This window comes from Phreatobacter sp. (assembly GCF_052440005.1).
In the GTDB taxonomy this organism is placed as follows: Bacteria; Pseudomonadota; Alphaproteobacteria; order Rhizobiales; family Phreatobacteraceae; genus Phreatobacter.
In genome coordinates this window covers 1-54,916 of the sequence record NZ_JBQVQL010000016.1, presented here as the reverse complement: position 1 = coordinate 54,916, position 54,916 = coordinate 1, and the positions used below count along the sequence as shown (strand labels likewise).

55 protein-coding genes (1 of these 55 cut by a window edge) are annotated in these 54,916 nt (G+C 70.1%); 33 read left to right on the top strand and 22 right to left on the bottom strand.

The window, feature by feature from the left end; translation table 11 throughout:
- A protein-coding gene (locus tag ACT6XY_RS06390) for an alpha-E domain-containing protein (protein WP_106748712.1) crosses the window boundary here: on the bottom strand, nucleotides 1–782 show its 5' portion. Its footprint begins 163 nt before the window's first position; the window shows 782 of its 945 coding nt (coding positions 1–782); its start codon is at nucleotides 780–782; the stop codon falls past the left edge of the window.
- Nucleotides 783–796: 14 nt separating this feature from the next.
- Nucleotides 797–2,224 (bottom strand): circularly permuted type 2 ATP-grasp protein, encoded by a 1,428-nt coding sequence (locus ACT6XY_RS06385; protein WP_444747500.1) that lies wholly within the window; start codon nucleotides 2,222–2,224, stop codon nucleotides 797–799.
- A gap of 210 nt (nucleotides 2,225–2,434) precedes the next feature.
- On the opposite strand from ACT6XY_RS06385, the gene trhO reads away from it, so the two are divergent.
- From trhO to ACT6XY_RS06370, 3 genes are all read left to right on the top strand, one after another.
- Nucleotides 2,435–3,190, top strand: a complete 756-nt coding sequence (gene trhO, locus ACT6XY_RS06380) for an oxygen-dependent tRNA uridine(34) hydroxylase TrhO (protein ID WP_444747499.1) — start codon at nucleotides 2,435–2,437, stop codon at nucleotides 3,188–3,190.
- Nucleotides 3,187–3,399 (top strand): SlyX family protein, encoded by a 213-nt coding sequence (locus ACT6XY_RS06375; RefSeq protein WP_444747498.1) that lies wholly within the window; start codon nucleotides 3,187–3,189, stop codon nucleotides 3,397–3,399. Before trhO ends, ACT6XY_RS06375 begins: the two co-directional genes overlap by 4 nt.
- 97 nt (nucleotides 3,400–3,496) lie before the next feature.
- On the top strand, nucleotides 3,497–4,252 hold the full coding sequence (locus tag ACT6XY_RS06370; protein WP_444747497.1) for a peptidase: 756 nt from the start codon (nucleotides 3,497–3,499) through the stop codon (nucleotides 4,250–4,252).
- 9 nt (nucleotides 4,253–4,261) lie between these two features.
- On the opposite strand, the gene ACT6XY_RS06365 is transcribed toward ACT6XY_RS06370, so the two are convergent.
- Entirely contained in the window at nucleotides 4,262–5,377 is a 1,116-nt protein-coding gene (locus ACT6XY_RS06365) for a DUF1176 domain-containing protein (protein WP_444747496.1), read from the bottom strand.
- 76 nt (nucleotides 5,378–5,453) lie between these two features.
- The gene (locus ACT6XY_RS06360; protein ID WP_444747495.1) at nucleotides 5,454–7,667 is read right to left on the bottom strand and encodes a glycoside hydrolase family 3 N-terminal domain-containing protein; all 2,214 of its coding nucleotides are present in this window, start codon (nucleotides 7,665–7,667) and stop codon (nucleotides 5,454–5,456) included.
- A gap of 171 nt (nucleotides 7,668–7,838) precedes the next feature.
- Here ACT6XY_RS06360 and ACT6XY_RS06355 point away from each other — a divergent pair, with 171 nt between their 5' ends.
- The 8 genes from ACT6XY_RS06355 (at nucleotide 7,839) to ACT6XY_RS06320 (ending at nucleotide 13,135) form a co-directional block, all read left to right on the top strand.
- On the top strand, nucleotides 7,839–8,621 hold the full coding sequence (locus ACT6XY_RS06355; RefSeq protein ID WP_444747494.1) for an alpha/beta fold hydrolase: 783 nt from the start codon (nucleotides 7,839–7,841) through the stop codon (nucleotides 8,619–8,621).
- 34 nt (nucleotides 8,622–8,655) lie between these two features.
- Nucleotides 8,656–9,510: an alpha/beta fold hydrolase gene (locus ACT6XY_RS06350; protein WP_444747493.1), complete on the top strand. Its 855-nt coding sequence runs from the start codon at nucleotides 8,656–8,658 to the stop codon at nucleotides 9,508–9,510.
- A 235-nt stretch (nucleotides 9,511–9,745) separates the two neighbouring features.
- Nucleotides 9,746–10,564 (top strand): hypothetical protein, encoded by an 819-nt coding sequence (locus ACT6XY_RS06345; protein ID WP_444747492.1) that lies wholly within the window; start codon nucleotides 9,746–9,748, stop codon nucleotides 10,562–10,564.
- Between the two features lie 108 nt (nucleotides 10,565–10,672).
- Entirely contained in the window at nucleotides 10,673–10,888 is a 216-nt protein-coding gene (locus ACT6XY_RS06340) for a DUF3126 family protein (protein ID WP_106748702.1), read from the top strand.
- Nucleotides 10,889–11,013: 125 nt separating this feature from the next.
- Nucleotides 11,014–11,334 (top strand): DUF6949 family protein, encoded by a 321-nt coding sequence (locus ACT6XY_RS06335; RefSeq protein WP_444747491.1) that lies wholly within the window; start codon nucleotides 11,014–11,016, stop codon nucleotides 11,332–11,334.
- A 75-nt stretch (nucleotides 11,335–11,409) separates the two neighbouring features.
- The gene (locus tag ACT6XY_RS06330; RefSeq protein ID WP_444747490.1) at nucleotides 11,410–11,919 is read left to right on the top strand and encodes a DUF1579 domain-containing protein; all 510 of its coding nucleotides are present in this window, start codon (nucleotides 11,410–11,412) and stop codon (nucleotides 11,917–11,919) included.
- Between the two features lie 76 nt (nucleotides 11,920–11,995).
- Nucleotides 11,996–12,526 (top strand): gamma carbonic anhydrase family protein, encoded by a 531-nt coding sequence (locus ACT6XY_RS06325; RefSeq protein ID WP_444747489.1) that lies wholly within the window; start codon nucleotides 11,996–11,998, stop codon nucleotides 12,524–12,526.
- A gap of 3 nt (nucleotides 12,527–12,529) precedes the next feature.
- Nucleotides 12,530–13,135 (top strand): 2-hydroxychromene-2-carboxylate isomerase, encoded by a 606-nt coding sequence (locus ACT6XY_RS06320; protein WP_444747488.1) that lies wholly within the window; start codon nucleotides 12,530–12,532, stop codon nucleotides 13,133–13,135.
- 120 nt (nucleotides 13,136–13,255) lie between these two features.
- Here ACT6XY_RS06320 and ACT6XY_RS06315 read toward each other — a convergent pair whose 3' ends face one another.
- The 3 genes from ACT6XY_RS06315 to ACT6XY_RS06305 form a co-directional block, all read right to left on the bottom strand.
- A complete protein-coding gene (locus tag ACT6XY_RS06315; RefSeq protein WP_444747487.1) occupies nucleotides 13,256–13,900 on the bottom strand; it encodes a transglutaminase-like cysteine peptidase in 645 nt (214 codons plus the stop codon).
- A 383-nt stretch (nucleotides 13,901–14,283) separates the two neighbouring features.
- Nucleotides 14,284–14,943, bottom strand: a complete 660-nt coding sequence (locus ACT6XY_RS06310; RefSeq protein WP_444747486.1) for a PilZ domain-containing protein — start codon at nucleotides 14,941–14,943, stop codon at nucleotides 14,284–14,286.
- 73 nt (nucleotides 14,944–15,016) lie between these two features.
- Nucleotides 15,017–15,616, bottom strand: a complete 600-nt coding sequence (locus ACT6XY_RS06305; protein WP_444747485.1) for a PAS domain-containing protein — start codon at nucleotides 15,614–15,616, stop codon at nucleotides 15,017–15,019.
- A gap of 429 nt (nucleotides 15,617–16,045) precedes the next feature.
- Between ACT6XY_RS06305 and ACT6XY_RS06300 the strand changes: the two genes are divergently transcribed.
- Both ACT6XY_RS06300 and ACT6XY_RS06295 read left to right on the top strand, forming a co-directional pair.
- Nucleotides 16,046–16,762, top strand: coding sequence for a rhomboid family intramembrane serine protease (locus ACT6XY_RS06300; protein WP_444747484.1), 717 nt, complete (start codon nucleotides 16,046–16,048; stop codon nucleotides 16,760–16,762).
- Between the two features lie 131 nt (nucleotides 16,763–16,893).
- Nucleotides 16,894–17,325 (top strand): CBS domain-containing protein, encoded by a 432-nt coding sequence (locus ACT6XY_RS06295; RefSeq protein ID WP_444747483.1) that lies wholly within the window; start codon nucleotides 16,894–16,896, stop codon nucleotides 17,323–17,325.
- A gap of 4 nt (nucleotides 17,326–17,329) precedes the next feature.
- Here ACT6XY_RS06295 and ACT6XY_RS06290 read toward each other — a convergent pair whose 3' ends face one another.
- Both ACT6XY_RS06290 and hisI read right to left on the bottom strand, forming a co-directional pair.
- Nucleotides 17,330–18,403, bottom strand: coding sequence for a patatin-like phospholipase family protein (locus ACT6XY_RS06290; RefSeq protein ID WP_444747482.1), 1,074 nt, complete (start codon nucleotides 18,401–18,403; stop codon nucleotides 17,330–17,332).
- A 3-nt stretch (nucleotides 18,404–18,406) separates the two neighbouring features.
- Nucleotides 18,407–18,859 carry a phosphoribosyl-AMP cyclohydrolase gene (hisI, locus tag ACT6XY_RS06285; RefSeq protein ID WP_444747481.1) on the bottom strand — a complete coding sequence of 151 codons (453 nt, stop codon included), beginning with the start codon at nucleotides 18,857–18,859 and terminating at the stop codon, nucleotides 18,407–18,409.
- A gap of 190 nt (nucleotides 18,860–19,049) precedes the next feature.
- On the opposite strand from hisI, the gene ACT6XY_RS06280 reads away from it, so the two are divergent.
- Complete coding sequence (locus ACT6XY_RS06280; RefSeq protein ID WP_444747480.1) at nucleotides 19,050–19,397, top strand: hypothetical protein; 348 nt, start codon at nucleotides 19,050–19,052, stop codon at nucleotides 19,395–19,397.
- Nucleotides 19,398–19,408: 11 nt separating this feature from the next.
- Here ACT6XY_RS06280 and ACT6XY_RS06275 read toward each other — a convergent pair whose 3' ends face one another.
- Nucleotides 19,409–19,777: a TfoX/Sxy family protein gene (locus ACT6XY_RS06275; RefSeq protein WP_444747479.1), complete on the bottom strand. Its 369-nt coding sequence runs from the start codon at nucleotides 19,775–19,777 to the stop codon at nucleotides 19,409–19,411.
- A gap of 121 nt (nucleotides 19,778–19,898) precedes the next feature.
- Between ACT6XY_RS06275 and gatC the strand changes: the two genes are divergently transcribed.
- The 12 genes from gatC (at nucleotide 19,899) to ACT6XY_RS06215 (ending at nucleotide 30,106) form a co-directional block, all read left to right on the top strand.
- Nucleotides 19,899–20,186 (top strand): Asp-tRNA(Asn)/Glu-tRNA(Gln) amidotransferase subunit GatC, encoded by a 288-nt coding sequence (gene gatC, locus ACT6XY_RS06270; protein ID WP_444747478.1) that lies wholly within the window; start codon nucleotides 19,899–19,901, stop codon nucleotides 20,184–20,186.
- A gap of 3 nt (nucleotides 20,187–20,189) precedes the next feature.
- Complete coding sequence (gatA, locus tag ACT6XY_RS06265) at nucleotides 20,190–21,701, top strand: Asp-tRNA(Asn)/Glu-tRNA(Gln) amidotransferase subunit GatA (RefSeq protein WP_444747477.1); 1,512 nt, start codon at nucleotides 20,190–20,192, stop codon at nucleotides 21,699–21,701.
- 4 nt (nucleotides 21,702–21,705) lie between these two features.
- Nucleotides 21,706–21,921 (top strand): hypothetical protein, encoded by a 216-nt coding sequence (locus ACT6XY_RS06260; protein ID WP_444747476.1) that lies wholly within the window; start codon nucleotides 21,706–21,708, stop codon nucleotides 21,919–21,921.
- 86 nt (nucleotides 21,922–22,007) lie between these two features.
- Nucleotides 22,008–24,284 (top strand): fused MFS/spermidine synthase, encoded by a 2,277-nt coding sequence (locus ACT6XY_RS06255; protein ID WP_444747475.1) that lies wholly within the window; start codon nucleotides 22,008–22,010, stop codon nucleotides 24,282–24,284.
- A gap of 224 nt (nucleotides 24,285–24,508) precedes the next feature.
- Nucleotides 24,509–25,048: a sigma-70 family RNA polymerase sigma factor gene (locus ACT6XY_RS06250; RefSeq protein ID WP_444747474.1), complete on the top strand. Its 540-nt coding sequence runs from the start codon at nucleotides 24,509–24,511 to the stop codon at nucleotides 25,046–25,048.
- On the top strand, nucleotides 25,045–25,752 hold the full coding sequence (locus ACT6XY_RS06245; RefSeq protein WP_444747473.1) for an anti-sigma factor: 708 nt from the start codon (nucleotides 25,045–25,047) through the stop codon (nucleotides 25,750–25,752). The genes ACT6XY_RS06250 and ACT6XY_RS06245 overlap by 4 nt, the downstream gene beginning before the upstream one ends.
- Before the next feature lie 114 nt (nucleotides 25,753–25,866).
- On the top strand, nucleotides 25,867–27,336 hold the full coding sequence (gene gatB, locus ACT6XY_RS06240) for an Asp-tRNA(Asn)/Glu-tRNA(Gln) amidotransferase subunit GatB (RefSeq protein ID WP_444747472.1): 1,470 nt from the start codon (nucleotides 25,867–25,869) through the stop codon (nucleotides 27,334–27,336).
- 8 nt (nucleotides 27,337–27,344) lie between these two features.
- The gene (locus ACT6XY_RS06235; protein ID WP_444747471.1) at nucleotides 27,345–27,845 is read left to right on the top strand and encodes a GNAT family N-acetyltransferase; all 501 of its coding nucleotides are present in this window, start codon (nucleotides 27,345–27,347) and stop codon (nucleotides 27,843–27,845) included.
- Nucleotides 27,845–28,414, top strand: coding sequence for a hypothetical protein (locus tag ACT6XY_RS06230; protein WP_444747470.1), 570 nt, complete (start codon nucleotides 27,845–27,847; stop codon nucleotides 28,412–28,414). Before ACT6XY_RS06235 ends, ACT6XY_RS06230 begins: the two co-directional genes overlap by 1 nt.
- Nucleotides 28,415–28,479: 65 nt before the next feature.
- Entirely contained in the window at nucleotides 28,480–28,938 is a 459-nt protein-coding gene (locus tag ACT6XY_RS06225) for an HPP family protein (protein ID WP_444747469.1), read from the top strand.
- A 77-nt stretch (nucleotides 28,939–29,015) separates the two neighbouring features.
- Nucleotides 29,016–29,639 (top strand): glutathione S-transferase family protein, encoded by a 624-nt coding sequence (locus ACT6XY_RS06220; protein ID WP_444747468.1) that lies wholly within the window; start codon nucleotides 29,016–29,018, stop codon nucleotides 29,637–29,639.
- Nucleotides 29,636–30,106 (top strand): GNAT family N-acetyltransferase, encoded by a 471-nt coding sequence (locus ACT6XY_RS06215; protein ID WP_444747467.1) that lies wholly within the window; start codon nucleotides 29,636–29,638, stop codon nucleotides 30,104–30,106. The genes ACT6XY_RS06220 and ACT6XY_RS06215 overlap by 4 nt, the downstream gene beginning before the upstream one ends.
- A 14-nt stretch (nucleotides 30,107–30,120) precedes the next feature.
- Here the strand turns inward: ACT6XY_RS06215 and ACT6XY_RS06210 are convergent, their stop codons facing one another.
- Nucleotides 30,121–30,411 carry a hypothetical protein gene (locus tag ACT6XY_RS06210; RefSeq protein ID WP_444747466.1) on the bottom strand — a complete coding sequence of 97 codons (291 nt, stop codon included), beginning with the start codon at nucleotides 30,409–30,411 and terminating at the stop codon, nucleotides 30,121–30,123.
- 218 nt (nucleotides 30,412–30,629) lie between these two features.
- On the opposite strand from ACT6XY_RS06210, the gene ACT6XY_RS06205 reads away from it, so the two are divergent.
- Both ACT6XY_RS06205 and ACT6XY_RS06200 read left to right on the top strand, forming a co-directional pair.
- Nucleotides 30,630–31,328 carry a glutathione S-transferase N-terminal domain-containing protein gene (locus tag ACT6XY_RS06205; RefSeq protein ID WP_444747465.1) on the top strand — a complete coding sequence of 233 codons (699 nt, stop codon included), beginning with the start codon at nucleotides 30,630–30,632 and terminating at the stop codon, nucleotides 31,326–31,328.
- A gap of 125 nt (nucleotides 31,329–31,453) precedes the next feature.
- Nucleotides 31,454–31,738 (top strand): hypothetical protein, encoded by a 285-nt coding sequence (locus tag ACT6XY_RS06200; protein ID WP_444747464.1) that lies wholly within the window; start codon nucleotides 31,454–31,456, stop codon nucleotides 31,736–31,738.
- Here the strand turns inward: ACT6XY_RS06200 and ACT6XY_RS06195 are convergent, their stop codons facing one another.
- Nucleotides 31,739–32,974: an MFS transporter gene (locus tag ACT6XY_RS06195; RefSeq protein WP_444747510.1), complete on the bottom strand. Its 1,236-nt coding sequence runs from the start codon at nucleotides 32,972–32,974 to the stop codon at nucleotides 31,739–31,741.
- A 103-nt stretch (nucleotides 32,975–33,077) separates the two neighbouring features.
- On the bottom strand, nucleotides 33,078–34,919 hold the full coding sequence (gene ilvD, locus ACT6XY_RS06190; protein WP_444747463.1) for a dihydroxy-acid dehydratase: 1,842 nt from the start codon (nucleotides 34,917–34,919) through the stop codon (nucleotides 33,078–33,080).
- 285 nt (nucleotides 34,920–35,204) lie between these two features.
- On the opposite strand from ilvD, the gene ACT6XY_RS06185 reads away from it, so the two are divergent.
- From ACT6XY_RS06185 to ACT6XY_RS06170, 4 genes are all read left to right on the top strand, one after another.
- Nucleotides 35,205–37,208: a hydantoinase/oxoprolinase family protein gene (locus ACT6XY_RS06185; RefSeq protein WP_444747462.1), complete on the top strand. Its 2,004-nt coding sequence runs from the start codon at nucleotides 35,205–35,207 to the stop codon at nucleotides 37,206–37,208.
- Entirely contained in the window at nucleotides 37,205–38,785 is a 1,581-nt protein-coding gene (locus ACT6XY_RS06180) for a hydantoinase B/oxoprolinase family protein (RefSeq protein ID WP_444747461.1), read from the top strand. The genes ACT6XY_RS06185 and ACT6XY_RS06180 overlap by 4 nt, the downstream gene beginning before the upstream one ends.
- On the top strand, nucleotides 38,782–40,431 hold the full coding sequence (locus ACT6XY_RS06175) for a long-chain-fatty-acid--CoA ligase (protein ID WP_444747460.1): 1,650 nt from the start codon (nucleotides 38,782–38,784) through the stop codon (nucleotides 40,429–40,431). The genes ACT6XY_RS06180 and ACT6XY_RS06175 overlap by 4 nt, the downstream gene beginning before the upstream one ends.
- Nucleotides 40,432–40,528: 97 nt before the next feature.
- Nucleotides 40,529–41,968 (top strand): NAD(P)-binding domain-containing protein, encoded by a 1,440-nt coding sequence (locus ACT6XY_RS06170; protein ID WP_444747459.1) that lies wholly within the window; start codon nucleotides 40,529–40,531, stop codon nucleotides 41,966–41,968.
- Nucleotides 41,969–42,134: 166 nt separating this feature from the next.
- Here the strand turns inward: ACT6XY_RS06170 and ACT6XY_RS06165 are convergent, their stop codons facing one another.
- The 8 genes from ACT6XY_RS06165 to ACT6XY_RS06130 form a co-directional block, all read right to left on the bottom strand.
- Nucleotides 42,135–43,811: a dipeptide ABC transporter ATP-binding protein gene (locus ACT6XY_RS06165; RefSeq protein WP_444747458.1), complete on the bottom strand. Its 1,677-nt coding sequence runs from the start codon at nucleotides 43,809–43,811 to the stop codon at nucleotides 42,135–42,137.
- Nucleotides 43,808–44,653 (bottom strand): ABC transporter permease, encoded by an 846-nt coding sequence (locus ACT6XY_RS06160; RefSeq protein WP_444747457.1) that lies wholly within the window; start codon nucleotides 44,651–44,653, stop codon nucleotides 43,808–43,810. Before ACT6XY_RS06160 ends, ACT6XY_RS06165 begins: the two co-directional genes overlap by 4 nt.
- Nucleotides 44,650–45,681, bottom strand: a complete 1,032-nt coding sequence (locus tag ACT6XY_RS06155; RefSeq protein WP_444747456.1) for an ABC transporter permease — start codon at nucleotides 45,679–45,681, stop codon at nucleotides 44,650–44,652. Before ACT6XY_RS06155 ends, ACT6XY_RS06160 begins: the two co-directional genes overlap by 4 nt.
- Nucleotides 45,682–45,695: 14 nt before the next feature.
- Nucleotides 45,696–47,309, bottom strand: a complete 1,614-nt coding sequence (locus tag ACT6XY_RS06150; RefSeq protein ID WP_444747455.1) for an ABC transporter substrate-binding protein — start codon at nucleotides 47,307–47,309, stop codon at nucleotides 45,696–45,698.
- A 211-nt stretch (nucleotides 47,310–47,520) separates the two neighbouring features.
- A complete protein-coding gene (locus ACT6XY_RS06145; RefSeq protein ID WP_444747454.1) occupies nucleotides 47,521–48,282 on the bottom strand; it encodes an SDR family oxidoreductase in 762 nt (253 codons plus the stop codon).
- A complete protein-coding gene (locus tag ACT6XY_RS06140) occupies nucleotides 48,282–49,637 on the bottom strand; it encodes an aspartate aminotransferase family protein (RefSeq protein ID WP_444747453.1) in 1,356 nt (451 codons plus the stop codon). Before ACT6XY_RS06140 ends, ACT6XY_RS06145 begins: the two co-directional genes overlap by 1 nt.
- Nucleotides 49,638–49,743: 106 nt before the next feature.
- The gene (locus ACT6XY_RS06135; protein WP_444747452.1) at nucleotides 49,744–50,694 is read right to left on the bottom strand and encodes an NAD-dependent epimerase/dehydratase family protein; all 951 of its coding nucleotides are present in this window, start codon (nucleotides 50,692–50,694) and stop codon (nucleotides 49,744–49,746) included.
- A 102-nt stretch (nucleotides 50,695–50,796) separates the two neighbouring features.
- The gene (locus tag ACT6XY_RS06130; protein WP_444747451.1) at nucleotides 50,797–52,104 is read right to left on the bottom strand and encodes an Hsp70 family protein; all 1,308 of its coding nucleotides are present in this window, start codon (nucleotides 52,102–52,104) and stop codon (nucleotides 50,797–50,799) included.
- Between the two features lie 160 nt (nucleotides 52,105–52,264).
- On the opposite strand from ACT6XY_RS06130, the gene ACT6XY_RS06125 reads away from it, so the two are divergent.
- Nucleotides 52,265–53,785: a helicase HerA domain-containing protein gene (locus ACT6XY_RS06125; protein ID WP_444747450.1), complete on the top strand. Its 1,521-nt coding sequence runs from the start codon at nucleotides 52,265–52,267 to the stop codon at nucleotides 53,783–53,785.
- 9 nt (nucleotides 53,786–53,794) lie between these two features.
- Here the strand turns inward: ACT6XY_RS06125 and ACT6XY_RS06120 are convergent.
- Nucleotides 53,795–54,916, bottom strand: a 1,122-nt coding sequence (locus ACT6XY_RS06120; RefSeq protein WP_444747449.1) for an amidase family protein, incomplete at its 5' end; no start/stop codon positions are given.

Genomic DNA, 54,916 nt, shown 5'->3' with positions numbered 1-54,916 from the left:
CCATAGGCGAGCGACAGGCTGTCGAGGTTGCGCACGATGCTCTCGTAGCAGGCGGCGAGGGATCGCGGCATCTGGTCGTTGAGGATGAGCAGGTCCGCCACCAGCCAGGGCTTGAGGCTCTCTTTGTAGACCCAGTGATAGGCGGTCAGCGCCGACACGGCGCGCAGGATCGCCGACCACTGGAAATAGTCGAGCGAGCCGCCGACCTGCTCGGCGCCGGGCAGCAGCACGTGGTACTTCACGTCGAGGATGCGGGCAGTGTTGTCGGCCCGCTCGATCATCACGCCGAGGCGCGAGAACCAGTAGCCGTCGGAGCGCAGCATGGTGCGGTAGGCCGAGCCGTCGAACCTCAGCCCCGTCTCCTTCACGAAGGACAGGAAGTTGGCGAGGTGCTCGTCCTGGTTGAGGCCGCTCGCCCGGTATTTCGACAGTTCCAGCCAGGCGGCGTTGATGGCGTCCCACATCTCCACCGTCAGGGCCGTGCGCACCGAACGGGCGTTGGTGCGGGCGATCTCGAAGCAGGAGCGGATGGAGGAGGGGTTGTCGGGCGAGAAGGCGAGGAAGTCGATGACCGTTTCGCGCGTCGCCTTGTCGTGCGCCTGGTAGAAGAGATGGGCGCAGCCGGCGGTGGCGACCGCCGATTCCCATTCGTTCGAGGTGCCGGCATAGGCGGAGGGCAGGTTGGCGAGGCGCGTTGAGGCCTCGATGATGCGGGCGAGATATTCGGCGCGCTCGACGTAGCGGGCGAGCCAGAACAGGTTGTCGGCGGTACGGGAGAGCATGGGTTCCGCCTATCTCACGAATCCAGGACCCAGGTGTCCTTGGTGCCGCCGCCCTGGCTGGAATTGACCACCAGCGAGCCCTCCTTCAGCGCGACGCGGGTGAGGCCGCCGGGCACGATGCGCACCTTGTCGCGACCCGTCAGGACGAAGGGGCGGAGGTCGACGTGGCGGGGGGCGACGCCCTCCTCGACCAGGGTGGGGCAGGTGGAAAGGGCCAGCGTCGGCTGGGCGATGAAGTTCGACGGGTCCTTGGCCAGCTTGTGGCGGAACAGCTCGATTTCCGCCGCCGTCGCCTTGGGGCCGATCAGCATGCCGTAGCCGCCGGAGCCGTGGACCTCCTTGACGACGAGCTCGGGCAGGTTGTCGAGCACGTATTTGAGCTCGTCTGCCTCGCGGCAGCGCCAGGTCGGCACGTTCTTCAGGATCGGCTCCTCGCCGAGGTAGAACTTCACGATCTCAGGCATGTAGCTGTAGACCGCCTTGTCGTCGGCGACGCCGGTGCCGACGGCGTTCGCCAGCGTCACGTTGCCGGCGTGGTAGGCGGACATGATGCCGGGGACGCCGAGGGCCGAATCCGGCCGGAAGACCAGGGGGTCGAGGAAATCGTCGTCGAGGCGGCGGTAGATGACGTCGACCCGCTTCGGCCCCTCGGTGGTGCGCATGTAGACGACGTCGGCCTTGACGAAGAGGTCGCGGCCCTCGACCAGCTCGACGCCGAGCTTGTCGGCGAGGAAGGTGTGCTCGTAATAGGCCGAGTTGAACAGGCCCGGCGTCAGAAGCACGCAGGTCGGGTCGGAAGAGGCCGAGCGGGGCGCCACCGACTTCATCGTGGCCAGCAGATCGTCGGTGTAGTTCTCCACCGGCGCGACGCGGTGCTGGGAGAAGAGCTCGGGGAAGAGGCGGATCATCACCTCCCTGTTCTCCAGCATGTAGGAGACACCGGAGGGCGTGCGGGCATTGTCCTCGAGCACGTAGAAGGTGTCGGCGTCGACCCGGACGATGTCGATGCCGGCGATCATCACATAAATGCCGTGGGGCACCGGCTGCTGGTTCATCTCCGGGCGGAAGGCCGGATTGCGATAGACGAGGTCCTCCGGCACGAGGCCGGCGCGCAGGATCTCGCGCTTCGAATAGACGTCGCCGAGGAAGGCGTTGATGGCGCGGGTGCGCTGGGTCAGGCCCTTGGAGAGCCGCACCCACTCGTCGTTGGTCAGCACGCGGGGAATGACGTCGAAGGGAATCAGCCGTTCGGTCGAGGCGGCGTCGCCATAGACCGCGAAGGTGATGCCGATGCGGCGGAACAGCGCCTCTGCCTCGCGCGAGCGCGTGGCGAGGAGGTCCGTCGGAATGGTTTTCAGCCAGCGAGCCAGGGTTTCGTAGGCGGGGCGGACCGCACCGTCCGCGAGGTTCATTTCATCGAAGATCGGTGCAGCGCCTGCCATTGACGGCTCAATTCCCCTCTGGAAGACGAAGCGTGGCCTCTCTCTGGCGGAGCGATCCTGACGCTTCGCCAACAAGCTAGCGGCAAATCACGTCGTTAGGGAAGGGGGCTTTCGCGGCTGCGAAAGCCTCGGGGCGCGAAATCGCTCCGTCGGCGTTGCCGGTCGGGCCCCGGGCGGCTATTGCAGCCCGATGATCCCGGGAAGGACCCCATGACCGTCAGGGTCGCCGCCCTCTACCGCTTCGCGCCGCTGCCCGACTGCGCCGATCTCGTCGCGCCGCTGGCGGAGCTCTGCGCGGATCTCGGCATCCGCGGCACGCTGCTGCTCGCTCCCGAGGGGATCAACGGCACGGTCGCGGGGGAGACGGCGGCCGTCGATACTCTCCTCGCGCGGCTCGCTGGCGGATGGATTTTCGGCGAGCGCCTCGCCGGCATGGAACTGAAGCTTTCCAGCGCCTCCGCCATGCCCTTCGCCCGGCTCAAGGTGAAGGCGAAGCGGGAGATCGTCAGCTTCGACGGCGCCGTCACCGACCCCTCGCGCCGGGTCGGCGCCTATGTGGCGCCCGCCGACTGGAACGCGCTGATCAGCGATCCCGGCACCGTCGTCATCGACACGCGCAACGCCTTCGAGGTGGCGATCGGGACGTTCGCGGGCGCCCGCGACCCCGGAACGGCGAGCTTCGGCGATTTCCGCGCCTTCGTGGACCGGGAGCTCGACCCGGCGCGCGACCGGCGCATCGCCATGTTCTGCACCGGCGGCATCCGCTGCGAGAAGGCGAGCGCCTATCTCCTAGACCGGGGCTTTCCCGAGGTGCATCACCTCAGGGGCGGCATCCTCGCCTATCTGGAACAGGTGCCCCCCGCCGAGAGCCTCTGGCGCGGCGGCTGTTTCGTCTTCGACGGGCGGCTGGCACTCGGCCACGGCCTCGCCGAGGTGCCGGAAACCGCAGCGGGGGTGGTGCCATGAGCGACAACGATCTCGGGTCCCGCTTCGACGCCCTGGAGATCAAGGTCGCCTACCAGGATCAGGCGATCGAGGACCTCAACGCGACGATCACCGCCCAGTGGAAGGAGCTGGAACGGCTCGGCCGGCTGGTCGCCCGCCTCGAGGACCAGCTGCGCGAGGCGCAGGGCGCCGGGCCGCAAGGGCCCGAACCGCCCCCGCCCCACTACTGATCCGGCGCGGGCCTGTGGACGAAACCGGGCGCAGCGCCGCGCGCGTTGCTCATGACGGTAGCCACCGCTACACCGTTAGGCCCCTGGAGAATCGCTGATGACCTATTGTTGCGGCATCCTCGTGCGCGACGGGCTCGTGATGATCGCCGACACCCGCACCAATGCGGGCCTCGACAACATCTCGACCTTCCGCAAGCTGCACGTGTTCCAGAAGCCGGGCGAACGGGTGATGGCGCTCGCCTCCGCCGGAAACCTGTCGATCACCCAGTCCGTTCTCGGCTTCCTGCACGAGGGCCTGCCCAACGAGGAGACGGGCGAGCTGGAATCGATCCTCAACGCGCCGTCCATGTTCCAGGCTGCCCAGCGGGTCGGCCGCGCCATCCGCGAGGTCAGGCGCATCGACGGGCCGGGCCTGGAGGAAGACGGCATCAAGTTCGAGGCCTCGTTCCTGTTCGGCGGGCAGATCAAGGGCCGCTCGCTCCGGCTGTTCATGGTCTATGCCGCCGGCAACTACATCGAGTGCACGGTGGACACGCCCTACCTCCAGATCGGCGAGCACAAATACGGCAAGCCCATCCTCGACCGCGCCATCAAGTTCGACACCAACCTGAACGATGCGCTGAAGATCGGCCTCGTCTCGATGGATTCGACCATGCGCTCCAATCTCGGGGTGGGCATGCCCATCGATATCGCGGTGATGCCGCGGGGCGATGCCGTGCTGCAGACCCATTACCGGATCGAGCCGGGCGAGCCCTATTTCCACGACCTGCGGGAGCGCTGGTCGGCGGCGCTGCGCAAGGCGCACATGGACATTCCACCGCCGCCCTATGCCGGCTCCAACGTGGTGAAGTGAGCCGCGCCGTCAGCGCGTCCGGAACAGCGTGAGCCAGTTCGGCGGCAGGAGGCCGCGGCAGGTGGGCATGACCTCCAGCCGCAACGGCTGGAAGCTCTCGCCGTCCCAGCGCCACTCGCCGATCTCGCCGCAATCGGACATGCCACGGCCCTTGGCGAGGTGGAAGACGGTGCCGCCCGCAGGATCGAGCTCGCCGTTCCAGAGGATGTGGTCGGGGTTGCGGTTGCTCGGCGGGTCCTCGGCCGCCGGCAGGGCCTCGCGGACGCGGGGAAACGAAGCCGGCCGGACGCGCGGCCTCTCACCCTCCTCGAGGATGTAATAGGCGCGGCTGAAGTTGTATGCGCCGCGCCAGCACCGGACGCTGACGAGGACCAGCCGCGCCGACAGGCGCTGGGCCTCGATGTCCTCGGCATTGTCGTCCTCCTGGTTGCAGCCGTCGCCGGGAATGGTGCGGAAGGCCGTCATCACCGCCTCGGTCCAGGCCTGCGGCAGGGGCGAGGGCACGGCAGGTCCGGTCATGGGGACGCCGTCGCGCTTGGCCGGCGCCTGCGGCGGCCGCGGAACGGCGGCGGAAGACGCATCGCCCGGACGGGCGAGGGCTGTGCGGGTGCCGACCCGCTTCTGACGGTCGTCCATCCACAGCAGCGCGGCCATGGCGCCGTCGAGGGAGACGGGATCGACGGTCTCGCCGCGTGCCGGGACCGGATCGAGGGTGACAGCGAGGCTGCGGCCGCGGCGGATGTCGCCCAGAAGCCGGGCCGTCGCGGCGCGATCGGTGAGCGTCACCTCTCCGTCCTCGACCGTGGCGCCGCTGCCGATCGCGACCTCGACCGTGCCGCCGCCGTCCGCGACGATCTTCAGCCGCGTGCCAGGTGCGGGATCGGCGTCCTGGACGAGAATGATCGTGACAGTGGGCGCTGCATCGGGCGCGCCGGTCCGGTCGATGCGGATCGCCAGCTGGGTGGCAGAGTCGCGCGGGGTCAGGCCGAAGGCGCGGCAGGTGCGGGCGTTGTCGCAGCCCACGACCCAGTCGCGGAAGGTGCGGACATGGCCCCGCTCCTCGGCGAGGGCGGTGCCGGCCGCGGCGATGCAGAGACCGGCGGTGAGAAGGGTGCGGAAAGACATGGGCGGAGCGTCCTCGGCGGGAATGCCGCCTTGTCCGCCCGCCGCGTTTCCGTGACGTGCCGCCCGCGGGACGGTTCTAGTTCACCGTGAACCGGGCCGTCAGCGTCGCGTTGGAGTCGTTCCCGACATAGACGTCGTACTCGCCGGGCTCGACCCTGAAGCGGCCCTGGTCGTCGTGGAAGCCGAGCGAGCGCACGGGAAAGGCGAAGCGGACGCGCACCTCTCCGCCGGCGGCCACTTCCACCTTCTCGAAGAAGCGGAGCTGGCGCAGCGGCCGCGAGCGCGAGCCGACGCGCTGATGGACATAGACCTGCACCACCTCCTTGCCCGCCGGGCCCGACGTGTTGGCGACGCGCACGCTTCCCGAGACTGTGCCGGTGCGGGCGAAGCGCGGGGCGTCCAGCGCCAGGGCGTCGAAGCCGAAGCGGGAAAAGGACAGGCCGAAGCCGAAGGGATAGAGCGGCTCCAGCTTCTCGTCGGTGTAGCCGGTCTCATAGCGGGCATCGGTCAGGCGCGGGCGGCCCGTGGGCAGGCGGTCGTAGTAGATCGGCACCTGGCCGGTGGCGCGCGGGAAGGTCATGGGCAGCTTGCCCGAGGGGTTGGTGCGGCCGGTGATGACTTCGGCAAGAGCCGTGCGGCCCTCGGTGCCGAGATGAAAAGCCTGCAGGATGGCGGCGACGCGGCCTTCGAACCGCGTCAGCACGAAAGGCCTGGTGGTGTGGAGGATGACGACGACCGGCTTGCCGGTGGTGATGAGGGCGTCCAGCAGCGCCTGCTGCACCGGCGGCAGGTCGAGATGGGCGCGCGATGTGCCCTCGCCGATCTGCTCGCAATCCTCGCCGAGCATGACGACGACCACGTCGGCGGCCTCCGCCGTGCGCACCGCGCCGGCCGTGTCGCCGGCCGCGAGGTTGCAGTGGGTGGCGAGGCCCGGCGCGAAGGAGACGGAAACGTCGGGGCCGAGAAGGCGGGAGAGCTCGTCGGGCAGTTTCGGCGGGCGGACCCGCGGCAGGCCGGCATTGTCGGAATACTGCCAGTCCTCCTGGTGGGTGGCGGCGCCGCCGACGACGGCGATGGAGCGCACCGAGGAGCGCAGCGGCAGGGCCTGCTCGTGGTTGCGGAGCATGACGATGGATTCGCGCGCGACCGCCAGCGATGCCTCGCGTGAGGCGGGGGTCGCGAGGTCGCGGGCCGCCGTCGCCGGGTCGAAGGGCGGCTCGTCGAACAGGCCCATGTGGAACTTGACGCGCAGGACGCGGCGGACCGCATCGTCCAGCGCCGCGGCGGGAACGCGCCCCGCCCGGATCTCGTCGGCGAGGTGGGCGTCGTAGGCGCCCGACATCATGTCCATGTCGACGCCGGCGAGGAAGGCTTTGCGCGCCGCCTCCGCCCGGTCGGCGGCCATGCCGTGGTTGATCAGCTCGCGCACCGAATCGAAATCGGAGACCACGAAGCCGCGGAAACCGAAGCGCTGCTTGAGGATCCCGGTGACGAGATCCCGGTCTCCCGTCGCGGCGATGCCGTTCATGGCGCTGAGCGAGGTCATGACAGAGAAGGTGCCGGCACCGATGGCGGCGCGGAAGGGCGGCAGCTGGTAGTCCCAGAGCTGGGAGACCGGGATCCAGACGCTGTTGTAGTCGCGCCCGCCCTCCGGCGCGCCATAACCGACGAAGTGCTTGGCGGTGGTGGCGAGGCCGCCGCGCTGGTAGCCGACGACCCGGGCCGCAGCGACGACGGAGGCGAGGTGCACGTCCTCGCCGGCGCCCTCCATGTTCCGCCCCCAGCGGGCGTCGCGCGTCATGTCGATCATCGGCGCGAAGGTCCAGTTGATGCCGACGGCGCGGGCCTCGCGGGCCGACCAGTAGGAGGCAAGCTCGACGAGGCGCGGATTGAAGGTCGAGGCCTGGCCGATGGGCTGGGGGAAATAGGTGGCGAAGCCGTTGATGGCGTCGAGGCCGAGGATGAGCGGGATCTTCAGGCGCGATTCGGCGACACGGGCCCGCACGGCGGCGATCTCCGCCGGCGCGGTGAAGTTCATCACCGCCCCGGTGCGCCCCTCGGCGACCCATTCGGGGCGGAAGCCGTCGCCGCGCCCGAACAGGTTCAGCTGCCCGATCTTCTCGGCCATCGTCATGCGGGCGAGGAGCGCGTCGATCCGCCGCTCGATGGCCCGCGCCTCGGCGCCGGTCTTCCAGGCGAGGGCCGGCGGGCCGGCAGGCTGCTGGGCGAGGGCCGGGAGGGGCGTGAGGGCGAGGAGCAGCGGCAGCAGGCGGCGGATCAGGGCGGTCATCGGGGCGCGCGCGGCTCCTGGGGGTGACGGCCGGCGGTCGGGGCGCCGGACATGAGGCGCAAGCTTCCTAGCCGTGTTCTCCCGCCTTCCGCAACGGCCACGCCGCGTCGCATCGCGGACCGCCGCCCCCGAGGGTTCCGCGCCGCGCCGCCTCCGGCTACAAGGGCGGCCATGATCGCCTCGTCCTCCCGCCTTCCCAAGCACTCCTTCTCCTCCGACGGCGTCGAGATCGCCTATTTCGACACCGGCGAGGGTGATCCCGTGCTCTGCATCCACGGCTTCGCCTCCACGGCGCACATCAACTGGTCCTATCCCGGCTGGGTCGACACCCTGACCAAGGCCGGCCGCCGGGTCATCGCGCTCGACAACCGCGGCCACGGCGATTCGGAGAAGCTCTACGATCCCGCCGCCTATCACACGACGCTGATGGCCGAGGACGCCCGGGCGCTGCTCGACCATCTCGGCATCGCGAAGGCCACCGTGCTCGGCTATTCCATGGGCTCGCGCATCACCGCCTTCCTCGCCCAGCGCCATCCGGACCGGGTGAAGGCGGCCATCATGGGCGGGCTCGGCACCAAGCTCGTGGACGGCGTCGGCCTGCCGGAGACCATCGCCGAGGCGCTGGAGGCGCCGACGCTGGAGGAGGTCACCGATCCGCAGGGGCGCATGTTCCGCGCCTTCGCCATGCAGACGAAATCCGACCGGCGGGCGCTCGCCGCCTGCATCCGCGGCTCGCGCAACCTGATGACCCGGGACGAGGCGGCCTCCATCGCCTGTCCGGTGCTGATCGCGGTGGGCACCAAGGACGCCATCGCCGGGGAGCCCGAGCCGCTGGCGGCGATCATCCCTAAGGGGGAGGCGCTTTCGATCCCCGATCGCGATCATATGCCGGCTGTGGGCGACAAGGTCTTCAAGGCCGGGGCGCTCGACTTCCTTGCCCGGCACGCCGCCTAAGCGCCGCGGCCCGCCCGATCGGAACCGCATCGCCATGTCCCTTCATCCCCGCCACGCGCGCTTCACCGGCCACGATGGCAACCGGCTGGAGGCCGACGTCTACGGCCATGGCGAGAAGGTGGCGCTGCTGCTGCACGGCGGCGGGCAGACCCGCCACGCCTGGCGGGCCACGGCGCGGCGTCTCGCCGAGCGCGGCTATACGGCCATCGCGGTGGACCAGCGCGGCCATGGCGACAGCGAGTGGGTGGCGAGCGGGGCCTATGCCTTCGCCGACTATGGCCGCGACGCGGTCGCCCTCGGCCACGCCATCGCCGAGCGGTTCGGGGCCAAACCGGCGGCCATCGGCGCCTCGCTCGGCGGCATCGCCTCGCTGCATGCGCTCGGCCTTGAGCCCTGCTTCTCCGCGCTGGTGCTGGTCGATATCGTTCCGCGCATGGAGGAGACCGGGGTGAAGCACGTCCAGAGCTTCATGCGGGCCCGCGCGCGGGACGGGTTCGCCTCCATCGAAGAGGCGGCGGAATCGGTCGCCGCCTATCTGCCGCACCGGACGCGGCCGCCCTCCGTCGAGGGCCTGAAGAAGAACCTCCGGCTGCGCGAGGACGGACGCTGGTACTGGCACTGGGACCCGGCCTTCCTCGATGGCGGGCGCACCGTCAACACCGACCGGGCGACGATCGTCGCGACGCTGGAGGACGCCGCCCGGCGCCTCGCCGTTCCGACCCTGCTGGTGCGCGGCAACGCATCCGACATCGTCTCGCAGGAGAGCGCCGACGCCTTCCTCACCCTCGTCCCGCATGCGCAATTCGTCGACGTCAGCGGCGCCGGGCACATGGTGGCGGGCGACAAGAACGACATCTTCGCCGACGCCATCCTCTCCTTCCTCGGCTGATCCCCATCCCGTCTTTCGCGAGTCTCATCAGTGACTTCGGCCGGCCCGTTGAGGCCGAGATTCCGATTCAGGCCGGTCTTCATCCTGCGATTCCGATTCAAGGTCCGCCCGCAAGCCTCCGCGGGCAGGGCCTGCAACATGGGTGAAGCATTGGAAACGCGAGGTGCCTCCAGCCGCCACCGCGGGGCAGCGCGGGCGCCCTAGAGGAGGGGCACTCACCCGAGGGGACCCCGCCATGACCTGCCAGACCCGCCGCCTGACCTCCGCCGCGCTCGCGCTCGCCGCCCTCCTGCCGGCCGGCTTCGCCTCCGCCCAGTCCATCCCCGGAGTGCCGCCCTCCATCGGCCAGGAGATCGACCGGGCGCTGTCGCAGGTCCCCGACGCCCATCGCCGTACGACGCCCGGCGGCCCGACCGTCGGCCAGGAGATCGACCAGCTGATGAACCGGCCGATGGGGCAGGCCGCCCCTGCGCGCAGCCGGCAGGTGTCGCTCGCCTTCGAGAACAAGACCGATGTGAAAGCGCTGGTGATCCAGTTCACGCCCTCGGGTTCGAGCACCTGGGGTCCGAACCGCCTCGGCCGCGAGACGCTGAACCCGCGTGCCTGGATGCGCTGGCGTGTCAATGGCGCAGACTGCCGCTACGACGTGCGCATCACCTTCGCCCTCGGCCAGGAGTTCGTCCGCCTCGACCACGACTTCTGCGCGCAGGAGAAGATCGAGGTGACGGCGGTCGACGCCGCCGCCGAGCGCCCGGCTCTGCCGACGCGGGAGGGCGTGGCGCTCTTCCGGGTGGTCAACCGCACCGATACCCGCGTCGCCGTCCTCCGGGTCTCTCCGGCCGGGGCGCGGCGCCCGCAGGGCGACCTGCTCGGCGTCTGGATGATGGAGCCCGGCGACGTCTATACCGGCCGGGTGCCGCGCGGCGGGACCTGCCTCTTCGACGTGCGCGCCGGCTTCGACCCCGAGGACACCGATACCGTGACGCTGGCCCGGCAGAACCTTTGCGAGACCCCGGAGATCGTCATCCCCGCCCGCCGCGCCGCCGGCGGCTGAACGGGGGCGCCGGCCCGTCCACAGGGGCGGGCCGGGCGGGCGTCCGCTTTGACTTCATCCCCCCGGCCATGGCACACGGCGCATCCAGCGACACACAGGAGATCGGCCGTGGACCGCACCGAGATCACCAAGATTCAGGACTACCTGCGCCGCAAGTTCGGCAACCAGGCGATCAAGCTGCAGCCGAACATGCGGCGCAAGGAGATGGTCGAGGTGATGATCGGCGACGAGCAGATCGGCACGCTCTACAAGGACGTGGACGAGGGCGAGACCTCCTACACCGTCACCATCTCGATCCTCGACATCGACCTCGAAGAGGGCTGAGCGGCCAGGGGGTGCGGTTAACCCTTCCTTAAGGAAGTCCGGTCGACCTCTTAACAGAACCCTAACGACGCGGTACCGATTGGCACGGGGGCAGGTGGCCCTCGCGTCCGGTCGGGTTCCGCGTCATGTCCCTGCTCAGCCTCCAGCTCTTCCACTCGCTCGCGCTCGGCTTCGCCATGTCGGGCCTTCTGGTGGCGATCTACCGCGCGCTGGCGGCCAAGCCCGCCTCCTTCCGCCTGCTGCAGGGCGGCGGCGCCACGGCGGTCCTCGCCGTTCCCTTCCTCGCCTTCGCCGCCCCGGCCATCATCGTCCGCAACACGATCCGCGGTCGCCGCATCGAGAACCGGCGCTTCGAGTTCGTCTTCCTCGCCACGCTCATCGCGCTGTTCTGGAGCCTCATGTCGGGCCGCGTGCTGACCATGATGCTGCTGACACTCGGCCTGTGAGGCCGCGAACTACCTGACATGTCCTGACATCGGCGGGGTGCAGCCTCACTCTCCTCACGGGAGCGGGAGTTTGTCATGACCGGGCACGACATCAGCATGGACGGCGCAGCGGAGCCGGGCGACGGCCGCCGCGACTTCGACTTCCTGATGGGCACCTGGACGGTGCATCACCGGCGGCTGCGTCGGCGCCTGTCGGCGGACACGACCTGGGAGGAGTTCGGTGGCACCTGCGCCGCGCTGCCCGTCCTCGGCGGTGCGGGGAACGTCGACGACAACGTGCTCCACCTGCCCGGCGGCAGTTACCGGGCGCTGAGCATCCGGGCCTTCGACGCGGCCCGTCGTCAATGGTCGATCTGGTGGCTCGACTCGAGGGACGCCGCCATCGGCGAGCCGGTCCATGGCCGGTTCGCGGACGGCGTCGGCACCTTCCTCGGGGACGATACATGGCAGGATCGGCCGGTCCGGGTGCGCTTCCTCTGGTCCGGCATCACCGATCAGTCGGCGCGCTGGGAGCAGGCCTTCTCCGCCGACGGCGGCGCCACCTTCGAGACCAACTGGGTGATGGACTTCCGCCGGGCGCCGTGAGCGGCCTGCCCGTTCCGCCGACTTCTCAAGGCCGGCGGGGGGTGCGATAGATTCGCGCCCAGACGCGGAGAACGCCATGCCCATCTACGCCATCGACGGAATTCAGCCGGTCCTGCCCGAGGGCGACCGCTTCTTCGTGGCGCCCGACGCCCATGTCATCGGCAAGGTGAAGATCGGCGCCGATGTCGGCATCTGGTTCGGCGCGGTGATCCGCGGTGACAACGAGCTCATCGCCATCGGGGACGGCACCAACATCCAGGAAATGTGCATGCTTCACACCGATCCCGGCGCGCCGATGACGATCGGGACCGGCTGCACCATCGGCCACAAGGTGATCCTCCATGGCTGCACCATCGGCGACAACACGCTGATCGGGATGGGGTCGACCATCCTGAACAACGCGAAGATCGGGAACAATTGCCTGGTGGGCGCCAATTCGCTGGTCACCGAGGGCAAGGAGTTCCCGGACAATTCGCTGATCGTCGGCTCGCCGGCGCGCGCCGTCCGCACCCTCGACGAGGCCGCCATCGCCCGGCTGAAGCTGTCCGCTGCGAGCTATGTGAACAACGCCCGGCGCTTCAAGGCGGGCCTGGTCCCGGTCACCTGATCCATGGCCGCGATCGACTTCTTCTACGAATTCGCCTCGACCTATTCCTATCCCGCCGCGATGCGGGTGGAGGATGTGGCGGCCAAGGCCGGCGTCACGGTGCGCTGGCGGCCGTTCCTGCTCGGTCCGATCTTCGCCGAAGCCGGCTGGACGACCTCGCCGTTCAACCTGATCCCGGCCAAGGGGCGGAACATGTGGCGGGATCTCGAGCGGACCTGCGAGGCCATGGGCCTGTCCTTCCAGAAGCCGGATCCCTTTCCGCAGAACAGCCTGACCGCCGCACGCATCGCGACGTCCCTGCCGGACGACGGCAAGCGGGCGGCCTTCTCGCGGGAGCTCTATCGGCTGGAATTCGGCGAAGGCCTGTCCATCGCCGATGCGGAGGTGCTGGGACGGGCACTCAAGGCGGCGGGAGTCGAGCCGGCGACGGCTCTGATCGCGGCGGGCTCGGATGCGGTGAAGCAGGCCTTGCGCGCCACCACCGAGGAGGCGAAGGCGAAGGGCCTGTTCGGTGCGCCGAGCATGGTCACCGCCGACGGCGAACTGTTCTGGGGCAACGACCGGATCGAGCAGGCGGTGGCCTGGGCGGCCAAGGGCGTCCCGGCCTGACACTGAATCCCTTGAAAAAGGTGACGGCCGGCCCTCGTTCTGAGGTACCGGCCGTCTGTTCGCGAACCCGGTCTGGGGACGGGGAGGGGTGGGACGTGACCGAGGACGCGAAACTTCGTGCTAGCGGGTGGCGACGGCGGCCGGCGCGCGGCCCGGACCGATCGTCACCCACTGATTGGGGTCTTGGGTGGCCTGCCGCTTGATGAAGCGGTAGCCGGTCTGGTTCCACAGGCGGATGTCGCTCGTCTCGTTGTCGAGGACGTAGTCGCCCCGGTCGGTGCGGACCGTGAGGATTGCGTGGCCGTCGCCTTGGCGGTCACGGACCACGGTGATCAGCAGGGCACTGGCCGGAAAGCCTGCCTCGACGAGGAGCTTCTTCTTGAGGAGCACGTAGTCCTCGCAGTCGCCTCGTCCCGAGGTCGGATAGGTCCAGCGCTCGTCCGTCCCGTACTGGTCCATGTCGGTGACCGGCTCGATGGCCGTGTTCACATGGGCGTTGATGCGGATCAGCGTCGCCCAGGCATGGCGGTCGGCCCGGATGAGGTCCGTAGCCAGGAGTCCGGGCCGGCAATCGGCGGGGAAGTCCCTGCAGAACTGCCGCCAGCCGATGGGGGCGGTGGTCGCGCCCTGTTCCGTCAGGAAGGCGTGGCGGTCGCCCGGCTCCGCGCTCGCCGCCGGCATCACTGCTACGAGGCCGAGCACCAGCGCGGCCAGTGCCGCACCCTTCATCTTCACCCCTGGCCACCAGGTCCTTCGACCGATCATGACGTGTCCCTCCGTCGTTGGCTGGACACTGGCAGGCCGATTTTGCGGTGCGCTGAAACCGATCGGTGAAAGGCGACGCTTTTGCGAGAGGGTTCGTTCAGTTTAACGGCGGGTGGATTTACCCTGAGGGTTCAGCGGGTGATTCAACACGACAGGCCAAGTGCCTGCAACGGAACGATAAAACCGGGTCGCGGGCGCACCGGGACTTGCCAGGGCGTTGACGGCGCGCCCAGGCGATGGCGGGAAGTGTGAACGGATGGGGGTGGTCCGACCGCATGCCGTTAACGGGCGTTTCAGCACGTCAGCAGCCGGTGTCTCTGGGGCAGGTCGGGGCGGGGGGCGTGACGCACCGGAAAGAGGCGCCCGTGGGCGCGATCCGGAGGTCAGCGGGCGATCATCACCGGTTCGGCGTTCGCCTTGAGGTCGGCGCCGAGTTCCTGGCCGAGGGCGAGGATGGTGTCGATCGGCTGCTGGCCGGAGAACTCGATGGCGACGCCACGCTCGAGCACGCGCACGACGCGCGCCATGGTGCGGGAGATCTGGACGATGTCGCCGGGCTTCAGGTCCTCCGCTCCGCCGATGGCGGCGCCGGAGAGCGAGATGTCGAGGACGCGCACCGGCACCTTCTCGCCCAGCGGCGTGGTGATGGTGGTGAAGGGGTTGCGCGGGATGACGCGCTCGTGCCGGCGATCCTCTGGCAGGCCGAGGATCTGGCGGTTGGCGAGCCAGGTGAGCTGGTCCGCGAGCTTGTCGCGCTTGCGCAGCGAGGCCTCGATGGTCATCGAGAAGCCGGTCTCGGTGACGCGGACGATCATGCCCTCGATGCGGCCGATGTGGTCGAGATAGGCGATGACCCGCTCGCCGAGCTTGCCGACCACGGGCGCTACGATGGCGGCGCCGCCGGGCGACATGTCCACGACCTGGCAGGGAAATTCGCGCCGGTCCGACAGCATGAAGCGGCCGAGGACGTCCACCCGCACGCGCTGGAAGCGACGGTTCTCTTCCGACGAAGGTGCGGACAGGACTTTCGCGAGCGCTGACATGATTGGCGGGGTTGGAGGACGATCCGCCAAAGATTAACGGGTGAGCGTTAACGCAGTGTTGCAGAACCCGCCGTCAGGCCACATTCCCGCCGTGAATGAGACGCAGCGCAGGCCGGGCGGAAAAGGCCGTCGGCGCGGGCTGGACCGGGGCGTCGGCGGCGAGCGCGGCTGCACCCTGCCAGCGCGGCCAGAGCAGACGGACGGCGTCCACGTCGATGCTGGCGATTTCGTCCCGGCCGACCCAGTAGGGGGGCTCGCCAGCACTGATGGCGCCGATGAGGCGGCCACCGAGCCGGCCGCGGTGGACCAGCGGCATCATGACCGCCTCGAGGCTGACGGCGCGTCCGGCGATGCTGGTGGCGGTCAGGCTCGCCATCAGGCCGGCGGGGGCGGCCAGCGCATCGCCGAGGGTGTGCAGCAGCGTGCCGCGCGCCTCGGTGGTGAAGGCGTCGAGGAAGACCGAACCCTTCAGCTCCCGCGCGAAGAGCGCGCAGGCCCGGGAACCCGCCAGGCGATAGGCGAGGGTGCCGTCGCGGCCCGCCTCGAGAATGAAGGTGTCGCCGAGGATGGGGGCGATGGCGCGCGGATCGACCTCGGTGCGGTCGGGCGCGGGCCGGCCGGCGCGCAGCTGGTCCCAGTAGGCGAAGAGGGTGCTGCTGGCGGCATTGTTCATGGTGCGGGTCTCGTCTGTGCCGATCCGGGACGGAATGCGATGTGTCCTGAGGAAGGGAGCAGCGGCCGTGCCATGGGGCGGCGAGTGGCGCAGGGTTAACAAAGCGTTTCCGCGTTAGGGTTAAGCAAGGGTTTCGATTGCCGGCGGACCGGCGCTCGTGTTTCGCTCGGGACGTTCCACGAATTCGGGACGCCGGCGTGACTCCCGGCCGACCGCGCCACTTTCAGGCATTCTCCTGGGGACACGAGGAGATGGAGACGTGACCAATCGGGAATGGTTCGCCATTCCCCACGTTCCCGCCGGGGGAGATCGCAAGATCTCCCCCTTTTTTTGCCCATGCGCAGGCGATCACGACGGGGTGCCGCTCTCGACAGGGGGGCGGGCTTGGCTCTAGTGAGACCTTCCCTCAGGCGATGCCGGCAGTCCTCCTTGTCCGAACGCGAACCGATCCTCAACATTCCCGGCGTCGTCACCGCGCTCTGCCTGGCCATGATCGTCATCCACGCCGTCAGGGTGTTCCTGCTGGGGGACGATGCCGACCGCGAGGTGCTGCTCGCCTTCGCCTTCATTCCCGCGCGCTTCGAGACCTCTCTGGCGGGCACCTGGTTTCCCGGTGGGGCGGCAGGCGATGCCTGGACCTTCGTGAGTTATGCCTTCCTCCATGCCGACTGGACGCATCTCGTCGTCAACGTGCTCTGGCTCACCGTCTTCGGCTCGGCGGTGGCGCGCCGCTTCGGCACGTTGCGCAGCCTCCTGTTCTTCGCGGTGACGGCGGCGGCCGGCGCGCTCGGCCACCTCGCCGCGGTCGGGACCGCCTTCGTGCCGGTGATCGGCGCCTCGGCTGCGGTCTCCGGCTTCACGGCGGCGGCGCTGCGCTTCATCTTCCAGGCCGGAGGCCCGCTCGGGGCGATGCGGGCGGGAGGGGATGGCGCCTACCAGGTGCCGGCCCTCGGCCTTGCCGCCATGGTGCGCAATGGTCCCGTGATGGGAATGATCGCGGTGTGGATCGCGGTCAACGTGGCGTTCGGCGCCATCAACCTGCCGATGCCGGGTTTCGAAGGGCAGATCGCCTGGCAGGCTCATCTCGCGGGCTTCGCCGGAGGACTGTTCCTCTTCCGCTTCTTCGACCCGGTGCCCGCCGCCTGAGGCCTGTTGCACTGCACTCCTGCGGTCTTGTCTTCCCCCCGCCCGGGGCGAATACTTCGGGTCCGGGCGACCGGGGCATGACAAGGCGGGGCGGCCCGCGACGGGCGTCCCTCCGCGACCGGAGGCAGATCATGAACGTGAAGAGCATTCTGGACGCCAAGGGCAGGGCGGTCGCCACCATCCTCCCCGACGCGACCCTGGCGGCCGCCACGCACATGCTGGCGGAGAAGAGGATCGGCGCCGTCGTGGTGACGGGGGCGGGCCATTCCGTCGCCGGCATCCTGTCCGAGCGCGACATCGTCCGCTCCCTCTCCGAGCACGGCGCGGGCGCGCTCGAGCGTTCGGTGGCCGAGACCATGACGCGGAAGGTCGTGACCTGTTCGGAAGCGGATTCCATCGGCCAGCTCATGGAGAGCATGACCGACGGCAAGTTCCGCCACCTTCCCGTGGTGGAGGGCGGCCGCCTGGTCGGCATCATCTCCATCGGCGACGTGGTGAAGCGCCGGCTCGCCGAGATCGAGAGCGAGGCCAATGCGCTCAAGGACTATGTGATGAACGCCTGAGCGTTCAGCTCACCGCCTTCATCGCCTCGGCGAGGTCGGGCAGCAGCCGCTCGGCGGCCTCCTCGCCCAGCGCGATGGCCTCGGCGGCGCGGTGGAACTCGAACAGGCCGATCTTCGACAGCCTCGGCCCGATGAGGATGTTGGGCGGGTCGCCGGCGAGGCGCTGGCGGGCGATGCGCTCCTGGGTGGCGTTGAAGGCCTTGGCCATGACCGTGGGGATACCCGGGGCGCGGGCCACCGCGAGGCGCGGGTCGATGCGTCCGGGTTCGAGGTCGAGGGACATGGCGGCGCGCAGCGGCCGCGCCAGCGCCCGGCCGATGCCGCGGCCGAGGCCGCGTCCGATGCCTTTGCCGAGATCGACCACCGCCCTGACGCGCGGACGCCGCTCGACCAGCGGCAGCGCCTCGTCCTCCGGGCTGGTGCCGTGGTCCTGGATGACGGTGGAGCGGCCGAGGGCGTCGGCGTTGAGGCTCACGGCGATGACGAGCCTGGCGCCGAGGGCGCGGGTGACCGACACCGGGACGGGATTGGACAGGGCGCCGTCCATCAGCCAGCGGCCGCCGACGCGGACCGGCGGCAGGATGCCGGGGAGGGCGTAGGAGGCGCGCAGCGCCGTCATCAGCCGGCCACGGGTCAGCCAGATCTCGTGGCCGGTGCCGATTTCCGTCGCTACCGCCGCGAAGCTGATCGGCAGCGTCTCGATGCGCGCTTCGCCGATCTCCCGCTGCAGGAGCTGGGCGAGCCGCGACCCGCCCATCAGGCCGCCGCCGGAAATGGCGATGTCGACCAGCGCGATGACGTCCCGCCGCTTCAGCGCCAGCGCCCAGTCGGTGAAGGCGTCGAGCTTGCCGGCCGCATAGAGGCCGCCGACCGCCGCGCCGATGGAGGTGCCGGCGATCACGTCCGGCTCATAGCCGGCGCGCACCAGGGCGCGGATGATGCCGATATGGGCGAGCCCGCGGGCGGCGCCACCGCCGAGGGCCAGCCCGATGACGGGGCGCGGCGGCGGCGTGGCGGCGCTCTCGGCGAAATCGGTGGGCTCGGTTTCCGGCCGGCGGCGGCGGCGCAAAGACAGCATGGGTCAGCCGAAGGCCGGGCGGAGGCGTTCGGCGTCGCGGGGCACGAGCCGCACGTCATCCAGGGGGCCGCCCGTGGGAACGGCGCGGTAGAAACAGGTTCTGCGGCCGGTGTGGCAGGAACCGCCGTCACCACCGACCTTTACCTTTAGCCAGACCGCGTCCTGGTCGCAGTCGACGCGCATCTCGACGACGGTCTGGATCTGCCCGGAGGTGTCGCCCTTGTGCCAGATCACCTGGCGCGAACGCGACCAGTAGTGGGCCTCGCCGGTCTCGACCGTCAGGCGCAATGCCTCGGCGTTCATGTGCGCCACCATGAGGAGGTCTCCGGTCTGCGCATCGCTGGTCACCGCCGTGATCAGACCGTCGCCGCCGAAGCGCGGCAGCAGCCGGTCGCCTTCCTCGATGTCGCTCCGCGAGGGTGACGCAGGGGCCTGCGGGGAGTGGTCGGTGCACATGGGAACGGGTCCGGGAACGAAGGGGGCGCGGGTCCTGTCAAGTGTTCTATCCCGCGCTTGTGGACAAGCCCAAGGGCGAAGATCGGTGGAAGTGCCGGGCCACCACCACGTCAAGGTTAACGAATGGTTCGGCTCGTCCGGCCCGCCCCCGGCGGGTAATTTGGCGGCTCCCCTTCCACCGGAGACCCCCATGAGCGAGCAGCGAGACCTTTTCTCGAAGTCCGTCGTCGCGGATCAGGCCGAGCTCAAGGCCAATGCCGCCCTCTATGCGGCACGGGAGAAGGCATGCGCTCCGGAGACGGAGGTCCAGCCCTTCATCACCGCGCCGCCGCGGGTCATCCGCCAGGGCGGCGCCGAGGCAGCCCGTGCGCTGCGTGAAAAGTTCGTCGCCGAACATCAGGCGGTCGTGGTGGAGGCCGCCGCGCGCTTCGCCCGCCGCGAGGGCAGCATCCCCGCCCGCTCCATCCTCAGGTTTCGCCTGAGCGACCTGCCGCGCCTGATGCGCCCGGATCGCGAGCCGCCCAAAACCGGCGGCTGACGGGCGAGCCTCTAGCTCTCGTCCATCCGGCGAGGGCCGCGCTCCCGGCGCGCCGCCTTGGCGGGCAGGCTCGCCACATAGTCCACGGCCATTTGCGCCCAGCCGTCGAGGCTCGCGGCGTCGAGCCCCGCGGGATCGACGTAGAGATAGCCCCTCATGGGTTTGCCGCGCATCTCCATCGGCCGGGTTCCCGGCCGGGCGAGGGCGGCATCGTGCCGGTCGCCGCCGACGCGGAGCAGCAGGCCGCGCGGCGAGAGGGCCGCCACCATGTTGCCGCCGAGCAGAACGGCGGTGCCGCCGAACATGGCGATGCGGCTGGTCGCACCGTGGCGACCGGCCAAGGTCTCGATCACGCCCAGAATCGTCTCGTCATCCGTCATGGCCCGCTGCCTCCCCCGCCAACGCGCCTCGCGGCGCTTTCCCGTGTTACCATTGCGGCGCGAAACGGCCTGATGCTAAGAGGCGCGATCCGCATTTTTCGTTCCAACGGGTGAATTCCGCATGTCCGTCGATCAGGCGACCGTACGGCGCATCGCGCATCTCGCGCGCATCGCCGTGACAGACGATGAGGTGCCGCACCTCCAGGATGAACTCAACGCCATCCTCGCCTTCGTCGAGCAGCTCAACGAGGTCGACGTCACCGACGTCGAGCCCATGACCTCGGTGACGCCCATGGCCATGAAGAAGCGCCAGGACGTGGTGAGCGACGGCGGCATCGCCGACCTGATCGTCGCCAACGCGCCGGAGCGCGAGGGTCATTTCTTCGCCGTTCCCAAGGTCGTGGAGTAAGTCGTGGCCGACCTGACCCAGCTGACCATCGCCGAGGCCTGCGAGGGCCTGACGCAGAAGACGTTCTCGGCCACCGACCTGGCGCAGGCCTATCTCGCGGCCATGGAGAAGGGCCGCAAGCTCAACGCCTATGTGCTGGAGACGCCGGAGAAGGCGCTCGAGATGGCGGCCGCCTCGGACGCCCGCATCGCGAAGGGCGAGGCCGGCCCGCTCGAGGGCATTCCGCTCGGCGTGAAGGACCTGTTCTGCACCAAGGGCGTGCGCACCACCGCCTGCTCGAACATCCTCGGCAATTTCGTTCCGCCCTACGAATCGACCGTCACCAGCAACCTCTGGCGCGACGGCGCGGTGATGCTCGGCAAGCTCAACAACGACGAGTTCGCCATGGGCTCGTCGAACGAGACGAGCTGCTTCCCGACACCGGTCAATCCGTGGCGGCGGCAGGGCTCCAACGCCGGCGCCGGCCCCGACGGGGTCGACGGCACCCCGCTTGTTCCCGGCGGCTCCTCAGGCGGGTCCTCTGCGGCCGTCGCCGCCATGCTCTGCGCGGGCGCCACCGCCACCGACACGGGCGGGTCGATCCGCCAGCCGGCGGCGCTCACCGGCACGGTCGGCATCAAGCCGACCTATGGCCGCGTCTCGCGCTGGGGCATCGTCGCCTTCGCCTCCTCGCTCGACCAGGCGGGCCCGATCGCCCGCGACGTGAAGGACGCGGCCATGCTGCTGCGCTCCTTCGCCGGCGCCGACGCCAAGGACACCACCTGCGTTGACCGCGAGGTGCCCGACTACGCCGCGGCGGTGGGCAAGTCGATCAAGGACATGACCATCGGCATTCCCAGGGAATACCGGATCGACGGCATGCCGGCGGAAATCCAGAAGCTCTGGGACGAGGGCGCCCAGATACTGAAGGAAGCCGGCGCGAACATCGTCGAGATATCGCTGCCGCACACGAAATACGCGCTGCCCGCCTATTACATCGTGGCGCCGGCGGAGGCCTCCTCCAACCTCGCGCGCTATGACGGCGTGCGCTACGGCCTGCGGGAGCCCGGCAAGGACATCGTCGACCTCTACGAGAAGACCCGCGCCAAGGGCTTCGGCAAGGAGGTCCGCCGCCGTATCATGATCGGCACCTACGTGCTCTCGGCCGGTTACTACGACGCCTATTACGTGCGGGCCCAGAAGCTGCGGACGCTGATCAAGCAGGACTTCGAGCAGGCCTACGCCTCCGGTGTCGACGCCATCCTGACGCCGGCGACGCCTTCGGCCGCCTTCGGCATCGGCGAGAAGGGCGCGGCCGACCCGGTCGAGATGTACCTGCAGGACATCTTCACGGTGACGGTCAACATGGCGGGCCTGCCGGGCATCGCCGTGCCCGCCGGGCTCGACAACCAGGGCCTGCCGCTTGGCCTGCAGCTCATCGGCCGCGCCTTCGACGAGGAGACGCTGTTCTCGGTGGCCAGCGTCATCGAGAAGGCCAAGGGGCGCTTCCCGGTCTCGGACCGCTGGTGGGGATGAGCCGGTGATCACCGCCCGGGCCGTCGCGATCGCCGCCCTGACGGTGTTCGGGTGGCTCCTCTGGGCGCTGGCTCTGGCGATGGTCGTCTACGTGCTCCTCGCCTGGCGGAGCGGGGACCCCGCCTTCAAGATCGCCTATCTCGCGGCGGCAGGGCTTGCCGCCGTCGCCGGGGGCATTGCCTGCCGGCGTTACGCGCGGCGGATCGGCGCGGGCGGCTAGCCGCGTTGGTCCTCCACAGTGACCATACGTTCTTTTAAGAGGCGATCGGCCATTCTCCGCGGGTTTCGTTGCCGCCGCGGGGCCCCATGTCTTCCATCGAGACGTCATACGACATGGCCGCCGGCCGGGCGAACCCCGCCCGGGTCGCCGCGCTCCCGCTCTTCGCGCTCGCCATTTTCGTTTCGGCCTTCCTGCTGTTCTCGGTGCAGCCGCTGTTCACCAAGATGGTGCTGCCGGTGCTCGGCGGCACGCCGGCGGTCTGGTCGGTGGCAATGGTCTTCTTCCAGGGCGTTCTGCTGCTCGGCTACGGCTATGCCCACCTGCTGAACCGCTTCCTCGATCCCCGGCGCGCCGTCATCGTCCATCTCGCCATGATGGCCGCGGTCTTCGCGCTGGCGCTCCCCATTGGCCTCGCGCCGGGCTGGGGCCGCCCGCCGGCGGATGGCGAGGCGTTCTGGCTCATCGGCCTCTTCGCCGCCTCGGTGGGCCTGCCCTTCTTCGCCATCGCCGGCAACGGGCCGCTGCTGCAGGCCTGGTTCGCCCGCACCGGCCACCGCGACGCGGCCGACCCCTATTTCCTCTACGGGGCGTCGAACCTCGGCTCGTTCCTGGCGCTGCTCTCCTATCCGTTCGTCATCGAGCCGCTGCTGCCGCTGAAGGCACAGTCCGCCGTGTGGGCCGGCGGCTTCGCCGTGCTCGGCGGCCTCATCACCCTCGGCGCACTGGTGCTCGCCCGGACGGTGCGCGCCGAACCTGCGCCGGTGCAGACCGCCCGCGTGGCGGCGCCGGTCGCCCATGCCGACCGCCTCGCCTGGATCGGCCTCGCCGCGGTGCCCTCCGGCCTCCTCGTGGCGCTGACGGCGCATCTGTCGACGGACGTCGCGGCCGTGCCGCTCCTCTGGGTGCTGCCGCTGGCGCTCTTTCTTCTCACCTTCGTCCTCGCCTTCCGCGACGGCGGCGCGCGGCTCCACCGCGTCATGGTGGCGATCCAGCCGCTGATGCTGGTCGGCGTCATCTTCGCCATGGTGCTGGGCGCCCGGGTGCCCTGGCCGCTGGCGGCGGCGCTGCATGTCGGCTTCTTCTTCGTCGCGACGATGGTCTGCCACGGCGAGCTCTATCGCCGCCGCCCCGCTGCCGCGCATCTCACCGAGTTCTACGTGATGCTGTCGGTCGGCGGCGTCATCGGCGGCATCTTCGCGAGCCTCATGGCGCCGGTGATGTTCAATTCGATCCTCGAGTATCCGCTCCTCGTCTGCGCCGCCGTGCTGTGCCGGCCGGGATCGACGGCGGCGCTGGCGCGGCTCGGCTGGCCGCGCACGCTCGCCGTCGCGGGCCTGTTCGTGGTGCTGGTGGCGGTGCAGGCGTGGACCGGGCTCACCGCAAAGGCGCTGCCCGTCATCGCCTACCTGCTCGTTGTCTGCGCCATCGGTGCGGCGGTGCTGCTCGGCCGCAGCAGGCCTGCGCTGCTCATGGCAGGGGCGGCGGCCTTTCTCGCGGTGAGCCAGGCGCCCGTCATGCCGGCGGGCACGCTCGCGCGCGAGCGCTCCTTCTTCGCCGTCCACGAGGTGCAGGAGACGCCGAGCGGACAGGGACGCCTGCTGGTGCACGGGGTGACCGTCCACGGCGCCGAGCGTATCCGCCATCCCGACGGCTCGGCCGTCGCCGGGCGCCCGGAGCCGGCGAGCTACTATCACCGCGGCGGCCCCTTCGGCGAGGCCATCGACGCGGCGCGCAGGGCGAACGAGGGCCGGCCGCTGCGCGTCGCCGCCATCGGTCTGGGCGTCGGCTCTCTCGCCTGCTACAGCGCGCCCGGCGATGCCTGGACCTTCCTCGAGATCGATCCCGTGGTGGTGCGCATCGCCCGCGACACCAGGCTCTTCGCCTCGCTGACCCGCTGCGCGCCCGACGCCCCGGTCGTCGTCGGCGACGGCCGGCTGACGCTCGCCGACCAGACGGGCCGCTTCGACCTCATCATCGTCGACGCCTTCTCCTCGGACGCGATCCCCGTGCACCTGCTGACGCGGGAGGCCTTCGCCGCCTATCTCGACCGGTTGGCGCCGGGCGGATCGCTGCTCCTCCACATCTCCAACCGCAACATGGACCTGCGCCCGGTCGTGGCGGCCGCGGCCGCCCCCCAGGGCCTCGCCGGCCGGGTGCGCCAGGGTGCGGCGGACGGGAGCATCGGCGAGACGTTCACCGCCGCCGCGCTCGTCGCCATGGTGGCGCGCGACGCGCATGCGCTCGGCCCGGTGGCAGACGCGGCGGGATGGCAGCCACTTGCCGCGCCCGACGACTTCCGCACCTGGACCGACGACTACTCCAACATCATCGACCCGATCATGCGGCGCTTCCGCCAGCCCTGAGGGCGAGCGACGCCCGCATTGGCGCGGGCGCCGCCGGGGGCCGGCGCGACGGGCGGTGCTGCCAGGGCCCCTGGGGTGGAGGGGGGTCCACCCGCTGCGCTCTACGGCGCGATTCCGGCCGCGGATGCAGCCGTCGGGCGAAAAGCAGGCGACAGCGACAGCCTGTCGCATCCAAAGGGCCCGCTTTGGTGTAGAACCACTGACTGCATGGTTCGGGAGGCTCCATGGTTGCGGTCAGCGACGATCTCAAGGACGCCCTCGCGCGCTGCGCGGGCGGCGACAAGGCTGCCCTCAGGATGATCTATGACAGCGAATGCGCATCGATGATCGGGGTCGCGGCGCGCATCGTGAAGCGCCGGGAGCTCGCCGAGGAGGTCGTGCAGGAGGTCTTCGTCAAGATCTGGCGCAACGCCCACCGCTACGATCCTGGCCTCGGCCCGGCCAGGGCCTGGATCTACGCCATCGTCCGCAACCAGGCGATCAACACCCTGCGCAGTGGCCGTCGCGAGGACCTCGTCGACGAGGTGCCGGAGGACGCCGGTTCGGCCGTCGAGGCCTATGCCGCCGCCGAGCGCCTGCCCGACGGAAACGCCCTGCGCCGCTGCCTCGAGGGACTGGAGGCGCGCCGCCGCACCAGCCTGCTCATGGCCTATGTGGACGGCTTCTCCCACGGCGAGATCGCCGGCCGGCTCGGCCTACCGCTCGGCACGGTCAAAGCGTGGATCCGCCGCTCTCTGCTGGCGCTCAGGGAGTGCATGGGATGACCGACGATCTCATCGCCAACGCCGGTGAATATGTCGCCGGGCTCATGTCGCCGGAGGAGCAGGAGGCCTTCGAGCGGCGGATCGCCACCGATGGCGAGGCGCGCCGCGCCGTCGCGGAATGGCGCACGCGGCTTCTCGCCCTCGACGAGACGGCGACGCAGCTCACCCCCTCGGAAGGTCTCTGGCCCGCCATCGAGGCGGCGGTGGGCGCGGCGCGCCCGGAACCGGCGGCGGAACCGGGCTGGTTCGCGCGGATCTGGCAGGACGTCTCCGCCCTGCGGCTGGCGAGCCTCGCGGGCGCCGCAGCGGCGCTCCTCATGGCCGTGCTGCTGGTGACGCAGCCCTTCGGTGGCGGTGGGTCCAGGCCGACGGTAGTCGCGGTGCTGAACGCGCCGAACACCGGCGAGGCCGGCGCCATCGTCGAGGCCTTCGCCGACGGCCGCATCCGCGTCGTGCCGCTGCGCGCCATTCCGGTGCCCGAGGGCCGGGTGCTGCAGGTCTGGACGCTGTGGGACCGGCAGGTGGGGCCGCGTTCGGTCGGCCTGATGGAGCGGGCGCAGGCGCGCGACTATGCGACATCCGGCATGCCGCGACCGGCTGACCAGCAGCTCTACGAGATCACGCTGGAGCCGGCGGGCGGTTCGCCGACGGGACGGCCGACCGGGCCGATCCTCTATGTCGGACGGGGCGCCACGCCGCTGTGAACCCCATCGGCAGCCGGCAGTGAGCCGTCGTCCTGGGCGATTGCCCACTGCCTATTGCCGATGGCCGCCCCATTGGGCTACCCAAGCGCATCTCCTTCACCGCCGGGCCCACCCATGACCGCTCATGCCAATCCGAAGAACCTGATCCCCGGTGCCACCGGCGACTGGGAGGTGGTGATCGGCCTCGAGATTCATGCGCAGGTGGCCTCCAACGCCAAGCTGTTCTCGGGTGCCGCGGTCGGCTTCGGCGCTCCGGAGAACAGCCAGGTCAGCCTCGTCGACGCGGCGATGCCGGGCATGCTGCCGGTGATCAACGAGGAATGCGTGCGGCAGGCCATCCGCACCGGCCTCGGCCTCAAGGCGAAGATCAACCACCGCTCGGTCTTCGACAGGAAGAACTATTTCTATCCGGACCTGCCGCAGGGCTACCAGATCAGCCAGTACAAGAGCCCAATCGTCGGCGAGGGCGAGGTCATCGTCGACCTGTCGCCGACCGAGAGCTTCAAGGTCGGCATCGAGCGCCTGCATCTGGAACAGGACGCCGGCAAGTCGATCCACGACCAGCACCCCGCACTGTCCTACATCGACCTCAACCGCTCGGGCACCGCGCTGATGGAGATCGTCTCCAAGCCGGACATGCGGTCCGCCGACGAGGCGAAGGCCTATGTGACGAAGCTGCGCACCATCCTGCGCTATCTCGGTACCTGCGACGGCGACATGGAAAAGGGGAACCTGCGCGCCGACGTCAACGTCTCCGTGCGCCGGCCCGGCGAGCCTTTCGGCACGCGCTGCGAGATCAAGAACGTCAACTCGATCCGCTTCATCGGCCAGGCCGTGGACTACGAGGCGCGCCGGCAGATCGGCATCCTCGAGGACGGCGGCACCATCGACCAGGAGACGCGCCTCTACGACGCCACCAAGGGCGAGACGCGCTCCATGCGCTCGAAGGAAGAGGCGCACGACTACCGCTACTTCCCCGATCCGGACCTGCTGCCGCTCGAGTTCAGCCAGGCCTATGTGGACGACCTCGCCGCCGTCCTGCCGGAACTCCCCGACCCGAAGAAGGCCCGCCTCATCGCCGAGTACGGCCTAACGCCCTACGACGCTTCCATCCTCGTGCTGGAGAAGGAGAGCGCCGACTATTTCGAGGCCGTCGCCAAGGGCCGCGACGGCAAGAGCGCCGCCAACTGGGTCATCAACGAGCTGTTCGGCCGCCTCAACAAGGAGGGCAAGGACGTCACGGCCTCGCCGGTGTCGCCGGCCCAGATCGGCGGAATCATCGACCTGATCCAGGCCGGTACCATCTCCGGCAAGATCGCCAAGGACCTGTTCGAGATCGTCTTCACCGAGGGCGGCGATCCCGCCGCCATCGTCGAGGCGCGCGGGATGAAGCAGGTCACCGACACCGGCGCCATCGAGAAGGTCATCGACGAGGTGATCGCCGCCAATCCCGACAAGGTGCAGCAGGCCCTCGCCAAGCCCACCATGCTCGGCTGGTTCGTCGGCCAGGTGATGAAGGCCTCCGGTGGCAAGGCCAATCCGGAAGCCGTCAATGCGCTTCTGAAGGCGAAGCTCGGGATCTGAGGGTGGGCATGGTGGCGCTGACCATCCGGCGCGTCACGCCGCAAGATCTCGACGCTGTTCGTCGGGTCCTCGTCGAGACCTGGCACGCCACCTATGACGCGGTTCTCGGCGCCGAACGCGTCGCCGAAATCACCGGGTCTTGGCACAGCCTCGGAAACCTTGCCGCACAGGTCGACAGACCGGGCGAGGTTTTTCTCCTCGCGCAGACCGACGGAGCGGTCGTGGCCACCGCATCCGTCGTGCCGGCGAGCGATGGGGTCCGGCTCGGTCGGCTCTATGTGCTGCCGGTTTTCCAGGGGCAGGGAATAGGCCGGGCGCTGATGGCGGAGGCCTTGCGGCTCGCGGGCGATCCCGGTCGGGTCAGCCTCGAGGTCGAGCCGGCCAACCGGACAGCGATACGGTTCTACGAGGCGGCCGGCTTCCGCATCGTCGACCGGTCCGGTGCCTGCGGAGCCCCGGGTTCCGGGGTCGAGGCCCTTGTGATGGAACGCCGCCGGGGTGCCGGCTGATGGCGACTCTCTGGACGTCGAACATCGACCGCGATCCCCGCTATCGTGGCGCCGAGGAGATCGTCGCGGCGGCGGGCTATCAGGTCACGGTCGGGGAGGGCGTCATCACCGCCGCCCACGAGGAGACCGGCGAGAGCCGACGCTTCCGCTCCCGCAAGGAGTTTCTCGCCTTCGCCGAGGCCCTGGCCAGCGGCGAGCCGCCGCCAAGCCCCCGGCGGAGTGCCGGCATTCGCAATGGGCCGGGCTTCGGCGAGCGGGTGGCGCGGGCCTCCGTACCGCTCCCGGACGAGGCCGGCGCGGAGACAGACCTCGCCAAGCTCCAGGCGCTCTGCCGGGCTCTGGTGATCGAGCGCGACGCCTGGAAGGCGAAGGCCGAGGCCCGCACGGCAGGCGACGACGGGGAGCCGGCCGACAACGCTGAAAAATACCGTGCGCTGAAGAAATTCATCGCCCGCGAGTTCCATCCCGACCAGGTCCGTGCCGACGGGATCGAGCGGCTGGTGCGCACGGAAGTGTTCAAGACGATCTGGGCCCATATCGAGGCGCTGGAGCGCACGGGCCGCTCCTGACGCCGCGGCTGCACGCAACTTGCTTGGGTCTGTCCTGCATCCAGCCCCCGCAGCAAGGCAGCCTCATGATCCTGCGCCACACTCCGCCGACACCCGCAAGGCTCGCCGCCGCCGCCATCGCCACCGCCGGCGTGGTACTGGCGGCGACCATCGCGTTCCGGACCTTCTCCCTGCCGCTGCTGCTGGCCTCCATCGGCGGCTCGGCCGTGATCGTCTTCGGCATGCCCGACAGCCGGATGGCGCGCCCCCGCAGTCTCTACGGCGGTCATGCCATCGGCCTGGCGGCGGGGTTCCTCGCCGTCGTCGCCGGCCGCAGCGACTATGCGGTGGCGGGAGCGGTGGCGCTGGCTCTGGTGGCGATGCTGCTGACAGATACGGTCCACTCGCCCGCCGGGGCCGATCCGATCATCGTGGCGACGGGCGGGGCAGGCTGGGAAATCCTCCTGATCGCGGCGGGCCTCCTCATGCTCACCGACATGCTCGGCCGCTTCATCGGCTGGTGCTTCTCCGACCCCGGGGAGTGAATGGCAGCAGCGCGCGCGGCCCCTCTTGCGCAGGGGCCTGTCGCGGCGCTTCCATGCCCCACCCTGGGAGGACAATCATGACGAAGCGCTTCACGCTCCACGGTTTCTGGCTGTCGGGGCCGACCTACAAGGTCGGCCTGATGCTCAGCCTTTGCGGCGAGGATTTCGCCTATCACTCGCTGAACCTGCGTGCCGGCGAGCACAAGAGCCCGGCCTTCCTCGCCAAGAACCGCTTCGGCCAGGTGCCGGCCCTGGATGACGCGAAGACCGGCCTGTCGCTCTGCCAGTCCGCCGCCATCCTCGAATATCTCGCGGCGGAACTCGGCAAGTTCCAGGGCGAGGGTGCCGCCGGCGCGGCGCGGGCCCGCGAATGGATGTTCTGGGACTTCGACCGGCTGGCCGGACCGATCTATCGCTCGCGCGCCCAGCGCTTCGGCATCCGCGCCTTCAACCAGCCGATCATGGAAATGTACTGGGCCGAGGGCAATGCGGCGCTGAAGGTGCTGGAGGAGGCGCTGGCCGCGTCCGACTGGCTCGCCGGACAGGCGCCCAGCATCGCCGACATCGACGTCTACGGCGTCGTCGCCTATGCGCCGCAGGCGGGCTTCAACCTCAAGGCCTATCCCGCCATCGGGGCCTGGATGGCCCGCATGGAGGCGCTGCCCGGCTTCCTGCCCACCACCGGCCTGCCGCAGGCATGAGCGCGGTCACCGTCCGGGAGGCGAGGGCGGGGGACGTGCCGCGGATCGCCGCCCTCATCGCCATGGGCAATGCCTCACGCCCGATGACGGCGGTGGAGGCCGAGGCCGAGGGCCGGCTGCCGGTCTATGCCGAGGCCTTCGCGCGGGTCGCCGCCTCGGAGGCGAATCACCTGTTCGTCGCCGAGGAGGACGGCCGGGTGGTCGGCACCTATCAGCTGACAGTGCTGCCGGGGATCGCCGAGCGCGGCCGCACCCGCGGCAAGATCGAGAGCGTCCACGTCGACCCGACACTGCGAGGCAGCGGCATCGGTGCCGTGATGATGCGCCACGCCCTGGAAACGGCGCGGCAGCTGGGCATCGGTCTGATCGAACTCTCGTCCAACAAGAGCCGGACCGATGCCCACCGGTTCTATGAGCGGCTCGGCTTCTCGAAGAGCCACGAGGGTTTCAAGATGGTCCTCGACTGAGCCGCCGGGCCGCGTCAGCTGCGGACGCGGCGGGCCCGGCATTCGGGGAGGAAGGTGCGCCAGGACTTTCCGGCGGCCTGCAGGCGGGTCTTGTCGCGCCGCCATTCGGCACCGCAGTCGCGCATGATCTGGTCGTTGCGCAGCTGGGCGGCCGAGCGCGGCCGGCGCGTGGTGGTCGAGGCCGGCGGCGTGGTGGTGGTCTCGGTCGCCGAGGAGCGGCTTCGGCCGGCCGGGGCGGTCTGCGCAGCGGCGATGTCGACGGTGAGGACGAGGGCGGCGAGGGCCGCGAGCCAGTGAAGTCGCATGGGTGATCCTCCTTTGAGATCCGGCGCACCATTCCACCCTCCGGCCCAACCCGGGATGAACGCGGCGTCGGTTGCATCCTGCCCTGTTCGTGCAACCGCGCAACTGGGGCATCGCACGGATATCGTCGGCGGGGCTTCACGTCCGGCGGCGAAATGATAGGGTCCCGCCGAAGGCCCGCCGGTCCCGACCGGCCCCCGAGAGCCCTGCGGAGACGTCCATGTCGCAACGCCCGATCGAACTCCACTACTGGCCGACGCCCAACGGCTGGAAGATCACGATCATGCTGGAGGAGTGCGGCCTGCCTTACACGGTCCACCCCGTGAACATCGGAAAGGGAGACCAGTTCAAGCCCGACTTCCTGAAGATCGCGCCGAACAACCGCATGCCCGCCATCGTCGATCCCGACGGGCCGGACGGCGCGCCGATCTCGGTCTTCGAGTCTGGCGCTATCCTCATGTATCTCGGCCGCAAGACGGGGAAGTTCTACCCGCAGGACGAGCCCGGCCGCGTGGCCGTCGAGGAGTGGCTGATGTGGCAGATGGCGGGCTTCGGCCCGATGCTCGGCCAGACGCACCATTTCCGCATCTATGCGCCGGAGAAGATCGAGTACGCCATCAGCCGCTACACCAACGAGGCGAACCGCCTCTACGGCGTGCTGAACAGGCGGCTCGAGGGCCGCGAATTCATCTGCGACACCTATTCCATCGTCGACATGGCCTGCATCGGCTGGGCGAAGCTGTGGGAGCGGCAGGGCCAGGACATGGCGCAGTTTCCGAACGTGAAGGCCTGGATCGACCGCATGCTGGCCCGGCCCGCGGTGCAGAAGGGGCTGATGGTGAACAAGGAGGACCGTGCCGCCACCCCGCCGACCGATCCGGCGGCGCAGGCCGTCCTGTTCGGCCAGAAGGCGCGCTGAAGCGACGGGCCGACGTTCACCCTCCCGTAGCGTTAATTCATCGTTGACCTATGGGAAGCAGACTGCGCGTGACTGAAGGGTATCGGGCGGCCGAATGGCGGCCCGTCTCAACCGGAGATCATGCGATGACCGTGATGATCCTCGCAGAGGACGAGGCACCGTCCATCGTGCCCGTGGACCTCGCCGACAGGCCGGCGCGCGAGCTGGGCACGCTGTACGCGGCTGGCCGTGTCGTGCCGCGCGACCTCGTCGCCGCGCACATGTGGTTCAACATCGCCGCGCTGAAGGGCGATCGCGACGCCGCCCACCGACGGCAGGAGGTCGCGGCCGAAATGAGCAAGGACGAGATCGCCCAGGCGCTGGGCTGGGCACGGGCCTGGCTGGATTCGCAGGCGCCGGTTTCCGCCTGATCAGACGGGCCGCGCCCGCGGCTTTTCCACGTTCGGCAGGAAGATCGTCAGCAGGCCGATAAGCGGCAGGAACGAGCAGAGCCAGTAGACGTAGTCGATGCCCTTGGCATCGGCGATCTGGCCGAGCACCGCCGCGCCGATGCCGCCCATGCCGAAGGCGAAGCCGAAGAACAGGCCGGAGATCATGCCGACCTTTCCCGGCACCAGTTCCTGGGCATAGACGAGGATCGCCGAGAAGGCCGAGGCCATGACGACGCCGATGATCGCCGTCAGCACGATGGTGCCGGTCAGCCCCGCATAGGGCAGGGCGAGGGTGAAGGGCAGCGTCCCGAGGATCGAGCCCCAGATCACCACCTTGCGGCCGAAGCGGTCGCCGATGGGCCCGCCGAGCAGCGTCCCGACCGCCAGCGCGCCGAGGAAGACGAAGAGCATGAGCTGCGCGTCGCGCACCGACACGCCGAAGCGGTGCATGGCGTAGAAGGTGTAGTAGCTCGAAAGGCTGGTCATGTAGACGTATTTCGAGAAGATCAGCAGGCTGAGCACGCCGATGGCGGCAATGACCCGCCGGCGCGGCAGAGGCGTCGGCCGGGCGGGCGCGGGGCGGGAGGCCTGCGCGGCGCGCCGCGCCGCATACCAGCCGCCGACCTTCGTCAGGATCACCATGGCGGCGAGCGCCAGCACCGCGAACCAGGCCACGGAGTGCTGTCCCCGGGGCAGAATGACGAAGGCCGCCGCGATGGGGCCGAGGGCCGTGCCGGTGTTGCCGCCGACCTGGAACAGCGACTGGGCGAGGCCATGCCGGCCGCCGGAGGCCATCCGCGCCATGCGCGAGGATTCCGGGTGGAACACCGCAGAGCCGAAGCCGACAAGGCCGGCTGCGACCAAGAGCAGCCCGTAACTGCCGGCATAGGCGAGCAGGATCAGGCCCGTCAGCGAGAAGCCCATGCCGACGGCGAGCGAGTAGGGCTGGGGATGGCGGTCGGTGTAGAGGCCGACCAGCGGCTGGAACAGCGAGGCGGTGCCGGAGAAGACGAAGGCGAGGAGGCCGATCTGGCCGAAATCCAGCGCGTAGTTCTCCTTGAGCACCGGATAGAGGGCGGCGACCAGCGACTGCATCACGTCGTTGAGCAGGTGGCAGGTGCTGAGCGCCGCCAGGATGCCGAACGAGGTGCGGTCGACGGCAGGGGGGGCCGTGTCGACGGGCGTGCTGGTCACGGATGCTCCTCGGGGCGGCATGAGCCGCATGATTATTGCCCGATTGGGAGGCAATCCGTGGCGGTGGTCAATGCTGCCGCGGCGGGAGCCCGCATGCGCCGGGCGAGGGGCTCCCGGGGGCCGTTCAGTCGACCTGACGCACCGCGCCCTTGGCGGCGCTGGTGGCGAGGGCAGCATAGGCCCTGAGCGCCGTCGTCACCTTGCGCTTGCGCGGGGCCTCGGGCTTCCAGGCGGCCTTGCCTCTCGCCTCCATGGCGGCGCGGCGGCGGGTGAGTTCCTCGTCGGACACGCGCATGGCGATCGTCCGGTTGGGGATGTCGATATCGATCATGTCCCCCTCCTCGACGAGGCCGATGGCGCCGCCCTCGGCGGCTTCCGGCGAGGCGTGGCCGATGGAGAGGCCCGAGGTGCCGCCGGAGAAGCGGCCGTCGGTGATGAGGGCGCAGGCCTTTCCGAGGCCCTTCGACTTCAGGTAGCTCGTCGGATAGAGCATTTCCTGCATGCCGGGGCCGCCGCGCGGGCCCTCGTAGCGGATGACGACGACGTCTCCGGCCTTGATCTTGTTGGTGAGGATGGCGTCCACCGCCGCGTCCTGGCTCTCGAAGATGCGGGCGGGGCCCGAGAAGGTCAGGATCGAGGCGTCGACGCCGGCGGTCTTCACGATGCAGCCGTCGAGGGCAATGTTCCCGAAGAGCACGGCGAGGCCGCCGTCCTTGGAATAGGCGTGGTCGGCGGAGCGGATGACGCCCTTCTCGCGGTCGAGGTCGAGCTCTTCGAAGCGGCGGTTCTGGCTGAAGGCGACCTGGGTCGGCACCCCGCCCGGCGCCGCCGAATAGAAGGTGTGGACGCTCTCGCTGTCGCTCACCGTGACGTCCCAGCGGGCGAGTGCGGCGGCCATGCTCTCGGAATGGACGGTGGGCAGGCTGGTGTCGATGAGGCCGGCGCGGGCGAGTTCGCCGAGGATCGCCATGATGCCGCCGGCACGGTGGACGTCCTCCATGTGGACGTTCGCCACCGACGGCGCGACCTTGCAGAGCACAGGCACGCGCCGCGACAGGCGGTCGATGTCCTCCATGGTGAAGCCGATCTCGCCCTCGTGCGAGGCGGCGAGCAGATGCAGCACCGTGTTGGTCGAGCCACCCATGGCGATGTCGAGCGTCATGGCGTTCTCGAAGGCCTTGAACGAGGCGATGGAGCGCGGCAGCACGCTCATGTCGTCCTGCTCGTAGTGGCGGCGGGCGAGGTCGACGATGAGGTGGCCTGCCTCGACGAAGAGGCGTTCGCGGTCAGCATGGGTGGCGAGCACCGAGCCGTTGCCGGGGAGGGCGAGGCCGAGGGCCTCGGTCAGGCAGTTCATCGAATTGGCGGTGAACATGCCCGAGCAGGAGCCGCAGGTCGGGCAGGCGGAGCGCTCGATGACCTTCACGTCCTCGTCGGAGACGCGATCGTCGGCGGCGGCCACCATGGCGTCGATAAGGTCGACCTTCTTCAGCACGCCCTCGGCGATGAACTTGCCGGCCTCCATCGGGCCGCCCGAGACGAAGATGGCGGGAATGTTGAGGCGCATCGCGGCCATCAGCATGCCGGGCGTGATCTTGTCGCAGTTGGAGATGCAGACGACCGCGTCGGCGCAATGGGCGTTGACCATGTACTCGACGCTGTCGGCGATGATCTCGCGCGAGGGCAGCGAATAGAGCATGCCGTCGTGGCCCATGGCGATGCCGTCGTCCACGGCGATGGTGTTGAACTCCTTGGCGACGCCGCCGGCCTTCTCGATCTCGCGGGCGACAAGCTGGCCAAGATCCTTCAGGTGCACGTGGCCCGGCACGAACTGCGTGAAGGAATTGGCGATGGCGATGATCGGCTTGCCGAAATCGCTGTCCTTCATGCCGGTGGCGCGCCACAGGCCGCGGGCGCCGGCCATGTTGCGGCCGTGGGTCGTGGTGCGTGAACGATAGGCGGGCATGGTCGTTTCCGGTGCTCGGCGTTGGATTGCTTGATCGGCCCGGCGCGCGGTCCGTTGACCCAGCCTTTATCGGTTCAAATCGGGTTAGGCCAGTGCGGCACGGGGCCGTCCCCCATGCCCGCCGCCGGCATGGCAGGCATTCACCGCCACTGGTTCGGGACTTGCCTGCGTCGCAGCCGTGCAGCGAGGTCAGGCCTCCGGCCCGAAAGCGGACCTTCCGCCGCCGACCCCGCTTGCCGTTCAATGGCGGGCAGGACCGGCTGGACCGGTCATGGAGCATGCGACGTGCAGACGAGAGACTGGGATATCGGCACCGACATCGGCGGCACCTTCACCGACATCATCGCGGTGCGCAGCGGCAGCCACGAAACGCGGATCGCCAAGGTTCCCTCCCGTCCAGATGCGCCGGTCCAGGCGATGATGGAGGCGCTGGCCGCCGTCGGCCTCGGGGCAGGCGACGTGCGCCGCTTCGTCCACGGGACCACCCGCGTCACCAACGCCCTCGTCGAGGAGCGCCTGCCGAAGGTGGCGCTGGTGGCCACCCAGGGCTTCGAGGACGTGCTGGAGATCGCCCGCTACCGCCGCCAGGAGCTCTACCGTCTCGACATCCCGCCGAAGGCGCCGCCGCTGGTGCCGCCGTCGCTCTGCTTCGGCATCGTCGAGCGGCTCGACCATACGGGCGCGGTCCTGACGCCGCTGATGGAGAGCGAAATCGAGCGGCTGGTGGCCTGGCTGAAGGCGAACGCGGTGCAGAGCGTCGCGATCTGCCTGCTGCACTCCTATGCCAATCCGACCCATGAGAAGCGCCTTGCCGAGCGGCTGGAAGGGGTCGTGCCGCATGTCTGCGTCTCGCACGAGATCAATCCGGAGGCGCGCGAGTATGAGCGGGCGTCCTCGACGGCCTTCAACGCGGCGGCCATGCCCATCGCGGTGGAGTACCTGACCGAACTCGAGGAGAGGCTGCCGATCGGGCCGGGGCTGCAGGTGTTCCACTCGGCGGGGGCGATGGTGCCGGTGCCGGCGGTGAAGCGGCGGCCACTCGTCATGGCCATGTCGGGGCCTGCCGCCGGCGTCTCGGCCTCGGCGCGCATCGCCCGGGATCTGGCGCGGCCGCGGGTGCTCACCTTCGACATGGGCGGCACAACCACCGACGTCTGCCTCATCGTCGACGGCGCGGCGGAAATGACCGACACGCGGATGATGGGCGGGCGGCCGCTGCGCCAGCCGATGCTCGCTGTCCACTCCATCGGCGCAGGAGGCGGCTCCATCGTCGATCTCGGGCCGGGCGGCCTCACCGTCGGGCCGAAGAGCGCCGGGGCGGTGCCGGGTCCCGCCTGCTATGGCCGCGGCGGCACGCGCGCCACCATCACCGACGCCAATGCCATCCTCGGCTATCTCGATCCCGAGGCGGTGCTCGGCGACACCATCCGCATCGACGTCGGCAAGGCGCGGGAGGCCGTCCAGCCCATCGCGGACAGGCTCGGCCTCGGGCTCGAGGAGACGGCGCTGGGCATCGTCAAGGTTGCCAACGCCACCATGGCGCGGGCGCTGCGGCGCGTCACCGTCGAGCGCGGCGTGGACGGCCGCGACTGCACGCTGCTCGCCTTCGGCGGCGGCGGGCCGATGCATGCCACCGGCCTCGCCGACCTCTACGGCCTGCGCGAGATCATCGTGCCGGCCGCCTCCAGCGCCTTCTCGGCGCTCGGCTGCCTCACCGCCGACTTCTCCTTCCTGCAGCAGCGCACCGTGCGGATGGCGCTGAACGGGCTGTCGTCGGAGGTTTTCGGGAGCCGCGTCGCCGAACTCGTAGCGGAGGCGCGCGATCCGCTCATCGCCAACGGGATCCCCGGGGACGAGATCACCGTCGAGCACGTGGCGCTGATGCGCTACGCGGCGCAGAGCGACTCCATCCCCATCGGCTTCGCCATGCCGCTCGATCCCGCGCGGCTGGAGACGGACTTCCACGCCCGCCACCGCGAGCTTTTCGGCTATGCGACGGGCGAGGACTGCGTGATCGAGGCGTTGCGCGTGAAGGCGACCAAGCCGTCGGTGACGCCGTTCTCGCGGCCGGACGTCGGCCGGCCGCAGGTCGCCGGCCGCAGCCGGCCCTGCATCTTCGGGCCGGAGGGGCCGGTGGAGACGCGCATCCTGCCGCGCGAGACCATCTCCGGCATCACCACAGGGCCCGCCATCATCGAGGATGCCTGGTCGACCGTCATCGTGCCGCCGGGATGGCAGGCGCGGCCCGACGACCTCGGCAACCTCTTCCTCACCCGGAGCGCCTCATGACCCCGCTGGACCCCTTCGTCGTCGAGGTGATCCGCCACGGCCTGTCGGCGGCGGCCGAGGAGATGAGCCTCGTCATGACCCGCTCGGCCCGCTCGCCCCTGCTGCGCGAGGCGGGCGACCTCTCCTCCGCCATCACCGACGCCGAGGGCGGGCTGGTGGGGCAGGGGCGCGACATCCCCATCCATCTCGGCGCCATGGCCTATACGGTGAAGGAGCTTCTGAAGGTCTGCCCCGCCGCCGGCATGAAGGAGGGCGACGCGATCATCTACAATGTCGGCGCGCTCGGGGGTAACCACCTCAACGACGTGAAGATCGCCCGTCCCGTCTTCGTCGAGGGCCGGCTGATCGCCTTCGCGCTCAGCCTCGCCCACTGGCCCGACGTCGGCGGCACCTGGCCGGGCAGCTACCTCGCCAATGCCTTCGACACGTTCCAGGAGGCGATCCGCATTCCGCCGCTGCCGATCGCCAATGCCGGCGGGGTCAACCGCTCGGTGCTGGACCTGATCCTCGCCAATGTCCGCGATCCCGTCTCCTGTGAGGGGGACCTGATGGCGCAGCTCGCCGCCACCACGGCGGCTGAGCGACGCATCCGCGAGATGTGCGCCCAGTACGGCACCGAGACCTTCGTCGCCACCATGACCCGCCTGCACGACCTGTCCGAGGCGGAGATGCGGGCGGCGCTCGCCGAACTTCCCGACGGCACCTACGAGGGCGAGGATTTCCTCGACGACGGCGGACCGAACGGCGAGCCGGCGCGCATTCACGTCAGGATCGAGATCCGCGGCGACGAGGCGACGTTCGACCTCTCGGGCTCGGCCGACCGTGTCGCCAACTTCTGCAACACGACGCCCTTCATCGCCCGCTCGGCGGTGGTCTATGCCGCGCGCATCATGAGCGGACGCGACATGCAGCAGAATGCCGGCGCGCTGCGCCCCATCACGATCATCACCCGGCCCGGATCCATCCTCGAGCCCGGCTGGAACGCCGCGGTCGCCGCCGGCAACCACGAGACCTCCATGCGGGTGGTGGATGCCATCTTCCGCGCCATGGAGAGCGTCATTCCCGAGCGGCTTTCGGCCGGCGGGCCGGCGACATCCGGCCTCCTCGCCTTCGCCGAACCACTCGCCGACAGTTCCTGGCGCATGCTCTACGAGGTGCACGGCGGCGGCGAGGGCGCCCGCCACGACCGCGACGGCTGCCCGGCGACGCGGGTGCATCTCGCCAACACCTCCAACACGCCGGCGGAGATGATCGAGGCAAACTACGCCATCCGCGTCGAGAAACAGGCGATCCGCCGCGATTCCGGTGGGCGCGGCGTGCACAGGGGCGGCGACGGCGTCATCAGGGCCTATCGGGTGCTGGCGCCGAGCCTGTGGCTGACCACCTGCGTCGAGCGCTCGGTGATGCCGACCTACGGCCTCAAGGGCGGCGAGGAGGGCAAGCCCTACACGATCACGCTGGAGCGGGACGGCAAGGCGGAGCGCCTTTCGGGCAAGGCGAACCTGCTGCTCAAGGCCGGCGACCTCGTGACGCTGGAGGGCTGCGGCGGCGGCGGCTACGGGGCGCCTGCCGCATGAGCATCTGGCCGGCCGGGGTCGAGCGCACCATCGGCCCGCTCCCCGACAGCCTCGGCGCGGCGCTGAGGGCGACGGCGGCGCGGCGGGGCGAGGCGCTGGCGATCGCCTTCTACGGGGCGGAGATCAGCTTTGCCGAGCTCCTCGCGCGGGCGGAGCGGCTGGCGGCCCATCTCCAACACGCCTGCGGCCTCGCGCCCGGCGACCGGGTGCTGCTCGACATGCAGAACTCGCCCCATGCCATCATTGCCTACCAGGCCATCGCGCGGGCGGGGGGCGTGGTGGTGCCGGTCAACCCCATGTCCATGCCGGAGGAGATCGCCTATCTGGCCGGGGATAGTGGCGCCAAGATCGCGCTGATCGGCGCCGAACTGATTGGCAGGTTCACAGCCCTGGTTCCCTTGCCCCTCGCCCATGTGATCGTCGCCGCCTATGGCGACGAGATCCCGGCCGATATGCCGTTCCGCCTGCCGTCGGTGATCGGCGAGAGCGTGCTGCCCGAGAGCCTGCCGCGGGGCTTCGCCGCCTGGGGCGAGGCACTGGCAGAGGCGCGGCCGCCGCGCCCCGACACCAGCCGGCCCGACGACCTCTGCGTCATGCCCTACACGTCCGGCACGACGGGCAAGCCGAAGGCCTGCATGCACACGCACCACAGCGTGCTCTTCACCGCTTTCGTCCAGGCGCGCTGGTATGCCTACGACGACGAGACGGTGCTCACCGGCTTCATGCCGATGTTCCACGTCGCCGGCATGCAGCTCTCGCTCAACGGCTGCGCCGCCTGCGGCGCCACCGTGGTGGTGATGGCGCGATGGGACCGCGACCTCGTGGCGCCGCTGTTCCGGCGCTACAGCGTGACCCTGTGGAGCGCTGCACCCACCATGGTGGTCGACGCGCTCGCCGCCGAAGGCTTCGACGAGGCCGCCTTCGCGAAGCTGAAAATCATCACCGGCGGCGGCGCGGCCATGCCGGCGGCGGTGGCGGCCGAGCTGAAGCGGCGGTGGAACCTCGCCTATGTCGAGGGCTATGGCCTGACCGAGACCATGTCGCCGAGCCATCTCAACCCGGTGGACCGGCCGAAGCCGCAATGCCTCGGGGTGCCGGTGCAGGAGACCGACGCGCGCATCATCGACCCCGAAAGCCTCACGGAACTGCCGCGGGGCGAGACCGGCGAGGTCGTCGTCGCCGGGCCGCAGGTGATGCGCGGCTACTGGAATCGCCCCGAGGCGACGGCGGAGGCCTTCGTGACGCTCGACGGCAAGCGCTTCCTGCGCACCGGCGACCTCGCCCGCATCGACGAGGAGGGCTATTTCCACATGGTCGACCGGCTCAAGCGGATGATCTCCGTCTCCGGCTTCAAGGTCTGGCCCTCCGAGGTGGAGGCGGTGCTCTACCGCCATCCCGCCGTGCAGGAGTGCTGCATCGTCTCGGCCCCCGACGCCTATCGCGGCGAGACGGTGAAGGCCTACGTGGTGCAGCGGCCGGGCACGGAGCTTTCGGCCGAAGCGCTGATCGCCTGGGCGCGGGAGGTGATGGCTGCCTACAAGGTGCCGCGGCAGGTGGACTTCGTGCAGAGCCTGCCGCGCACCGCTTCCAACAAGCTCGACTGGCGTTCCCTGCAGGACGCCGGCTGGGCGAAGGCCGCGTCGTGACCGCCGCCCTTGCCGGCACCCGCCGCGGCGATCACCATGCGGCCTGCATCTTGCCTGCCCGTGCGGTGCTTCCTCGCATTCCGCCTGAGATCTCGACATGACCCTGCCGTCCCTGACCGCCCTCGAAGCCCGCATCCGCGACGACCTGGCGCGGATCGCCCATCCCCGCGCGCCCTGGCTCACGCCGCGCACGGCCCCGGACGGGTCGCAGGCGCTGGACGTGCTGGTGGTCGGGGCAGGGCAATCAGGCGTCGCCGCCGCCTTCGGGCTGAAGCGCTCGCGGGTGGACAATGTCCTCGTCATCGACAAGGCGGCCTATGGCCAGGAGGGGCCCTGGGTCACCTATGCGCGGATGAAGACGCTGCGCAGCCCGAAAGACTTCACCGGCCCCGATCTCGACATTCCGAGCCTCACCTACCAGTCCTGGCACGAGGCCCGCTATGGCGCCGACCATTGGCAGGCGCTGGACCTCATCACGCGCGAGGACTGGAATGACTACCTCCTCTTCATGCGGCGGGTGACGGAGGTTCCGGTCGAGAACGAGACCGAGCTTCTGTCGCTCGATCAGGCCGGCGAGCTGGTCGCGGCGCGGCTCAGCGGCCCCGATGGCGAGCGGACCGTCTTCGCCCGCAAGGTGGTGCTGGCGACGGGGCAGGATTCGACCGGGCGCTGGTGGATGCCGGACTTCGTCGCGGCCCTGCCGGCGGCGCTGCGCGCCCACACCGCCGATCCCATCGACTTCGGCTCGCTCAAGGGCAAGGTCGTGGCCGTGCTGGGGGCCGGCGCCTCGGCCCTCGACAATGCCGCGGAGGCGCTGGAGGCGGGCGCGGCCTCGGTGCATCTCTTCTGCCGCCGGCTCGAGCCGCAGGTGATCCAGCCCTATCGCTGGATCACGTTCCGCGGCTTCATGAAGCACCTCGTCGACCTCGACGATGCCTGGCGCTGGCGCTTCATGAGCCGCGTCATGGGCCTGCGCGAGGGCTTTCCGCAGGCGACCTACGACCGCTGCGCCGGCCATCCCAACTTCGTTCTCCATACCGGCGGCGCCTGGACGGCCGCACGCGCCGAGGAGGGCCGGGCGGTGGTGACGACGGCGCACGGCGACTTCGCCGCCGACTTCCTCATCTGCGGCACCGGCATCGCCATGGATTACGCGGCGAAGCCCGAGCTCGCCGCCTTTGCGGGCAACATCGCCACCTGGGGCGACCGCTACGCGCCGCCTGAGGATGAGGCCAACGACCGCCTCGCGGCCTTTCCCTACCTCTCGCCGGAATACCAGTTCATGGAGAAGGAGCCCGGCCGCACGCCCTGGATCGCCAACGTCCACCTCTTCTCGATTGCCTCGACCATGAGCTTCGGCCCCTCGGGCTCCTCGATCAACGCCATGACCACGGCTGTGCCGCGGCTCGTCGACGGCGTCACCAAGGGCCTCTTCGCGGCGGACGTCGAGGCGAACTGGCAGGCCTTCCTCGCCTATGACGTGGCGCAGGCGGAGGTGCGGCAGACGGTACCGGGGCTCGGCATCGCAGCGGAGTAGCCCGTTTCGAGGATCATCGACCTCATCGCGTCATGCCCGGCCTCGTGCCGGGCATCCACGACTTGAACACCGCATCACGAGAATTCGTGGATCCCCGGGCCAAGCCCGGGCATGACGCATCGGTCTGCGTGAGGGTCGTGCGACACGGGCACCGAAGGGACGAGGCTCACCCCGCCGTCGCCGTTTCCCTGTGCCGGGCGGTGGCGGCTTCCGGGTCGAAATGTGGAATGGCGGCGATCAGCTCGCGGGCATAGTCGGAGGCCGGGTCGGTGAACAGCGCGCCGCTCGGCCCCTGTTCGACGATGCGGCCCTTCTGCAGCACGATGGTGCGCTCGCACATCATGCGGACGACGTTGAGGTCGTGGCTGACGAAGAGATAGGCGAGGCCGGTTTCGCGGCGGAGCCGGTCGAGAAGGTGCAGAATCACCGCCTGGACCGAGACGTCGAGGGCGGCCGTCGGCTCGTCGAGCACGAGCAGGCGCGGCTTCGCCGCGATGGCGCGGGCGATGCCGACGCGGGCCTTCTGGCCGCCGGAGAGCTGGTGGGGGAAGCGGTCGAGGAATTCGGGCGGCAGGCCCACGCGGCGGGCGCAGTCCTCGACTTGCCGGCGCAGCTCGCGGCCGTCCTGTACCCCGGCCAGCAGCTTCAGCGGATCGGCGATGCAGTCGAAGGCGGAGAACCGCGGGTTGAGGCTGTCGCCGTGGTCCTGGAAGACGATCTGGATGTCCTTGCGGAACCGCGAGCGGTAGAATTCGCGCGAGGAGATCCTGCCAATGTCTTCGCCGTCGAAGCCGATGGTGCCGGCGGAATGGTCCAGGAGGCGACAGACGAGGCGGGAGATGGTGCTCTTGCCCGAGCCCGATTCCCCGACGAGGCCGAGGCTTTCGCCCGGCGCGAGATCGAAGGAGACGTCGTCGACACCGCGGAAACCGTTGTCGAAGGTTTTCACCAGGTTCGAGACGGAGAGCAGCGGCTCGGCTGGCCGGCGGAGCGACACGCGTGGCGCGACCAGGACCGGCTCGCCGGCATCCACCACGAGGCTGTCGACGGTGGAATGGCGGGTCGGTGACGCCGCGACGAGGCGCTTCGTATAGGAATGGCGCGGCGCGCCGAAGAGGCTCGCGGGCACCGCCTGCTCGACCACCAGACCCTGTTCCATCACCGCGACCCGCTGGCAGTACTGCGCGGCGAGGCCGAGGTCGTGGGTGATGAGAATCATCGCCATGCCGCGCCGGGCGGTGATCTCGGCGAGGAGGTCCATCACCGTCTTCTGCGTCGTCACGTCGAGGCCGGTGGTCGGCTCGTCGGCGATGAGCAGGGCGGGCTCGCAGGCGATGGCCATGGCGATCATGACGCGCTGGCACATGCCGCCCGAGAGCTCGTGCGGATAGGCGTCGAGCCGCTCCTCGGGGTCGCGGATCAGGACGGATTCCAGCAGTTTCAGCGCCTTCTGCCGCGCCTCGGCCGCCGACAGGGATTCGTGGGCGCGCAGCACGTCGGCGATCTGCAGGCCGACCGTGCGGATGGGGTTCAGTGCCGCCCGCGGGTTCTGGAAGATCATCGACATGGCCGCGCCGCGCAGCGGCTGCAGCATGGACCTTGAGGCGCGGGTGATGTCCTGGCCGCGGAAGGTGATGCGGCCGTTGGTGATGCGGCCGGCACGGTCGAGGAGCTGCATGACCGAGAAGGCGGTGACCGACTTGCCCGAGCCGCTCTCGCCGACGATGCCGAGAGTCTCGCCGGCGTCGAGGGTGAGCGAGACGCCCTTCAGCGCCTCCACGAGGCCGTTGCGGGTGGAGAAGGTGACCTTCAGGTCGTCGATGGTGAGGAGCGGCGCCGTCATGTGCGCATCCGCGGGTCGAGGATGTCGCGCAGCCCGTCGCCGAGAAGGTTGAAGCAGAGCACGGCGCTCATCAGGGCGGCGCCGGGAAACACGACCAGCCACCACTTGCCGGTGGTGATGAAGCGGGCGCCCTCGGCGACCATGATGCCCCATTCCGGCGTCGGCGCCTGGACGCCGAGGCCGAGAAAGGAGAGGCCGGCGGCGTTGAGGATGGCCCAGCCGAGGTTCAGCGAGATCTGCACCGCCATGGCGGGGAGGACGTTGGGCAGGAGGAACAAGAGGACCACGCGCACGTGGCTGTTGCCGGAGGCCCTGGCCGCTTCCACCCAGCCGGAATTGCGCCGGACGTTCACCTCGGCCCGGGCGAAGCGGATGTAGAAGGGCAGGTTGATGATGGCCGTGGCGTAGATGATGTTCTCGACCCGGTTGCCGAGCGCCGCCACCAGCGCCATGGCGAGGACGAAGAGCGGGAAGGCCATCAGCACGTCGACGAAACGGCCGACCCATCGGTCGAGCCGCCCGCCCGCATAGCCGCAGAAGGCGCCGATCATGGCGCCGAGGACGAAGGAGAGGCTCACCGCCGAGGCGGCGATGGCGAGGTCGAGCCGCGTCGCCACGAGGACGCGCGAGAAGACGTCGCGGCCGAGCTGGTCGGTGCCGAACCAGTGGGCGGCACTCGGTGGCTGGAGCGATTGCGGGACGTTGGAGACCGTGGGGCCGTAGGGCGCGATGGAAGGCCCGACGATGGCGATGAGGACGAGCAGCGCCGCACCGATACCGGCGACGAGGGTCACCGGATTGCCGCGCAGGATATAGCCGGTGTGGCGGAGCGTGGCGCTCATTCGATGGAGACCCGGGGATCTGCGAGGCCGTAGAGCACGTCGATGGTGAGGTTCACCAGGACGAAGATGAAGGCCATGAGCAGCACGAAGCCCTGCACCGGCGCGTAGTCGGAGGTGAGCAGGGCGTCGAGCGCATAGGATGCGACGCCCGGCCAGGAGAAGACCTTCTCCACCAGCACGTTGGCGCCGAGCATGGTGGAGAAGACGATGCCCATGATGGTGATGACAGGCAAGAGCGCGTTGCGCAGCGCATAGACGAGGACGACGCGCCGCCGCGACAGGCCGAGGGCCTCGCCCGTGCGGACAAAGTCGCTCGTCATCACCGCCAGCATGGCAGCGCGGGTCATGCGGGCGAGGGGGGCGAGGACGAACAGCGCCATGGTGGAGGCGGGAAGGACCAACTGGCTCGCCGCAGCGCGCCAGGACTCCCATTCGCCGGCGAGGGCCGCGTCGATGAGGATGAAGCCGGTGACGACGGGGGGCTGCGAGGCGAAGACGTCCAGCCGCCCCGTCGGGTCGGGGGCGATGCCGAGGATGTAGTAGAAGGCGTAGATCAGCAGAAGGCCGGAGACGAAGGTCGGCACGCAGACGCCGAGCGAGCACAGGAAGCGCACCCCGTGGTCGATCAACGAATTCGGTTTCAGCGCCGCGAGGATGCCGAGCGGCAGGGCCAGCGACAGGGCGAAGAGCAGCGCCGTAAAGGTGAGTTCGAGCGAGGCCGGCAGGCGGTTGATGAGGTCGGTCACCACCGGCTGGCCGGTGTTCATCGAGCGGCCGAGATTGCCGGTGGCGATGTCCTTCAGATAGAGCAGCAATTGCTGCGGGATGGGCTTGTCGAGGCCCATCTGCTCCCGGATCATCTGGATTTCCGCCTGGCCCGCATTGGGGCCGGAGGCGAAGAACACGGCCGGATCGCCCGGCAGCACCCGCATCAGCAGGAAGGTGAAGACGATCACCCCGAAGAGCGCGGGAACGGAGGACAGGGCCCTCCGTCCCGCGCGCCTGGCGATACCGGCTGCAAGGCTCATGACCGGCGGGCCCGTCAGGTCCGCTTCACGTCGCGGAAGTCGACCTGGCGGTGGTAGCCGTAGGTGTAGCCGTCGATGTTCTTCGGCATGACGGCGTCCTGGTTCGGCTGCCAGAGCATGACGATCGGCGTCTCGTCGGCCATGATGGCGATCATCTCCTTGCAGGTCGCGTCGTACTTGGCCTTGTCGGTCTCGAAGCGCGCCTTGCCGGCGAGGTCGGCGATGCGCTCGTCGTTCCAGCCGGAATAGTTCCAGCGCTGGGGGCCATAGAGGAAGGTGCGGAAGAAGTAGTCGGTCGAGGGCAGCCAGGCGATCGAGGTCTCGATGAAGAAGGGCAGCTTGCGCTCGGTGACCATGGTGGAGATCTGCGCGTCGGGCAGCTTCTGGATCTCGACGCGGATGTTGATGGCGGCGAGGGCCTCCTTGACCAGCGCCGCGATGGGCTCGGCGAAGGCGGCGGAGCCGAGGTTGAAGGCGAAGAAGGTCTCGAAGCCGTTGGGGAAGCCGGCTTCCGCCAGCAGCGCCTTGGCCTTGGCGACGTCCTGCTTGTAGGGCATCGGCTGGGGGAAGGAGGCGTCCGTCGGCGTGCCCGACCAGGTGCCGCCGTAGAGCTTGGCGCCGCGCTCGAACAGGCCCGCCTTGAACAGCGAGTCGTAGGGCAGGGCAGCGGCGATGGCCTGGCGCACCTTCTTGTTGTCGAAGGGCGGCATCTTGGTGTTGAAGGCGATCATCGAGAAGGCGTTGAACTGGGGCGTCGAGATCGCCTTGACGCGGCCGCGCGCGACCAGCGTGTCGATGTCGCTCGGCTGCAGGTCGATGGAGAGGTCGGCGTCGCCCTTCTCGATGAGGCTGGCGCGGGTCGCGGCCTCCGGAATGGTCTGGCAGATGATGCGGCGGAAGGGGGCGGGCTTGCCGTCGACGCCGCCGGTCCAGGCGTCGTTGCGGCGCAGGATGACCTGCTCGCCGGGCTTGAAGCTCTCCACCGTATAGGCGCCGGAGCCGGCCGTGTTGTCCTTGGTCCAGGCCTGGCCCCAGGGATCCTGCGGCGTCACGTGCTTCTTCACCAGCGTCGAATTGAAGACGATCGCGTAGAGCGTGCAGAGGTTGGGCAGAGCGAGGCGGTCGGGCTTGTCGATCTTGCCGACGACGGTGTGGGTATCGACGATCGTGAACTGCTCGGGCTTGGTCCAGGAGCCGGTGCCGATCTGGGCGGCGGCGAGGGAGCGGGCGGAGACGGCGCGGTCATAGGACCACTTGACGTCGGCCGCGGTCACCGGCGTGCCGTCGTGGAACTTGGCGTTCTTGCGGATGTGGAAGGTGAAGGTCATGCCGTCCGGGCTGACGTCGACCTTCTCGGCGATCTCGCCGCGGATGTTGTCGATGTCGAAGACCCAGTTGCCATCGCGCTGCTTGCGGCCGAAGGAGACAAGCCGGTCATAGACGTTGACGCTGACGCCGAAGGCCTCGCGCGTCGAGCCGGGCATGGTGGGGTCGAGGGTGTTCACCGCCGCGCCGGTGACGTAGCGCAGGGTTTCCGCGCGGGTCTGCGCCTCGGCCCGGCCGCCCAGATAGGGCGCTGTGGCGATGGCGGCCGTTCCCGCGAGGAGGTGACGACGGTTCAGCTTCATGACGCGGTCTCCGTTGACGCTTGCGGGCCTGGCATCCTGCCCGGCGGCTCGCCCAGATGGTTGCAATCTCCGTACCAGCAGCGAGAGCTGGTCATGCGATGCCGGCGCGAGGAGAATGTCCGTTCGCCGGAACCGCCGGCGTGGGAAATGCTCTTCGGCATTTGCCCCCTGATGCAGCAACGCAGTCGCGTTGCCCAAGGGTTAGGCAGTGTCAGCCGGCGAGCCAGCCGCCGTCAACGGCGAGTGTGGTGCCGGTGGTAAAGGCGGCGGCGTCGCTGGCCAGATAGAGGACGGCCTCGGCGATTTCCTCCGGGCGGCCGAGCCGGCCCATGGGGTGGCGGGCCACCGATTTCGCCTCCGCCGCCGCGGGATCGGCAGCACGGCCGAAGCTGCGCCGGAGCATCGGGGTGTCGATGGCGCCGGGCGCCACCGCGTTGACGCGGATGCGATCGGCGGCGAAATCCAGCGCCATGGTGCGGGTGAGGCTGAGGATGGCGCCCTTGGCGGCAATATAGGCGGCATTGCCCGCGCCTCCGGCGATGGCGAGCTGGGAGGCGGTGGTGACGATGGCCCCGCCGCCCTGTGCCCGCATGAAAGGCACCACCGCCCGCGCCCAGAGCCAGGTGCCGCCGACATTGGCGCGGAAGACGCGATCCCAGTCCTCGGGGCTCGTGGTCATGATCGTGCCACCGACGGAGAAGCCGGCCGCGGCGAAGAGGATGTCGATGCGGCCGAACCGCGCCGCGACGGCAGCCGCGTCCCGGTCCGCGGTGCCCGGCTCGCCGACGTCGGAGATGCAGGTCATGGCCTCGCCGCCCGCGGCGGCCACCATGGCGGCCGTTTCGGTCGCTCCTGCCGCGTCGCGGTCGACGAGGGCGAGGCGTGCGCCCTCGCGCGCGAAGGCGAGCGCGGTTGCTCTGCCGATGCCCGACCCGCCACCGGTGATGACCGCAACCTTTCCCTGAAGGCGCATCAGGCGGCCTCGCCGGCTGCGCTGGCGAGGGCGGCGTCCACCGCCTCGCTCAGGAGCCCGACCATGCGGTCGATCTCCGGGCGGGTGATGATGTAGGGCGGCGCCAGGATGACGTGGTCGCCGGAATGGCCGTCCGCCGTGCCGGGAGAGGGGTAGCAGAGCAGGCCACGGGCGAAGGCCTCGTCCTTGACGCGCTTGTAGAGCCCGAGGCTCGCGGCGAAGGGCGTCTTCGTCTCGCGGTCCTTGACGAACTCGACGGCGACGAAAAAGCCGCGGCCGCGGATGTCGCCGACATGGGGGTTCTGGCCGAAGGCCTGTTCGAGGGCGCCCATGAGATAGGCGCCGTCGGTGCGGCACTTCTCCACGAGGCCGTCGCGGATGATGACCTTCTGCACGGCGAGCCCGGCGGCGCAGGCGGCGGTATGGCCGGAATAGGTATGGACGGAGGCAATGGTGCCGAACGTGTCGGCGATGGTGCGATAGACGTCTTCCGTCATCAGCGCGGCGCCGAGCGGCGCATAGCCGCCGGCCAGGCCCTTGGCGGTGACCATGATGTCGGGCGAGACGCCGTCATGGGCGAGGGTGCGCCAGGTGCCGCAGCGGCCGACGCCGCACATGACCTCGTCGGCCACCATGAGGATGCCGTAGCGGCTGCAGATCTCGCGCATGCGCCGGGCATAGCCGTCCGGCGCCGGAACCGCGCCGCCGGCGGCCCCCACCACCGGCTCGAAGAAGAAGGCGGCGATGCGCTCGGCACCGACGCGGTGAATCTCCCGTTCGAACTCGGCGGCGAGGTGGTCGACCAGACCCTCCGGCGCGACGCCGTCGGCCGGGCGGTAGTCGTTGGCCGGAGACAGGTGGGTCACCGGCATGAGCGCGCCGACATAGGGGCGGCGGCGGGCCGGATGGCCGGAGAGCGACAGGGCTCCCATCGTGTAACCGTGCCAGGACTGGCGGCGGGCGAAGAAGTGGGTCCGGCCGGCATGGCCGCGGGCGAGGTGGTACTGCAGGGCGATCTTGATGGCGGTCTCGGTCGCCTCCGAGCCGCCGGAGACGAAGGAGACGCGGCTCATGCCGCCTCCGGCCTGATCGACGATGGTGTCGGCGAGGGCGTCGATGGGGTCGGAGGTGAAATCGGCGGAATAGCCGAAGGACAGCGTATCGTACTGCGCCTTGATCGCCTCGATCACCTCGCGGTGGCCGTGGCCGAGGCAGAAGAGGGCCGGTCCGGACGAGCCGTCGAGGAAGCGCCGGCCATGTTCGTCGAAGACGTGGATGCCTTCACCGCCAACGGCGCGCGGCAACCTCTGTCCCGCGCGGTGCTGGTTGAGCCAGCGGTGCCCGACGTCGTCCATGGCGCTCTCCCTGATGCGGAAGGGAAGGCTAGGGGAGCGCCTCGGCGGCGGTCAAACCCGCCGGGCGCATGGCAGCCCCATCGGGATACCCGTCCCGGCTGCCGGGTCAGGGGCGGCGGGTCCAGGCGAGATAGTCGGCGGCGGCCTCCTTCAGGCCGAAGCGCGGGGTAAAACCGGTTGCAGCCTTCAGACGCGCGAAGTCGCTGCCCGGCCGGTCGGCGGGGATCTGGTAGCGCACGGTCGGCGCGGCAGGATCGATGCCATGGCTCCAGCCGGGGAAGGCCGGGGCGATCGCCGCGCAAAAGGCTTCCACCGAGAAGACCTCGGGACCGCCGAGATCGAAGATCGGCGCGGGCTGGTCCAGTTTGGCGGCGGCGAGGGCGGCAAGACCCGCTGCGGCGTCGCGGGAATAGAGCCAGCCGGCAAACCCCGGGCGGGAGAGGCGGGTCGGCCTTCCGGCCTGAGCCTCCGCCATGACCTGGGCCTGGGCCGAGAGGATCTCGCGCACGCCGGTGTCGCGCTCGTAGGGGCCATAGACCCCGGCGATGCGCAGGGTGGGCGTGGCGATGCCGTAGACGGCGCCGAGGCGGATCGCCACGTCCTCGGCCATCTTTTTTGTGAGCCCGTAGAGGGCGGCCGGGGCGGGCGGATCGACGTCGGCGCGGAAGCGGGCGTCGTCGCCCTTGGCGAGCGGATAGACGCTGGCCGAGGAGGCGATGACGACGCGGGGGCAGCCGGCCTCCGCCGCCGCGCGCAGAACCGCGGCGGTGCCGCCGACATTGACCGAGACGATGCGTTCGGGATGGGCGCGTTCCATGTCCGGGCCGGCGGTGATGGCGGCCGCATGGATGACGGCGGAGAAGCGGTGGGCGCTCATCAGCGCCCGCAGGCCGTCGCCGTCGCGCACGTCGCCGATGGTGACCTCGATGCCGGCGGGAAGCCAGCCGGGCTCCGCCGGGTGGGCGGCGAGCACGACGACCTCCTCGCCGGACGAGACGAGATGGTCGACGGTCGCGGCCCCGACGAAGCCGGTCCCTCCGGTGATGAGAATGGTCAAGCTGCGCCCCTCCTGACGATGTCGGCGGTGCGATCATGCCGCAGCCTGGGCGGCTGCGCTAAGGGCCCGGGACGCGGGGCGCCCATTCGCCGCGCGGGGTCGTCAGGCGGCCCAGCGCTCGGCGTCGGGCTCGCGGCCGATCAGGGCGAGGCCGTAGGCGATCGATTCGAACTGGTCGGCGTTGGTGAGCCGGGCCTCGTCGAAGCGGTCGGTGAAGAGGCGGCGGATGGCCGGCACGAAGGAGGTGCCGCCGGTCAGGAAGACCCGGTCGATGGCGCCTTCCGCGACGCCGGCCCGGGCGAGGGCCTCGTCCACCGTGGCGCCTATGCGGGCGACGTCCGCCGCGATCCACGATTCGAAATCGGCCCGGCTGATGCGGCCGGTGATGGCGACGTCCTCCGCCGCGAAGCGGAAGTCCGCGGCGTCGGCGGCCGACAGCGTCACCTTGGCATCCGAGACGGCGCGGTAGAGTGCGAGGCCGAGGTCGTAGTCGACGATGTCGATGAAGCGGCGCAGCTTCTCAGGATCCACCGCCACCTTCTCGAGGTCGCGCAGGCCGGCGAGGTCGCCATTGGACTTCATCATCGCGAGCTGATGCCAGCGGGCGAGGTTGGCGTAATAGCGGTTCGGCACGGTCAGCAGCTTGTCGAGCGAGCGGTAGTCCGAGCCCTTGCCGAGCGCCGGCGAGACCATGTGGTCGACGATGCGGGCGTCGAAGCTGTCGCCGGCGATGCCGATGCCGGCATGGGACAGCGGCCGGGCGGTGAGCCGCCCGTCGCGCCGCTCGAAGCGCATCACCGAGAAGTCCGAGGTGCCGCCGCCGAAATCGGCGACGAGCACGGTGGCGTCCCGGTCGAGGGCGCGTGCATAGAAGAAGGCGGCGCCCACGGGCTCGTAGACGTAGCGGGCGGCGTCGAGGCCGAGCCGGCCGAAGGCGGCGCGGTAGCGCTGCATGGCGAGCGCCTCGTCCGGATTGCCGCCGGCGAAGCGGACGGGGCGGCCGATCTGCACCCGGGCGCCGGCAAAGCCGAGGTCACGGCCCGCATGGCGCTGGAGGGTCTGGATGAAGGCGACGAGCAGGTCCTCGAACCGCGTGGTCTGGCCGAAGATGCGGGTGTCCTTGAAGCTCGCGCTGGCGGCGAAGCTCTTGAACGACTGGATGAAGCGCTGCGCCCCGCCGCCGGCCATGAGCTGGTCCATGGCGAAGGGCCCGCCCTCGACCCGGTTCGTCAGCTTTCCCCCGCTGCGCTCCTGCCAGTAGCACAGGGCGGTGACGAAGCCCTTCAGCGTCGCCTCGCCGTGGCGGAAGGTGACGGCCTCGGCCGGGCCGTCGCCGCCTGCCAGCGCCACCACCGTGTTGGTGGTGCCGAAGTCTATCCCGATGGAGAGGGGCGGGCTGTAGCTTGTCAAGGACGGGGCCTCGCTGGGGGAAGCGGCGGGGCATAGACCATCGCGGCGGTGCCGGCCAGAGGGCCGGCCGTTCCTGTGGGTTTCGCCGAAGGGGAGGAGGCGCGCGCCGCGGCGGGGTGCTAGGAAGGCCGGCGCAGTGGATGAGGGTTCCTGAGTCGGGATGAAAGTCGATATCGACATGGGGTCGCAGTCCGGCGGGAAGGCGGCCACGCTCGATCTCGAGGAGTTGCTGGCGACCCGCCTGCTGGTGCAGGGCAATTCGGGCTCGGGCAAGTCGCACCTCTTGCGGCGGCTCCTGGAGCAGAGCGCCCCCTGGGTGCAGCAATGCGTCATCGACCCGGAGGGCGACTTCGTCACGCTGGCCGACCGCTACGGCCATGTGGTGGTGGACGCCGAGCGCACCGAGGCCGAGCTCACCCGCATCGCCGCGCGCATCCGCCAGCACCGCGTCTCCGTCGTGCTCAATCTCGAGGGGCTGGACGTCGAGCAGCAGATGCGCTGCGCGGCGGCCTTCCTCGGCGGGCTCTTCGACGCCGAGCGCGACCACTGGTACCCGGTTCTCGTGGTGGTGGACGAGGCGCAGCTCTTCGCCCCAGCCGTGGCCGGCGAGGTGTCGGACGAAGCGCGCAAGCTCTCCCTCGGCGCCATGACCAACCTCATGTGCCGCGGCCGCAAGCGCGGGCTCGCCGGCGTCATCGCCACCCAGCGCCTCGCCAAGCTCGCCAAGAACGTGGCGGCGGAGGCATCGAACTTCCTGATGGGGCGCACCTTCCTCGACATCGACATGGCGCGCGCCGCCGATCTCCTCGGCATGGACCGCCGCCAGTCGGAGATGTTCCGCGACCTCGCGCGCGGCCATTTCGTCGCGCTGGGGCCGGCCCTCTCGCGCCGGCCGCTGCCGGTGACCATCGGCGCGGTGGAAACCTCCGCGCGCTCGACCAGCCCGAAGCTGACGCCGCTCCCCGAGGCGCCGGCTCCGGAAGACGCCCGCGACCTCATCTTCACGCCCGCCGCCGACGAGATCAGGGCGCTGCCGGTGCGCCGGCCGCCGCCGCCTCCTCCGGTCTCGACCGCCGACATCCTGACGCAGCTCGCCCAGGCGCGGCCGAAGGCGGAGGAACCGGCCGAGCCCATGCTCCCGGTCATCGCCGAGGCCGAGCACAAGGCGCTGATCGAGGAGGTGCTTCGCGAGATCCTCTCCGACCCCGACGCCGCCTTCCGCACCGTCGCCGTGCTCTACCAGGACTTCCTCGTGCGCTGCCGCATCCGCCGCGTGCCCGGCGAGCCGCTGACGCTCGCCGATTTCCGCCGCCGCTTTGCCGTGGCGCGGGCCGGCGTCGACATGACGCGCGAGGGCGAGGAGGGGTGGAGCCAGGCGGTGACGCTTTCCGCCGGCTTGCCGGACGACCTGCAGGGCGTGTTCCTCGTGATTGCCCGCGCCGCGCTGACCGGGGCGCCATGCCCGTCCGATGCCACCATCGCCCGCGTCTACGGCAGCCATTCGCCGAGCCGGGCGCGGCGGCTCATCGCCTATTTCGAGGAGCGCGGGCTCTTCGTCATGCGCACGGACTTCCGCGGCCGGCGTATCGTCGCCTCCCCCGACCTCGGCTGCGAGACGGCGCCGGGCGACCCGGCCGGCCCGGTGGACGTCAGCCAGGACATGCCGTCGGCGGCGGAATAGGCCGCCCGCTCAGCCGGCCCAGGCCCGGAAGGGCCGCGCCGCCAGGAAGGCACGGGCAACGCGCATGACCATGTGATCGGACAGGCGGGGACCTGCGATCTGCAGCCCGACGGGCAGGCCCTCCGCCGTCAGGCCGCAGGGCACCGAGACGGCGGGGCAGTGGGCGAGGTTGAAGGGGTAGGAGAATTCCGCCCAGGCCAGCCAGTCCCAGGGGTGGGCCGGCCAGTGATCCGGCACCTGGCGGCCGTGTGGGAAGGCGGCGACCGAGACGGCTGGCGTCAGCAGCAGGTCCCAGCGCCCGGCGAACCAGCGCCCGACCGCTCCCGCATAGGCGTGGCGGCGCGACTGGGCGGCCTGCACGTCGGCCCAGGACGTCGTCCGGTTCTCCCGCAGGCAGGCGACGAAGCCCGGGTCCATCGCCGCCTCGGCCGCCGCGTCGGCGGGGGCGTAGGGCATGAGGGGCGGTCCCCAGAGCGCGCGGATCAGCTCGGGGCCGAGCGGCCCCCAGGGGGGCGTGACGCGCTCGACGGTGGCACCGAGGGCCTCGATGGCGAGGGCCGCGGCCTCGACCGCCTGCGCCACCTCGGGGTCGACGCGTGCATGGCCGAGATCGGGGCTGTAGGCGATGCGCAGGCCGGTGAGGTCCGGACCGGCGGGATCGCGCCGGAAGCCGCCGGGCAGGGTGGTGTAGTCGGCGGGGTGGGGGCCCGCCATGACCTCCAGCATCAGTTCCGCATCGGCTGCGTCGCGGGCGATGGGGCCGATGTGCGAGAGCGCGCCGTTGTTGGGCACGGGCAGGTAGGGGACGGTGCCGAAGGTCGGCTTGAGGCCGACGACGCCGCAGAAATGGGCGGGGAGCCGTACCGATCCCGCTCCGTCGGTGCCGAGATGGAGGGGCCCGCAGCCGGCGGCGGCGAGTGCCGCCGCGCCCGAGGAGGAGCCGCCCGCGGTGCGGCCGGCCATCCAGGGATTGTCGGTCGCACCCGTGAGCGGGTTTTCGCTGACCGCCGTCCAGCCCTGTTCGGTGGTGGCGGTCTTGCCGAGGATGACGGCGCCGGCGGCCCGCAGGCGCGCGACGGCGGGTGCGTCCGCCGCGGCCGGCGTCGGGTCGGACAGGCGGGAGCCCCGGCG

Coding starts and splice junctions, on each gene's coding strand:
- ACT6XY_RS06360 (WP_444747495.1), bottom strand. CDS start 7,667: ATGACCGCCCTGATCCGCCGCCTGCTGCCGCTGCTCCTCGCCCTCACG.
- ACT6XY_RS06210 (WP_444747466.1), bottom strand. CDS start 30,411: ATGCGACTTCACTGGCTCGCGGCCCTCGCCGCCCTCGTCCTCACCGTC.
- gatC (WP_444747478.1), top strand. CDS start 19,899: ATGTCCGTCGATCAGGCGACCGTACGGCGCATCGCGCATCTCGCGCGC.
- ACT6XY_RS06215 (WP_444747467.1), top strand. CDS start 29,636: ATGAGCGCGGTCACCGTCCGGGAGGCGAGGGCGGGGGACGTGCCGCGG.
- ACT6XY_RS06370 (WP_444747497.1), top strand. CDS start 3,497: ATGACCTATTGTTGCGGCATCCTCGTGCGCGACGGGCTCGTGATGATC.
- ACT6XY_RS06170 (WP_444747459.1), top strand. CDS start 40,529: ATGACCCTGCCGTCCCTGACCGCCCTCGAAGCCCGCATCCGCGACGAC.
- ACT6XY_RS06160 (WP_444747457.1), bottom strand. CDS start 44,653: ATGAGCGCCACGCTCCGCCACACCGGCTATATCCTGCGCGGCAATCCG.
- ACT6XY_RS06200 (WP_444747464.1), top strand. CDS start 31,454: ATGACCGTGATGATCCTCGCAGAGGACGAGGCACCGTCCATCGTGCCC.
- ACT6XY_RS06295 (WP_444747483.1), top strand. CDS start 16,894: ATGAACGTGAAGAGCATTCTGGACGCCAAGGGCAGGGCGGTCGCCACC.
- ACT6XY_RS06305 (WP_444747485.1), bottom strand. CDS start 15,616: ATGAACAATGCCGCCAGCAGCACCCTCTTCGCCTACTGGGACCAGCTG.
- ACT6XY_RS06385 (WP_444747500.1), bottom strand. CDS start 2,224: ATGGCAGGCGCTGCACCGATCTTCGATGAAATGAACCTCGCGGACGGT.
- ACT6XY_RS06355 (WP_444747494.1), top strand. CDS start 7,839: ATGATCGCCTCGTCCTCCCGCCTTCCCAAGCACTCCTTCTCCTCCGAC.
- ACT6XY_RS06350 (WP_444747493.1), top strand. CDS start 8,656: ATGTCCCTTCATCCCCGCCACGCGCGCTTCACCGGCCACGATGGCAAC.
- ACT6XY_RS06225 (WP_444747469.1), top strand. CDS start 28,480: ATGATCCTGCGCCACACTCCGCCGACACCCGCAAGGCTCGCCGCCGCC.
- ACT6XY_RS06125 (WP_444747450.1), top strand. CDS start 52,265: ATGAAAGTCGATATCGACATGGGGTCGCAGTCCGGCGGGAAGGCGGCC.
- hisI (WP_444747481.1), bottom strand. CDS start 18,859: ATGTGCACCGACCACTCCCCGCAGGCCCCTGCGTCACCCTCGCGGAGC.
- ACT6XY_RS06145 (WP_444747454.1), bottom strand. CDS start 48,282: ATGCGCCTTCAGGGAAAGGTTGCGGTCATCACCGGTGGCGGGTCGGGC.
- ACT6XY_RS06230 (WP_444747470.1), top strand. CDS start 27,845: ATGGCGACTCTCTGGACGTCGAACATCGACCGCGATCCCCGCTATCGT.
- ilvD (WP_444747463.1), bottom strand. CDS start 34,919: ATGCCCGCCTATCGTTCACGCACCACGACCCACGGCCGCAACATGGCC.
- ACT6XY_RS06165 (WP_444747458.1), bottom strand. CDS start 43,811: ATGACGGCGCCGCTCCTCACCATCGACGACCTGAAGGTCACCTTCTCC.
- gatB (WP_444747472.1), top strand. CDS start 25,867: ATGACCGCTCATGCCAATCCGAAGAACCTGATCCCCGGTGCCACCGGC.
- ACT6XY_RS06325 (WP_444747489.1), top strand. CDS start 11,996: ATGCCCATCTACGCCATCGACGGAATTCAGCCGGTCCTGCCCGAGGGC.
- ACT6XY_RS06365 (WP_444747496.1), bottom strand. CDS start 5,377: ATGTCTTTCCGCACCCTTCTCACCGCCGGTCTCTGCATCGCCGCGGCC.
- ACT6XY_RS06150 (WP_444747455.1), bottom strand. CDS start 47,309: ATGAAGCTGAACCGTCGTCACCTCCTCGCGGGAACGGCCGCCATCGCC.
- ACT6XY_RS06345 (WP_444747492.1), top strand. CDS start 9,746: ATGACCTGCCAGACCCGCCGCCTGACCTCCGCCGCGCTCGCGCTCGCC.
- ACT6XY_RS06375 (WP_444747498.1), top strand. CDS start 3,187: ATGAGCGACAACGATCTCGGGTCCCGCTTCGACGCCCTGGAGATCAAG.
- ACT6XY_RS06235 (WP_444747471.1), top strand. CDS start 27,345: ATGGTGGCGCTGACCATCCGGCGCGTCACGCCGCAAGATCTCGACGCT.
- ACT6XY_RS06245 (WP_444747473.1), top strand. CDS start 25,045: ATGACCGACGATCTCATCGCCAACGCCGGTGAATATGTCGCCGGGCTC.
- ACT6XY_RS06310 (WP_444747486.1), bottom strand. CDS start 14,943: ATGTCAGCGCTCGCGAAAGTCCTGTCCGCACCTTCGTCGGAAGAGAAC.
- ACT6XY_RS06280 (WP_444747480.1), top strand. CDS start 19,050: ATGAGCGAGCAGCGAGACCTTTTCTCGAAGTCCGTCGTCGCGGATCAG.
- ACT6XY_RS06220 (WP_444747468.1), top strand. CDS start 29,016: ATGACGAAGCGCTTCACGCTCCACGGTTTCTGGCTGTCGGGGCCGACC.
- ACT6XY_RS06195 (WP_444747510.1), bottom strand. CDS start 32,974: ATGCCGCCCCGAGGAGCATCCGTGACCAGCACGCCCGTCGACACGGCC.
- trhO (WP_444747499.1), top strand. CDS start 2,435: ATGACCGTCAGGGTCGCCGCCCTCTACCGCTTCGCGCCGCTGCCCGAC.
- ACT6XY_RS06205 (WP_444747465.1), top strand. CDS start 30,630: ATGTCGCAACGCCCGATCGAACTCCACTACTGGCCGACGCCCAACGGC.
- ACT6XY_RS06290 (WP_444747482.1), bottom strand. CDS start 18,403: ATGCTGTCTTTGCGCCGCCGCCGCCGGCCGGAAACCGAGCCCACCGAT.
- ACT6XY_RS06335 (WP_444747491.1), top strand. CDS start 11,014: ATGTCCCTGCTCAGCCTCCAGCTCTTCCACTCGCTCGCGCTCGGCTTC.
- ACT6XY_RS06175 (WP_444747460.1), top strand. CDS start 38,782: ATGAGCATCTGGCCGGCCGGGGTCGAGCGCACCATCGGCCCGCTCCCC.
- ACT6XY_RS06250 (WP_444747474.1), top strand. CDS start 24,509: ATGGTTGCGGTCAGCGACGATCTCAAGGACGCCCTCGCGCGCTGCGCG.
- ACT6XY_RS06255 (WP_444747475.1), top strand. CDS start 22,008: ATGTCTTCCATCGAGACGTCATACGACATGGCCGCCGGCCGGGCGAAC.
- ACT6XY_RS06180 (WP_444747461.1), top strand. CDS start 37,205: ATGACCCCGCTGGACCCCTTCGTCGTCGAGGTGATCCGCCACGGCCTG.
- ACT6XY_RS06320 (WP_444747488.1), top strand. CDS start 12,530: ATGGCCGCGATCGACTTCTTCTACGAATTCGCCTCGACCTATTCCTAT.
- ACT6XY_RS06330 (WP_444747490.1), top strand. CDS start 11,410: ATGACCGGGCACGACATCAGCATGGACGGCGCAGCGGAGCCGGGCGAC.
- ACT6XY_RS06275 (WP_444747479.1), bottom strand. CDS start 19,777: ATGACGGATGACGAGACGATTCTGGGCGTGATCGAGACCTTGGCCGGT.
- ACT6XY_RS06140 (WP_444747453.1), bottom strand. CDS start 49,637: ATGGACGACGTCGGGCACCGCTGGCTCAACCAGCACCGCGCGGGACAG.
- ACT6XY_RS06155 (WP_444747456.1), bottom strand. CDS start 45,681: ATGAGCCTTGCAGCCGGTATCGCCAGGCGCGCGGGACGGAGGGCCCTG.
- ACT6XY_RS06315 (WP_444747487.1), bottom strand. CDS start 13,900: ATGATCGGTCGAAGGACCTGGTGGCCAGGGGTGAAGATGAAGGGTGCG.